Origin of the sequence: Klebsiella sp. 10-1 (assembly GCF_009758445.1) — a bacterium.
In the GTDB taxonomy this organism is placed as follows: Bacteria; Pseudomonadota; Gammaproteobacteria; order Enterobacterales; family Enterobacteriaceae; genus Klebsiella; species Klebsiella scottii.
On record NZ_WQRE01000008.1, the window covers coordinates 171,811 to 227,867 of the forward strand.

A 56,057-nucleotide genomic window follows, 5' to 3' on the forward strand; every position below is an offset into this window, starting at 1 on the left:
AAGGCTACGCCAGCTTTCGGCACAGGACTGGTGGGTTGCCTGCGGGCTGACCATGATGGGCAACCTGATCTATTACGTTTGCCTCGCCAGCGCCATCCAGCGTACCGGCGCCCCGGTCGCTACCATGATTATCGGCACCCTGCCGGTGGTGCTGCCGGTGTTTGCTAACCTGCTGTACAGCCAGCGCGACGGTAAGCTGCCGTGGCGGCGCTTATTCCCGGCGCTGGCGTGCATTGCGCTTGGCCTGGCGTGCGTCAATATCGCCGAGCTGCGCCAGGGCGCGGGGGCGTTTAGCTTCTGGCGCTACGCCTCCGGGATCGCGCTGGCGCTGATCTCCGTTGCCTGCTGGGCGTGGTACGCGCTGCGCAACGCCCGCTGGCTGCGCGAGAATCCGGATAAGCATCCGATGATGTGGGCAACGGCCCAGGCGCTGGTGACGCTGCCGCTTTCGCTGGCGGGCTACATCGCCGCCTGCTGGTGGCTACACGGCCAGCAGGTCAGCTTCCCCCTTCCCTTTGGTCCCCGTCCGCTGGTCTTCGTGACGCTGATGCTGGCCATCGCCGTGTTCTGCTCGTGGGTCGGAGCGTTATGCTGGAACATCGCCAGCCAGAAGCTGCCGACGGTGATCCTCGGGCCGCTTATCGTCTTCGAGACGCTTACGGGCCTGCTGTATACCTTCCTGCTGCGTCAAAGCATGCCGCCGTTGCTGACGCTCAGCGGTATTCTGCTGCTGGTATCAGGCGTTATCTACGCCGTGCGCGCCAGACCGGAAAAGCCGCGGCTGGTGGCGCAGGTCAGCGTGAACAAAAAATAGCCTGGTATCCGAAAGGGGTATTCCCTTGCCAATAAGATGCATTTAAAATACATCTTATATTCTTGATGACGAGGTAATTGCTATGGCTTTCCGTGACCAACCTTTAGGCGAGCTGGCGCTGACGATCCCACGCGCCTCCGCGCTGTTCCGTAAATACGACATGGACTACTGCTGCGGCGGGAAACAAACGCTGGATCGCGCGGCATCGCGCAAAGAGCTGGACGTCGCGGTCATCGAAGCGGAGCTGATGAAGCTTGCGGAAGAGCCGGCAGAGCGCGACTGGCGCGTAGTGCCCTACGCGGAGATCATCGACCATATTATCGTGCGCTATCATGACCGCCATCGCGAGCAGCTGCCGGAGCTTATTCTGCAGGCCACCAAAGTTGAGCGCGTGCATGCCGATAAGCCCAACGTGCCGAACGGGTTAACCAAATACCTGACGATGCTGCACCAGGAGCTCTCCAGCCACATGATGAAAGAGGAGCAGATCCTGTTCCCGATGATTAAGCAGGGCATGGGGACCCAGGCCGCTGGCCCCATCAGCGTGATGGAAAGCGAGCACGACGAAGCGGGTGAGCTGCTGGAAGTGATCAAGCACATCACCCATAACGTGACGCCGCCGCCGGAAGCCTGCACCACCTGGAAAGCGATGTACAACGGCATTAATGAACTGATCGACGATCTGATGGAACACATCAGCCTGGAAAATAATGTCCTGTTCCCGCGCGCTCTTGCCGGAAAATAAATAAAAAAAGGCGCCCGCGGGCGCCCTCGATACTGTCAGTCTTATTGGCCACTCCGGGTGGCCTTTTTTATGACGGGCGTCCTGCCCGTCCCCCCACGGGCCGTTGCAGGCAACGTTAAAAATCTCTCCCGAAGATTTTTTATTTCGCCAGACGCTTCTTACCGGCAAAGAACCAGCCGGCCGCCAGCAGAATAAACCACAGCGGCGTGACGATCAGCGCTTCGCGCGTATCGGTTTCAAGGGTCAGCAGCACCAGAACGAAGACGAAGAACGCCATACAAACCCAGCACATCAGCTTGCCCAGCGGCATCTTATATTTGGACTGCTCGTGCAGCTGCGGACGCTTTTTGCGATAGACCAGATACGAACACAGAATAATAGTCCAGACGAACATAAACAGAATGGCCGAAACCGTGGTGATCATGGTGAACGCGGAAATCACGCTCGGATTGACCATCAGCATCACCACCCCGCCCAGCAGGCACATGCAGGAGAAGGTCAGGCCCTTCGCCGGTACCGCGCGTTTCGACAGCCTGGCGAACATCGACGGCGCCTGGCCATCCTGCGCCAGACCAAACAGCATCCGGCTGGTTGAGAACACGCCGCTGTTCGCCGAGGAGGCCGCGGACGTCAGCACCACAAAGTTAATCAGGCTGGCGGCAGCCGGCAGGCCTACCAGCACAAAGAGTTCGACGAACGGGCTCTTTGTCGGTACCACTGAGCTCCACGGCGTCACCGACATAATCACGATCAGCGCGAAGACGTAGAACATAATAATACGCAGCGGGATCGAGTTAATCGCGCGCGGCAGGGATTTCTCCGGATCTTTGGTTTCCGCAGCGGTGGTACCCACCAGCTCAATCCCGACAAAGGCGAAGACCGCAATCTGGAAGCCGGCAAAGAATCCGCTGATGCCTTTCGGGAACCAGCCGCCGTCATTCCACAGATGAGCAAAAGAGGCTTCTACGCCGGTCGGTGATTTGAAGTGCATCATCACCATGACCAGGCCGACGACAATCAGCGCCACGATAGCGACGATCTTGATCATCGCAAACCAGAACTCCATTTCACCAAACATTTTCACGGTGGCAAGGTTCAGGCTCAGCAGCAGCAGGATAACCGCCAGCGAGGCAACCCAGTCGGAGAGGCCTGGGAACCAGAACTGGGCGTAGGCGGTAATCGCCACGACGTCCGCCATCCCGGTCACCACCCAGCAGAACCAGTAGGTCCAGCCGGTAAAGTATCCGGCCCACGGCCCCAGAAGATCGGCGGCGAAATCGCTGAACGATTTATATTCCAGATTCGACAGCAGCAGTTCGCCCATCGCACGCATGACGAAAAACAGCATGAAGCCAATGATCATATAAACAAAAATGATGGATGGCCCGGCGAGGCTAATTGTTTTACCGGACCCCATAAATAGCCCGGTACCGATAGCGCCGCCGATGGCAATAAGCTGAATATGCCGGTTTGTGAGATTTCGCCGCAGCGATTGTTCCGTCGGAGCCTGCTCTTCAGCAGCGACTTTAATCTGATCTACCATGTGATATTTTCCTGTTGTACCTGTCTGTGTTGTTCGAGCTCTACTGGCCCGTCATTGGTCATTACCCTTGGAAAAGGGCTTATCGATATTAGGTAAGAATCGGAAGGATGAATACTATGATTTAGATATAATGTTAATTTTATGTTTAAAGTGAGTGTTATATCACTCCGGTCACGCGAAACAGCTCACAAAGCTACGCCAAAAAATCATTTAAGCAACATTAAACTCTAACAAATTTCGAACTTAAGATTTTTACGCTATTTTTATTTGCTTCCCCACCCATTAAGGAGAGGAAGCAACTACTGCTTAGATAATATCCAGCAGCTCTACTTCAAAAATCAGGGTGCTGAACGGAGGAATCGATGCGCCCGCGCCGCGCTCGCCGTAGGCCAGGCTATGCGGAATGGTCAGCTCCCATTTTGAGCCAACCGGCATCAGGGTCAGCGCTTCGATCCAGCCGCCGATCACGCCGGTTACCGGGAATTCCGCCGGCTCGCCGCGCGCAACGGAGCTGTCAAAAACGGTACCGTCGATCAGTTTACCGGTGTAGTGCACGCGAACGTGGTCGGTACGCGCCGGGATAGCGCCTTCGCCCTGGGTCAGAACGCGGAACTGCAGACCGGATTCGGTGCTGTTCACGCCTTCGCGCTCGCGGTTTTCATCAAGGTATTTCTGACCATCTGCCGCCAGCTCCTGGAAACGTTCGCGACGTACCGCATCGGCACGTTCGTGAATTTCACGCAGCGCGCGGTGAACGGCTTCAACCGGCACCTGCGGCTGATTGCCTTCCAGCGCATCAGCAATACCGGCTACCAGCGCCTCAGGCAGCAGCCCCTGCAGGCCAGATTCGCTCAGCTGTTGTCCAACCTGCAAGCCGATACCGTAACTTGCCTGCGCTTCGATAGTGTCAAAAGTCGGGGTTGCCATCTTTGTTCCTTTTTTGGGGGGAAAATTCATACTATATAAACTTCGGCCTGCGGGAAGGCGGCTGGTTCCTGAACTCCGGCTCCAGCGGCATAAATAGCGCCATAGCGGAGTGACCGGCACTGCCAGCGCACCGACAACCCGAAAGACGACGAGTATAAAGTGGTGGGCAGCATATCAGCCACAGCACGATGGGTAAAACTTTGTCGCTGGATGATGACAAATCTGAGGGAAACAGAAACAATAGGCAATATCAGGCTAACCTCACGAAACATATCTTTGTCTCGTCCATCAGGAAGTTAGCCATCTATACTCTACGGAGCAGCATAAAAATATGCGGAGCAGGAGGAAAGCCATGCCCGGGCGCTTTGAAATGACACCTACCCTGGCGAAGATCTGGCACGCCCCGGATCACATTCGCATTATGGATCCGCTGCCGCCAATGCACCGTCGGGGCATTATCGCCGGAGCCCTGCTGGTGGTTATCGGCATACTGCTCCCCTCCGAGGACAGCAGCACGTCCGCCCAGGTCAGCCGCGACGCCAGCCTCGACATGCAATCGCAGTCCCAGCCGCAATCGTCGTCACAGCAGGCTATCCCGCTGCCGCCAATTACCTCAACGCCTACGGTGAACGATGCCGATCAGATGGCGCCGGTGGCTCCGGAGCCCGTTCAGGATGAGCAGCCGACCGAGCAGCAGAATCAGACCTACTCTCCGCCTCAGCAGCAACAGCAGCAATCTGCGCCGGGCATCGAGCAGCAGTGGCGCACCTATCGCATCGAGTCAGGGAAAACCCTGGCCCAGCTGTTCCGCGACCATAATCTGCCGCCAACCGACGTTTACGCGATGGCTCAGGTCGAAGGTTCGGGAAAACCGCTCAGCTCGCTGCAAACCGGGCAAACGGTACAGATTAGGCAGAATGCGAATGGGGTGGTAACCGGCCTGACTATCGATATCGGCGGTGGGCAGCAGGTGCTGTTTACCCGTCAGGCAAACGGCAGCTTTATTCGTGCGCGATAGTCTATCGCGAATAGATTAGCGTGGGGGAAGGCAGAAAAGCAAAACGCCGGCACAAGGCCGGCGTCTCGACGCGAGCAGAGTAAAAATTACTCAGCTACAACGTTAACAACCAGTTTAGCGAAGACTTCGCTATGAACCTGGAAGTCCACTTCGTGCTCACCGGTGGTGCGCAGAACGCCGTTCGGCAGACGAACCTCGCTCTTAGCGACGGCAACGCCAGCTGCAGTTACAGCGTCAGCGATGTCGCGGGTACCGATGGAACCGAACAGTTTACCTTCGTCGCCTGATTTAGACGCGATGGTAACGTTGCCCAGCGCATTGATTGCTTCAGCACGTGCGTTAGCAGCTGCCAGAACGTCAGCCAGTTTGGCTTCCAGTTCAGCGCGACGCGCTTCGAAGAATTCAACGTTTTTCTTGGTAGCTGGAACAGCTTTACCCTGTGGAACCAGGAAGTTACGAGCATAGCCCGCTTTAACATTAACCTGATCACCCAGGCTGCCCAGGTTTGCTACTTTATCAAGCAGAATAACTTGCATTACCTTATCCTCTTAAAGTCGTTAATAGACAGCGGCCGATTACTGATGACGATCGGTATATGGCAGCAGGGACAGGTAGCGAGCGCGCTTGATGCAGCGAGCCAGCTGACGCTGGTATTTTGCACGAGTACCGGTGATACGGCTCGGGACAATTTTACCGCTTTCGGTAATGTAGTTTTTCAGCGTAGCGATGTCTTTGTAATCAATCTCTACAACGCCTTCCGCGGTGAAACGGCAGAACTTGCGACGACGGAAATAACGTGCCATTTGGCTAGTCTCCAGAATCTATCAATTCAATCTGCTCGGCATGCAGAACCATTTTGCTCAGGCCGTTCTTTGCCTTGTGGCAAGAAATGAACCCCCGAACGATTACTGCACTACCGACCGTTATACTGTGAGTAATGGCCTGGTTTTGGTGTCCGCTAATAATAACGGGCATTTGGCACCATGCCTGCCGGTGAAAACCGGCTTCCTCCTGCACTGAACGATGCTCAAGCACGAACTGGCAGTGTGGAATTCCTGACGGGCTGACCTTACGAATTGGCGTCCTGCAGATAGTGCCGGACAGCTCCAGACGGTTGGTCATCAGGATTACTCTTCAGAATCCCCAGCTTCGGAATCATCGGTGGTTTCATTTGCGAAATCTTCGCGACGCTCACGGCGCTCGTCTTTCGCTTTAACCATCGGAGATGCTTCGGTAACAGCGTGCTTAGTACGCATTACCATGCTGCGGATAACGGCGTCGTTGAAGCGGAAGTTTGTTTCCAGCTCATCGATCGCTTCCTGCGGGGCTTCAACGTTCAGCAGAACGTAGTGAGCTTTGTGCAGTTTGTTGATCGGGTAAGCCAGCTGACGGCGGCCCCAGTCTTCCAGACGGTGGATCGTACCTTCTGCTGCAGTGATTGCACCAGTGTAACGTTCGATCATACCCGGAACCTGTTCGCTCTGGTCAGGATGGACCATAAAAACGATTTCGTAATGACGCATCGAATTGCTCCTTACGGATTATTCAGCCTCCTGTCTGGGTCAGCCGCGGCCCATGGAGGCAAGGAACGTGGTTAAAGGGCGGCTGAAAAACTGACGCGTCATTCTACGTTCGGAGCCCCAGGAAGACAAGCGAATTGCACAAATAATTCGCACTAACGGCAAAGCCGCGCTAAGTCAGTGATTTAAAATTAATCAACGGCGGCTGCGACACTTTTTTGAACAACTTCATCAGAAATGGTCGCGATGCACCCGGCAGGGAGTGATTACACTTATATCAAGAGTAATCCATAGCCCAAGGGAGTCCGGGTTAACGTCAGGACAGTTATAAGGAGCGTTGATTATGAAATACATCCTCATTGCCGTAATGGCTGCGCTTTTGTTGAGCGCCAACGCGCTGGCAGCCATCAAAATCGATGGACGCCAGGCGCGTAACATGGACGATGTACAGAGCCTGGGCGTTATCTATATCAACCACAATATGGCCACTGAGCAGGAGGCCGACAAGGCCCTTAACCAGCTGAGCGACGCGCAGGGAGCGAAATACTTCCAGCCGATCCTGATCCATGAGCCGGAAAGCAACGGCGCGATCCACGCCAGCGCCGCAATCTATCGCTAACCTCCGGTTTTTTTTACCCCTTCGCCTCCGCTACGGAGACGAAGGGTTCAGCCCGTCACCGCGCTTAAAGCGTACGCTTAAAGAACCCGACCGTTTCATCCAGCGCCTCTGGCGTAATGCGATGGCGAACGCCCTGCTGCCAGACGCAGGTCAGGTTGCCGGCCAGGCCGCTTTGCTGCAGGGCCTGCTGCAGACGGAAGGTTTCGCCCGGCGGCACCACGTCGTCCTCATCGCCGTGCCAAAGCAGCAGCGGCCTGCTGGCGAGCGTCGCCAGCTGATGGCTGACGTCCCACTCGCTCAGCCGCTCCGCGTCCAGGGAGGGTGAAGGGAATAAGCCTGGCGCCAGGCTGCTGAAATAGCCGGAGCCCATCAGACAGGCGACGCTTTTCAGCTCCGGATGATGGGTCATAATGCCCAGCGCCGTCATTCCGCCCATCGATGCGCCGGCGACCGCCAGCCTGTCGTCCGCAATCCATCCCTGCGCGGCGATCTCATCGCGCAGCGCGGCGAATTCGGCGAAGTTCTGCAGCAGAATGGGCCAGAAGCGCTGCATTCGCCCTTTTTCATCACCGCGGTAGCGCGCGCCATGCTCCGCAGCATCGGGCATAATGACCCGAAATCCCGCTTCCGCCAGCGCCACGGCAAAGTAGCTATAGACCAGCTTCGAAGAGGTAAACCCGTGATAAAAAACGATACACGGCAGAGGCCGGTCTGACGCATTCCGGGGACAGGCATGAAGCACCTCGCCGCCCGCGAAATTACGCACTTCCAGTACAATCATTTATCGTCTCCAGTCTCTAGAGTAGCGGTGTGCCTTGGGCTAACATATAGCCCAAGGCGTGGGTTCAGCCGCGATTTATAATGTTGAGAACTGGGTTACGCTTTCACAACATTTTCATTCGAAAATCGCGTCAGAGATAACAATTCGGGAACATTCCCCGGAAATGTCATTCAGGCTACCACTACACTGTGACTAACAGGAAACGAGATATGGTTATGCGTAGGTTAACACCGTGGTTACTGGCGATCGTTCTGAGCGGCTGTAGCGCCCTGCAGGGAACGCCAGAAGCCCCGCCACCTGCGACCAGTCATCCGCAAGAGATACACCGTAACCAGACCAGCGGGCTACAAAAAATGGCGACGGTGAGCGTGCTGATGTACGGTTCGCCGATGGATGTTGAAGCTGCGCTGAAGGTCAAAGCAGAAGCGGCTAAAGCGGATTACTACGTCATCATAATGATTGATGACACTCTGGTTCCCGGCCAGTGGTATTCGCAGGCAATTCTGTACCGTAAATAACGGTGCAACGTCTTTAACCCCGCTTTACATTGCTTTGCATCCATTCACGTTCTCCTGTGCATAATAACGTTCAGCCAGTCAACCTGGCAGGACGTTAGCAACGGACTGCCCTCGGGCCACGCAAAATGGAGCTGACGATGAAACGATCATTTACCCTACCCAGCCTGCTGTTTAACGCTACAACGGCGCATACTGCAGCACAGTCCGCAGAATTTGCCAGCGCGGACTGCGTCACTGGCCTGAATGAAATCGGCCTGATTTCCGTCAACAATATTGCCGGCAGCCAGCAGGACGTCGAGCATGCCATCGCCGTTAAGGCCGATGAGCAGGGCGCCTCCTGGTATCGCATCGTCCAGATGTACGAGGAACAGCAGCCGGATAGCTGGCGGGTACAGGCCATTCTCTACGCCTGAGGCGCCTGGCGCCCGCGTCCGGTGCCGCGCAGCAGCAGGTCATCCAGCGTTTGTGCGTCCAGCCGCATGCCGCCGCGCGGGTCGAGCATCATTCGACACCAGGCCTGAGCCAGCGGCGGCGAGGCGTAACGCAGCATTTGCGCTCCCGCGCCGAGCCGGTACACCAGTCGGGTTATCTCCCGGCCCTGCTCTTCCGCCGGCCGCCTCAGCAGCTGCTGCAGCTGACGCCATGCGCGATCGAAATGGCGATTCTGCCCTTTGACTTCCGCACACTCCGCCGCCAGCAGCTCAAGCGCCGCTGGCTGCTTGCTCAGCACCCGCATGACGTCGAGACACATAATATTCCCGGAGCCTTCCCAGATACTGTTCACCGGCATTTCCCGGTACAGGCGCGGCAGCTCGCTCTCCTCGCAGTAGCCGATACCGCCCAGCACCTCCATCGCTTCGGCAACAAACGAGATCCCGGATTTGCAGATAGCAAACTTCGCCGCCGGGGTAAACAGGCGGGCCCACAGCGCCTCCTGCCCATCGTCGCGCCTGTCCCACGCGCGCGCCAGGCGGAATAAAAAGGCGGTTTGCCCCTCAAGCAGCAGCGCCATCTGACCCAGCACCTGGCGCATCATCGGCTGCTCGACCAGGCTTTTTCCGAACGCCTGGCGCTGAAAGGCGTGATAGAAGGCGACCGACCAGGCGCGCCGCATTAGGGCATGGCTGCCCAGCGCGCAGTCGAAGCGGGTCAGGCCGCCCATTTTGAGAATTTGCCGTACGCCGTCCCCCTCTTCGCCCACCAGCCAGCCGCTGGCGTCATAGAACTCCACCTCGCTGCTGGCGTTAGAACGGTTACCGAGCTTATCCTTGAGCCTTTCGAGGTGCAGCGCATTACGCTGGCCGTCCGGCAGCAGGCGCGGCACAAAGAAACAGGAGAGCCCGCCGGGCGCCTGCGCCAGCACCAGGTGCGCATCGCTTTGCGGTACCGAGAAAAACCATTTGTGTCCCACCAGACGATAAAACCCGTCTGCGCTCTTCTCTGCGCGGGTGGTATTGCTCAGCACATCCGATCCCCCCTGCTTTTCCGTCATCCCCATGCCGATCAGCAGCCCGCGCTTCTGATTGCCCGGCGCCAGATGCGGATCGTAGCGATCGCTCAGCAGCGGCGACAGCCAGTCGCTAAAAGGAGCGGGGAGCGACTGCTGCAGCAGAGGCGTGGCGGCGAACGTCATGGTTATCGGGCATAGCGTCCCGGCCTCCACCTGCGCATGCAGCATAAAGCGGGCCGCCCGGGCCACAAAAGCGCCGGCGCGCGCGTCGTCCTGCCAGGCGAGATTATGCACCCGGTTAGCGCACAGCCCCTGCATCAGCAGATGCCAGGCGGGATGAAAGCGTACATCGTCAAGCCGCGTGCCGGTCGCGTCATAGCGCAGCAGCTCCGGCGGGTTAACGTTCGCCAGCCTCCCCAGCTCCAGCGACTCAGCCGTTCCCAGCTGCTGGCCGATACTGGCCAGCAGATCGCCGTCCCAGGCGGCGCCTTCGCGGGCCACGGCTTCGCGCAGTGCGGTATCGGACAAGAATAAGTTGCTGTTCAGCAGCGGCGTCGGCTGATTAAACACGGTATGAGTTGGCCAGTGCATAGTGCTTCCCTCCGTCAATGGCGTTGTACTCAGTATGGTCAGCCAGGGCCGGGAGCGCCCGCGAGCCGGGTCACAAAAAAACCATCCGCTCCTTCGTGAGGCGCATCACAGGCATAAGAATTTAAAATTTCACAAGGCTAAAGTTGTGGAATAATTTATTCACTTGCTGTTTTTTTGTTGAAATCAGGATGGCCTATGCAGACCGCGACACGCCCTACGGGCGCGCACAAGCGCGCGCTGATCGCCGGATCTATCGGCAACTTTATTGAATGGTATGAGTTTGCGGTCTATGGCTTTCTGGCGACGGTTATCGCCCGGAATTTCTTTCAGCTGGCCGGCGAAGCGCCGCTGACGGGCCTGATCCTGACCTACGCCTCCTTCGCCATCGCCTTTTTCTTCCGCCCGCTAGGCGCCATTATTTTTGGCCGTATCGGCGATCGAATCGGCCGCAAGCCGACGCTGATCGTCGTCCTGGTGATGATGACGCTCGCCACCACGGCAATTGGCCTGGTGCCGGCGTATGCCAGCATCGGGGTGGCGGCCCCTCTGATCTTGACCGGGCTGCGCATTCTGCAGGGGCTGTTTGCCGGCGGGGAGTATGGCGGCGCCGTCTCGCTGATGACCGAGTTTGCGCCCCGCGGCAGGCGCGGTCTGTATGGCGCATGGCAATCCTTCACCGTCGCCCTCGGCCTGCTGGCCGGGGCCGGGATCGTGGCCCTGATCTCCGCAGTGCTGAGCCCGGAAGAGCTCCATGCCTGGGGCTGGCGAATTCCATTCTTCCTCGCCATCCCGCTGGGGATCGTCGCGCTCTGGCTGCGGGTAAAAATGGAGGAGACGCCGGGCTTTCTCCGCCAGCAGCAGCAACCGCAGCATCCGCAGGCCAGCGCCGACCTGATCCATACCCTGAAAGCGATTGTCACCGGCATCGGTCGCCTGATGGTCTGGTCCGCCGCAGGCTATACCTACCTGGTGATTATGCCCGCCTACCTGCAGTCGTCGCTGCATACCGGCTTTAACCAGGCGCTGCTGATCGCGGTGATCTCCAATATTGGCTTTGCGCTCACCATTCTTCCTGCCGGGATACTCAGCGATAAGTGGGGTCGTCGCAACGTGATGGTGCTGGCCGCGGCGCTGCTGCTGATACTGGCGCTGCCGTTGCTGAAAATTCTCCAGGCAGAATCCAGCACTCTGCTGATAAAAGGCGCGGTGGTATTCATTGCCGGAGGTCTGGTGGGAGTACTGGCAGGGCCGGGACCGGCGATGCTGGCAGAAATGTTCCCGACAAGGGTGCGCTATACCGGCCTTGGTCTGGCCTATTCGCTCTCTAATGCGGTGTTTTCCGGCTGCGCCGGGCTGATTATTACCGGCCTGATTAAACAGACCGGTAATCTTGATATTCCGGCTTACTACGTCATGGCGACGGCGGTAGTCAGCATCGTTGCGCTAATGACCCTCAATAAGAACGATCACCTGCGCTCGCTGGACGAGTAGCCGCCGGGCAGCGTGCGCCCGGCGTTAATCAGCTGCGCTGGCGCACGGCCTCAAACAGGCAAATACCGGTCGCGACGGAGACGTTCAGCGAGGAGACGCTGCCGGCCATCGGAATGCTGATCAGCTCATCGCAGTGTTCGCGCGTCAGGCGACGCATCCCTTCACCTTCGGCACCCATCACCAGCGCCATCGGGCCGGTCATCTTGCTCTGGAAAAGAGTATGATCCGCTTCGCCGGCGGTGCCGACGATCCAGACGTTCTCTTCCTGCAGCAGACGCATGGTGCGCGCAAGGTTAGTCACGCGGATCAGCGGGACGTTTTCCGCCGCGCCGCAGGCCACTTTTTTCGCCGTCGCGTTCAGCTGCGCCGAACGGTCCCGCGGCACGATCACCGCATGCACGCCGGCGGCGTCAGCGCTGCGCAGACAGGCGCCAAGGTTATGCGGATCGGTGACGCCGTCGAGAATCAGCAGCAGCGGCTGATCGATAGAGGCGAGCAGTTCAGGCAGGTCGTTCTCCTGGTACTGACGCCCCGGCTTCACGCGGGCAATAATTCCCTGATGCACGGCGCCTTCGCTTTTCTCGTCGAGAAACTGGCGGTTAGCGACCTGAATCACCACGCCCTGAGCTTCCAGCGCATGGATCAGCGGCAGCAGGCGTTTATCCTCGCGGCCTTTCAGAATATAGACTTCCTGAAAACGCTCGGGAGCGCGCTCCAGCAGGGCCTGCACCGCGTGGATGCCGTAAATCATTTCACTCATTGATGTACTCGTTGCTTGTTAATATTGCCGTTTCGGCTTTACAGGCCGGATGTCCCGGCCTGTAAGATTGATGCCCGCTTACTCAGCGGTTTTCTTTTTCGCCGCGCGCTTCGCTTTGGTTGCGGCAGCTATTTTCTGCGTTTTAGCCGACGGCTTCTTCGCTTTTTTCTCGCCTTTAGGCTGAGCGGCGTTGGGCTGAGACTTGCCTTTTTCTTTACGGAAGGCGCTGTCCGGCTCGAAGTTTACCTGCTTCCCTGCCTGGCGACGGCGCCCGGAAGGCTTGCCGGCGTTCGACTTTTTCGCCCTCTCACGCTCGGTCTTGCCGACGTTGCGCGGGGCGCGTTCGCTGGAGATCAGCGAGAAGTCGATTTTGCGCTCGTCCATGTTGACCGCTTCCACGCGGACTTCCACGCGATCGCCCAGCCGGTAGGTCTGACCGCCGGATTCGCCGATCAGACGCTGCCCGACCTGGTCGAAGCGGTAGTAGTCGTTATCCAGCGATGAAACGTGCACCAGGCCGTCGATAAACAGCTCGTCCAGACGGACGAAGAAGCCAAAGCCGGTGACGCTGGCAATCACGCCCTTAAAGACGTTGCCCACCTGATCCAGCATAAAGTCACACTTCAGCCAGTCAGAGACTTCGCGGGTCGCTTCGTCGGCGCGACGTTCGGTCATCGAACAGTGCGCGCCCAGCTGCAGCATCTCTTCCATGCTGTAGTGCCAGCCGCCGGTTTCGGTGCTGTTGCCTTTGTGCCCCTGCTCTTTCGCCAGCAGATACTTAATGGCACGGTGCAGCGACAGGTCCGGGTAACGACGGATCGGCGAGGTGAAGTGCGCGTAGGACTGCAGCGCCAGGCCAAAGTGGCCGCGGTTTTCCGGATCGTAAACCGCCTGCTTCATCGAGCGCAGCAGCATGGTTTGCAGCATCTCATGGTCAGGACGATCGGCGATGGAGGTCAGCAGCTCGGCGTAGTCGCGCGGCTCCGGCTTGTTGCCGCCGGGCAGCTCCAGACCGAGCTCCGCCAGTACCGTGCGGAAAGCGGTGATGGCTTCAGTGGTCGGCTTATCGTGGATACGGAACAGGGCCGGCTCCAGCGCCTTCTCGACGAAGCGAGCGGCGGAGATATTCGCCAGAATCATGCACTCTTCGATCAGCTTATGCGCGTCGTTGCGCTGGGTCTGCTCAATGCGTTCGATGCGGCGTTCGGCGTTAAAGATGAACTTCGCTTCTTCACTTTCAAAGGAGATGCCGCCGCGCTCTTCACGAGCGCTATCCAGAACTTTGTACAGGGTGTGCAGCTCTTCGATATGCTTCACCAGCGGCGCGTACTGCTCACGCAGCTCGCTATCGCCCTGCAGCATATGCCATACCTTGGTATAGGTCAGGCGCGCGTGCGAGCTCATTACCGCTTCATAGAATTTGTAGCCGGTCAGGCGACCTTTTGACGAAATCGTCATTTCGCAAACCATGCACAGGCGATCGACCTGCGGGTTCAGCGAGCACAGGCCGTTAGAGAGCACTTCCGGCAGCATCGGCACCACCTGCGACGGGAAGTAGACCGAAGTACCGCGGCTGCGCGCTTCGCCGTCCAGCGGGGTACCGGGACGCACGTAGTAGCTTACGTCGGCAATGGCGACCCACAGGCGCCAGCCGCCGCCGCGTTTCTTCTCGCAGTAAACCGCATCGTCAAAGTCGCGGGCGTCCTCACCATCGATGGTGACCAGCGGCAGATCGCGCAAATCAACGCGGCCAACCTTGGCCTCTTCAGGCACCTGCTCTTTCAGCACGGAGACCTGTTTTTCCACCGCCGGTGGCCAGGTATAAGGGATTTCATGGGTGCGCAGCGCCATATCGACCGCCATGCTGGTGCCCATGTTATCGCCCAGCACTTCAACAATTTTGCCCACCGCTTTAGTACGACGGGTCGGGCGCTGGGTCAGTTCAACCACCACCACAAAGCCCATCCGCGCGCCCATGACTTCTTCCGGCGGGATCAGGATATCAAAGCTCAGACGGCTGTCGTCAGGCACCACGAAGCCCACGCCGGCGTCGGTGAAATAGCGGCCGACGATCTGGCTGGTTTTTGGCACCAGGACGCGCACGATACGCGCTTCGCGGCGGCCTTTACGGTCCGCGCCCAGCGGCTGCGCCAGCACCTGATCGCCATGAATACAGGTTTTCATCTGCTCAGACGACAGGTACAGGTCGTCTTTACGCCCCTCAACGCGCAGGAAGCCAAAGCCGTCGCGATGGCCGATAACCACGCCTTTGAGCAGGTCAAGACGCTCCGGCAGCGCGTAGCACTGACGGCGGGTAAACACCAACTGCCCGTCGCGCTCCATAGCACGCAGGCGGCGGCGTAGCCCTTCCAGCTGCTCTTCGCCTTCGATATTCAGTTCGATCGCCAGCTCGTCTCGGCTGGCCGGTTTTTCACGTTTTGCTAAATGATCGAGGATAAATTCCCGGCTAGGGATTGGATTCGCATACTTTTCTGCTTCGCGGTCCAGGAAAGGATCTTGTGACATGTCGGTTCCTCCGTTGTCATCTCTGATGAGAGTTTACGTCACTCCACCAGTAATAATTTATAAAGTGGTTGATTCTCTTCAACCAAATCAGCCAGCGTGTAGTTATCTAGTTCCTTAAGAAAACTTTGCGCCGCTTCTGCAAGCGCCTGCTTCAGGCGACAGGCGGGTGTAATGTGGCAGAATTCGCTGCTGCAATTGACCAACGATAGCGGCTCAAGATCGCGAACCACATCACCAACACGAATCGTTTTTGCCGGCTTACCGAGGCGAATCCCCCCGTTCTTTCCCCGCACCGCCATAACGTAACCAGAGCGACTCAGCTGATTGATTATTTTTACCATATGATTACGCGACACGCCGTAGACCTCCGTCACTTCGGAGATACTCGTCATTCGGCCATCCGGTAGCGACGCCATATAGATAAGCGCTCGTAATCCGTAATCAGTGAAACTCGTTAACTGCACAGCAACCTCAGGGTAAGGGGCAAGCGGTGAATCCGCAGGGTATGACTATATTGATGATAAACCAGCCGACGCTCAGGCCGTTAATTTATTTGAAATGGGGCGGGTGGACAGCAAAAACAAGGGGCGCCCAATCGGCGCCCCTGGAGATAATTATGCGTCGAACGGGTCGCGCAGAATCATCGTCTCGGTACGGTCAGGACCGGTAGAGATAATATCAACCGGTACGCCGGTCAGCTCTTCAATACGAGCGATGTAGTTCAGCGCCGCCTGCGGCAGGCCGCTACGCTCTTTCACACCGAAGGTGGTTTCGGACCAGCCCGGCATGACTTCATAAATCGGCTCAATGCCTTCCCAGTTGTCGGCTGCCAGCGGAGTGGTGGTCACTTCGCGGCCGTCCGGCAGACGGTAAGCTACGCAGAGTTTAACTTCTTTCAGGCCGTCCAGTACGTCCAGCTTGGTCAGGCAGAAGCCGGACAGGGAGTTGATCTGCACCGCGCGACGAATCGCAACGATATCCAGCCAGCCGGTACGACGGCGGCGGCCGGTAGTGGCGCCGAATTCGTTACCCTGCTTGCACAGGAACTCGCCGACGTCATCAAACAGCTCGGTCGGGAACGGACCTGCCCCTACGCGGGTAGAGTAAGCTTTGATGATACCCAGTACGTAATCCACATAACGCGGACCCAGGCCGGAGCCGGTTGCCACGCCACCAGCGGTGGTGTTGGAGGAGGTTACGTACGGATAGGTACCGTGGTCGATATCCAGCAGAGTGCCCTGCGCGCCTTCGAACATCACGAAGTCGCCGCGCTGACGCGCCTGATCCAGCAGATCGGAAACGTCTACAACCATCGCCGTCAGGATGTCGGCAATTGCCATAACGTCATCAAGGACTTTTTGATAATCAACCGCTTCCGCTTTGTAGAAGTTCACCAGCTGGAAGTTGTGATATTCCATCACTTCTTTCAGTTTGTCAGCGAAGGTGGCTTTATCAAACAGGTCACCAACGCGCAGACCGCGGCGAGCGACTTTATCTTCGTAAGCAGGACCGATGCCGCGACCGGTAGTACCGATAGCTTTCGCACCGCGCGCTTTTTCACGCGCAACGTCCAGCGCAACGTGATAATCAAGGATAAGCGGACAGGCTTCGGACAGCAGCAGACGCTCGCGGACAGGGATACCACGGTCTTCCAGTCCTTTCATTTCTTTCATCAGCGCAGCCGGAGACAGCACAACACCGTTACCGATGATGCTGGTGACATTTTCGCGGAGAATACCTGATGGAATAAGATGCAGGACGGTTTTTTCACCGTTGATTACGAGAGTATGGCCTGCGTTGTGACCACCCTGGTAGCGCACAACATATTTAGCCCGTTCAGTCAGGAGATCGACGATCTTCCCTTTACCTTCGTCACCCCATTGGGTGCCCAGTACGACGACGTTGTTGCCCATTTTTCAAAATCACCGTTTGCTTAAAAATGGATTCTACCATCGCTTTTTCAGAGTTACAGCACTTTTTGCACTCAATATCAGCCAGGTCTGGCCACTTTTTGATCAGCTCAGTGATTTCGTCAACATGTAGTAGATGACTATCCCGGCAACCACAAGACCGCCGCCAAAACGGCGTAATATATTATCCGGCAGCTGGCTCATTGTGGCGATCATCCGACGCCAGGCGCGCGGATAAAGCAACGGCCCCAGTCCTTCAAGTACTAAAACCAGCGCCAGTGCCAGCCAGATTGTTGAGTTCATGATTAACCCTTAGAGAGAAACGAAACCACCGCCGCCGCAGAGCGTCAGGGCTTGAGCCATGATGTTTTTTACCCGTGTCGCCTATTGTCCGGCATTTCGCGTTGATTATGCACTTTTTTTGCGAATAAAACGCATAACCCGTTGTGTTAAAAGTTATTTCCTGATTTAAAAATATAAAAAAGGCGCCTTTCTCAAGGCGCCCTTTGGCTGACTAAATCGCTTATTTGCGAGCGGAGTCAGGTGACTTCATGTAGCGGAAGAAATCGCTGTCAGGACTGAGAACCATCACATCCTGGTTACCCTGGAAGCTGTTCTCATAGGCGCGCAGGCTACGGATAAAGGCGTAGAAGCCCGGATCCTGGCTAAACGCATCGGCAAACAGCTTCGCCGACTCAGCGTCGCCTTCACCGCGCATGATGCGGCCCTGGCGCTCGGCTTCAGCCAGCGTCTTGGTCACTTCATAGTCCGCGGTAGCGCGCAGCTTCTCAGCCTCTTCCTGGCCCTGTGAACGGTGGCGACGGGCAACCGCTTCACGCTCGGCGCGCATACGGTTATAAATCGCTTCAGACACTTCGGCCGGCAGGTTGATCTGCTTGATGCGTACGTCGACGACTTCAATACCCAGCGCCGCCATACTGTTCGGGTTAACGACCGGAACCTTGCCGTTAGTTTCTGCCGATACGCGCTCCGCCGCTTTGGCGATAGCATCGTCAGCGGCCGGCGTACTGACTTCATCTTCGGTACCTGCAGAGCCGGAGTTCAGCGCATCGCGCACTTCCAGAGTCAGGCGACCGCGGGAATCGGTCACGATATCCTTCACGTCCAGACGACCAATCTCAGAACGCAGACGGTCAGAGAATTTACGCTTCAGCAGCACCTCGGCCTGGGAGACGTCGCCGCCGCCGGTTGCCAGATAGTAACGGCTGAAGTCGCTGATACGCCACTTGATGTATGAGTCGACGATCAGGTCTTTCTTCTCTTTGGTAACAAAGCGATCGGCCTGGTTATCCATAGTCTGAATACGCGCATCGAGCGTTTTCACTGATTCAATGAACGGGATCTTGAAGTGCAGACCCGGCGAATACACCAGCGGTTTATTTTCGCTATCGCGCAGTACCTTACCAAAACGCAGCGTAATACCGCGCTCGCCCTCTTTAACCACAAAGATAGACATGTAAAGCACTACCAGCACGATGGCAATAATCGCAATTACAGGTTTACGCATCGTTATTCCCCCTGACGCTGGTAGTCGTTACGCTGCGCGTTGGCGCGACGTTGGTCCATAATGTTGCCATCCGTAGTGGTCGACGTGGTGCTGGCGCTGCTTGAGCTGGAAGCAGGCGGCAGGCGCAGCAGATCGTTCGCACCGCTGCTATTGCCCTTTGCTGCCGGCGTACCGGCGCCTTTCAGCATCTGGTCCAGAGGCAGAACCATCAGATTACCGCCCTTATCGTTAACCAGCACTTTGCGGGTGTGGCTCAGCACTTTTTCCATGCTTTCGATATACAGACGCTCACGGGTAATCTCCGGCGCGGCCTTGTACTCAGGCAGGATCTTCGCAAAGCGCGCGACTTCACCCTGAGCTTCAAGAACGGTCTGAGTCTTGTACGCACGCGCCTCTTCGAGGATACGCTGCGCTGCACCGTTAGCTCGCGGCTGAACTTCGTTGGTGTAAGCTTCAGCTTCGCGGATGTACTGCTGCTCGTTCTCACGCGCGGCAATCGCATCGTCAAACGCGGCCTTCACCTCTTCCGGCGGACGCGCCGTCTGGAAGTTGACGTCCAGCAGGGTAATACCCATATCGTACGGACGAATCGTCTCTTCCAGCTCGCGCTGGGTATCGCTACGAATAACGGTACGCCCTTCGGTCAGGATACGGTCCATGGTGTACTTGCCGATAACGCCACGCAGGGCGCTGTCGGTTGCCTGACGCAGGCTATCGTCGGCGCTGGCAACGCTAAACAGGTAGCGTTCTGGATCGGTCACCCGATACTGCACGTTCATCTCAACGCGCACGACGTTTTCGTCAGACGTCAGCATGACGCCAGAAGCCGCCAGTTCACGTACCGATTCAACGTTGACGGCCTGGACGTTATCGATAAAGGTTGGCTTCCAGTTAAGACCCGGCTCAACCAGATGGCTGAATTTACCAAAGCGAGTCACCACACCACGTTCCGCTTCCTTGATGGTATAGAAACCGCTGGCTGCCCAGATAATAACTGCGGCAGCGGCAACGATGCCGACAATACGTCCGCCCATCGGGCCACGAGATCCCTGAGAGCCGCTAGCGCCTCCCTGTCCCCCTTTGCCGCCACCGAGACCGCCAAGTTTTTTACTTAACTTGCGGAAGATATCATCCAGATCGGGCGGCCCCTGCTCGCGACCACCTTTATTGCCATTTCCCCCGGAGTTGCCGCCTTGGTTATTGCTGCTCCCCCACGGGTCGCGGTCCTGTCCGTTATTACCGGGCTGATTCCACGCCATGTATATGCTCCATATTTGTTTTTGATATCCCCACAGGGGTTAATATCTTCAGGCAAGCTGCAAGGTCAAATCACGTAATCAACCAGCGCTGGCTCTTGTTTACAGAGGCGACGCCAGTCAACGATCGGCATGCGCACCTGCAGACTCACGCTGCCGTCATCCTCCAGCCACTCTTTTTCTATCGACTGAAGCTGATAGAACCGACTTCTCAGCCGCCCTTCCTGCGGCGGTAAGCGCAGCGTGTGCTGGGCCACTTCACCGGAAAGTCGTTCCGTCAAAGCCTCAAAAAGCAGCGGTACCCCAATTCCGGTCTGCGCAGAGAGCCAGACCCGAATCGGTTTATTCTCTTCATCCCGGTCGATACGTGGTTCAAAATCGTCAAGCATGTCGATTTTGTTCATCACCAGCAGTACCGGGATCTCATCGGCCTCGATTTCGGCGAGAACCGTATTTACGGCATCAATATTTTCCTGCAGACGGACATCGGCTGCGTCAATCACGTGCAGCAGCAGCGTCGCCTGACGCGTCTCCTGCAGCGTGGCTTTAAACGCGGCGACCAAATCGTGCGGCAGGTGGCGAATAAAGCCCACGGTGTCCGCCAGCACGGTTTCACCAACGTCCGTGACGTCGATGCGGCGTAGCGTCGGGTCCAGAGTCGCGAACAGCTGGTCCGCCGCGTACACCTCAGCTTCGGTTATCTGGTTAAACAGCGTTGATTTCCCGGCGTTGGTGTACCCCACCAGCGACACGGTTGGGATATCGGCTTTGGCTCGTGACCGCCGTCCCTGTTCACGCTGCTTCGATACTTTTTCCAGCCGCCCGAGAATCTGCATAATGCGGTTACGCAGCAATCGACGGTCAGTCTCGAGCTGGGTTTCACCCGGGCCACGCAAACCAATCCCGCCCTTTTGCCTTTCAAGGTGGGTCCAGCCGCGTACCAGGCGCGTCGCCATATGACGCAGCTGCGCCAGCTCAACCTGCAGTTTCCCTTCGTGGGTGCGCGCTCGCTGGGCGAAAATATCTAAAATAAGTCCTGTGCGATCGATAACCCGGCATTCACACAGGCGCTCCAGGTTACGTTCCTGGGCTGGACTCAGGGCATGATCGAACAGCACGACCGACGCGCCGGTCGCTTTTACGGCTTCCGCAATTTCGACAGCCTTACCTTCACCAACAAAATATTTTGGGTGCGGTGCTTTACGGCTACCGGTAATCACCTGCATTGCTTCGACACCGGCAGAGGAGACCAGGGATTCAAACTCCTGAAGGTCTTCCATATCTTTGTCTTGCGAAAAATAGATGTGTACCAGCACCGCCTGCTCACCGGCATCATAACGGTCAAACAAGCGTAAACCCCTTCTAAAATACCAGCGGGGAACAGGGTCACTCGTGGTCTTTCTGGTTGCGTGAGTATTGGCTTTACTCGTTTACCCCAGCCATTTACTGCTGTAAACGCCTGGGGATTCACTACATGCCGACTTCCTGCAACCAAAAACTCATAGAGTAAAACCAGGCTCCCCGGCTTGGAAAAACAGCATTAACCTTATTCGGCGTCTTCGCTGTCTTGCTGCGGCGCAGAAGAACCCTGCGCGCTACCACCGTGGTGATAGTTGCTTGTACCGCCGCCAGCATTATTGCTGTGATGAGACACCGGGCGAGACGGAACAACGGTGGAAATTGCGTGCTTGTAGACCATCTGGCTGACCGTGTTCTTCAACAGGATCACGAACTGATCGAAAGACTCAATTTGCCCTTGCAGCTTAATACCATTCACCAAATAAATAGAAACCGGAACGCGTTCCCGACGCAAAGCGTTCAGGAACGGATCTTGTAAAGATTGCCCCTTAGCCATTCTCTCTTTTCCTTATATGTATGCTTGTTTTGTACTCAGAACCTTACGATTCTTAAAAAAAATTACGCACGATACCGTTTAATTGTACACGTTCAGTCCTGGCTCGCACCAACTACCTGTAATACTTTGTTGAGCGCCTGTTCAGGTTGTTCACTGTCTAACCAGTGAATATCTTCCCAGCCGCGCAACCAGGTTATCTGACGCTTGGCTAACTGTCTCGTGGCGCAAACACCTCGATAAACCATTTCATCATACGGGATCTCGCCATCAAGGTATGACCACATCTGGCGATATCCTACACAACGAATGGAAGGCATATCCGTATGCAAATCTCCGCGGGCAAATAGCGCCCGTACTTCTGCTTCAAAACCTGAAGCCAACATCTGATGAAAACGCTGTTCTATGCGTTGATGGAGCAGTTCACGGCTCGCCGGGGCGATGGCGAACTGATGCACCTTGTACGGCAGAGCGTCTCCCGACGTTTGCGTCAGTTCCGTTAAAGTTTTACCCGAAATGAAAAAAACTTCCAGTGCTCGGGAAAGTCTTTGCGGATCATTTGGATGAATACGCGCGGCGGCAACGGGATCGATCTCCTGTAGCTGCCGGTGCAGTGCGTGCCACCCCTGCTCTGCTGCCTGTTGCTCAATTTTTGCCCTGACCTGCGGATCTGCCGACGGTAACGGCGACAGCCCTTCCAGCAACGCTTTGAAATACAACATTGTTCCGCCAACCAGCAGCGGAATGCGCCCGGCAGCGACGATATCCGCCATTTCTGCCAACGCATCGCGACGAAAGTCCGCCGCGGAGTAAGCCTCTGCCGGGTCGAGAATATCCAGCAGTCGATGCGGCGCTGCGCTCAGCTCTGCCGCATCCGGCTTGGCCGTACCAATGTCCATTCCTCGATAGATAAGGGCGGAATCGACACTAATCAACTCTACCGGTAAAATTTTACGCAATGCAATGGCCAGCGCCGTTTTACCAGAGGCCGTTGGGCCCATTAAAAATATTGCCTTAGGCAGGCTCGCCTCAGTTACATCACTCATCTTTCAGGGCATTCATCGCCGAATCCAGGTCAACGGGTTGTAACAGACCACCCGGCGGAGCTTTTACCAGCTGCGGACATAAACGCTCTACGTCCGCCAGCACGCTAATCGCCTGCGCCATATTCCACTGCGCGTGTTCGCTCGCCAGGTTGCGCGCGATCCACTGCGCGATGTCACCGACGTCAAATGCCTTTCGCTGCGCCAGGTAGCCTATCAGTTCAGGAATCAAGATTTGTAAATTTTGTTGTCTTAAGGGTAAAGGCACCGCGCGAACCGTCAAATGATGCGCATCGGACTGCAGATCGATCCCCAAATTCACCAGCGCCGCCTGCGCTTTCGCCAGCGCGTCCTTTTCCGCGCCCGATACTTTTAGCCGCAGCGGGATCAGCAGCGGCTGCCCGCAAACCGGCTCCCCGGCGGGCGTCAGCTGCGCCTGACGCAGCCAGCGTTCGGCCACCGGCAGCGCCAGAAGCGCCAGCCTGCCGTCACGTTCCAGCAGCGCGCAATCGCCATCAACGATGGTCAGCACGCGGCCAAAGCTTTGGCTGTGGCCGGATAAACCCTCCGCAGCAGGCGCCGGGGCGCTGCTTTTACGCTCGACAGCCGGCGTCTCCAGCAGCTGACGATACAGCGCCCCCTGCTGCTTTTGGTATCCCGGCTGCGCATGCGGCCAGCCGCCGCCTCCAGCCGGACTGGAAGGCTCGCGCGGCGTTTCGCGGCCGTAGCGCGCTGCGGCCGGCTCACGCGCAGGGACGGGCTGAGCAAAATGGTTAGCCCCCGCCGCGACCCGGTTCTCCGGTACCTGAAGGCGCGCCGGCTGCCCCGCATCCTCTTCCGCCAGCGGCGCGCTGAGCTGCTGCTGGAGGACGCTAAGCACCCCTTGATAGATAAAATCATGGACCAGCCGAGACTGGTGAAAACGCACCTCGTGCTTAGCCGGATGGACATTCACATCTACCTGGTGCGGGTCAATCTCAAGGTACAGGACAAAAGCGGGCTGCTGGTCGGCCCCGAGCTTATCTTCACAGGCCTGGCGAATGGCGTGGTTGATCAGCCGGTCGCGCATCATACGGCCGTTGACGTAGCAGTACTGAATCTCCGCCAGCGCCGGATTGGTATGCAGAGGATCGGCCACCCAGCCGCTGAGGGTCAGATCGCCGTGCTGCCATTCAATCGCCAGCGCCTGCTCGAGGAACGGCGTGCCGCAGATAGCGCCCAGCCGCCGCTCGCGCTGTCCGCCCGCGGGTACGGCGCGATACTGGCGCATCGCCTTGCCGTTATGGCTGAGATTAATCGTGACGTCAAAACGCGCCAGCGCGATGCGGCGGACGATTTCATCGATATGGTTAAATTCCGTCTTTTCGGTACGCATAAATTTGCGGCGGGCCGGGGTGTTATAGAACAGATCCAGCACTTCCAGCGTGGTGCCGACCGGATGCGCCGCCGGCTTGACGGTCACGTCCTGATCGCGCCCTTCGGCGTAGGCCTGCCAGGCCTCCTGCTGCTCCGCCGTGCGCGAGGTCAGGGTCAGCCGCGCCACCGAGCTGATACTGGCCAGCGCTTCCCCGCGAAAGCCGAGGCTGATGATAGCTTCCAGATCGTCAAGGGAGGCGATTTTACTGGTGGCGTGGCGAGCCAGCGCCAGCGCCAGCTCGTCCTTTTTGATGCCGCAGCCGTTGTCACGAATGCGGATAAGCTTCGCGCCGCCGCGTTCGATATCAATATCAATTCGGGTCGCGCCGGCATCAAGGCTGTTTTCTACCAGCTCCTTAACCACCGACGCCGGACGTTCCACCACCTCACCTGCGGCAATCTGGTTGGCGAGCTGCGGCGGTAGAACCTGAATCGGCATGACTGACTCCTTAATTTATCAACGTCCTGCCAGGCGACGCGGCGCTGGCCGTTTGTGCGGGCTCGCCGCGCGGGGCTGATTGCAGCGGGTGCTGCATAAAGTAATTACGCAGACCGTTATAAATCGCTTCGGCAAGCTGCTGCTGATAATTGTCGCTGGCCAACAGCCGCTCTTCGCCGGTATTGCTGATAAAACCGGTTTCGACGAGGATCGACGGAATATCCGGTGAACGCAGCACGCCGAGGCTGGCGTGTTCCGGGCGGCGCTTGTGGAGATCGCCGACCCGCTGCAGCTGGCTCAATACGTTAGTCGCCACATCATACCCGACGCGCTGGGAATGGCCGAACTGTAAATCCAGCACCGCCTGGCTGAGGTAGGGATCGGACTGGTTGTTCGCCAGCACATCGCCCGCCCCGCCGAGCAGCTCGGACTGCTTCTCATGCTGCTCGAGCCAGCCGGCCATCTCGCTGTTCGCGCGACGGTTGGATAGCACCCATACCGACGCGCCGGTAGCGTCACGATTCGGCGCCGCATCGGCGTGAATCGACACCAGGAAGTTGGCATTTTGCTTACGGGCGACGTCCGAACGGCCCATCACCGAAATAAAGTAGTCGCCGTCGCGGGTCAGCACCGGCTTGAACAGCGGATCGGCGTTCAGCAACGCACGCAGCTTGCGGGCAATGGCGATCGTCACGTTCTTCTCTTTGGTGCCGTCCGGGCCGATCGCGCCCGGGTCCTGGCCGCCGTGGCCGGCATCGATCGCAATAATCACCTTATCGTCCGTCGCCACGGCGCGAGCGGCCGGACGCGTCACGGCGTGGCTCTCGGTCATGGCCGTTTGCCGTTCATTACCGGATGACTTAAACGGGTTGCGCGCGGGCTCAACCGGAACCGGACGCGGGGCAATCGCCGGCCTTTCCACTCGCTTCACGATCGCCGGAGGCGGCGGAGGTGGAGGCGGGACGTCGGCGTTAATAGTGAACACAACGGTATAATTAGAGCCGTTTTGCTGCTTCACCGCGCGGGTTTTGCCGTCTTCAGTCAGGTCCACCAGCAGGCGCAGAGACTGCGTATCCGGCGCCGTGCCCGAGCGAATGCTTTTCACCAGGTTGCTGCCGCTAAACAGCAGCGGTAATCCCTGCAGGGTGCCGGTCTGCTTTATATCCAGCGCCACGGTGCGTTTGCCCTGAGGGCTGAAGGAGTATTCGGGATCGCCAATAAAGCTTATGGTAATACGGGCCTGCCGATCTCCGTTAGAGACCTGGATATCGGATAAACTTGCCGCAAAGGTCTGCATGCTAAACAGCATCAGCGCAGCGGCCAGCCAAGAGGTTATGCGATATTTCATCCCGCGATCCTTCAGGCTAAACGCGCCAGTAAAGACTCACCCAATGAGGAGACTGCCGTTACGCGCGCCTCACGCCCTTGTGCCTGATACTCAAGATGAATTTCAACATCAGGCTCGGGCAGCACGCCCGCGCCCTGCTGCGGCCATTCAACCAGGCAGATAGCATCGTCAGTAAAATAGTCACGGATCCCCATAAACTCGAGCTCTTCGGGGTCCGCCAGGCGGTAAAGATCGAAGTGATACACCGTCAAATTTTCGAGGGTGTACGGCTCCACCAGCGTGTAGGTAGGGCTTTTGACATTCCCGCGGTGGCCGAGTGCGTGTAAAAAGCCGCGGCTGAAGGTAGTTTTACCCGCGCCTAAATCGCCATACAGATAGATGACCGTGGCCCCCGTACAGAGCTGCGCAATGCGGTTGCCAAGGTCCAGGGTTGCCTGCTCGTCGGGTAAAGGAATCACTCGGTTAATCATGGTCTACGTCAATCACATCCGGGTTAACAACACGCCTGAGCGTGGAAAAGAGATCGGTCGCCAGCATCCCACGGACGCCATCTCTGGCAGCCAGTCGGTCTGCGGCTTCGCCATGCGCCACGCAACCGGCGCAGGCAGCATCATACGGCGTTAGCTTTTGCCCTAACAGAGCGGCAATAATACCGGTGAGCACATCGCCCATTCCGCCGCTGGCCATACCGGCATTGCCGGCATCGATAATACCCATCTCACCTGCTTCACTGGCCACCACCGTCCCCGCGCCTTTCAGCACGACCACGCCACCATAACGTTTTACCAGACGTTGAGCAGAATGTAAGCGATCGCTTTCAATTTCTGCCACGCTGCAGTTAAGCAAACGGGCGGCTTCGCCGGGGTGTGGCGTCAGCACGCGATTGTGACGTTTATCGGCATTGATTGCCAGCAGGTTCAACGCATCCGCATCCCACACCATCGGTTTAGCAAAGCTCTCCACCTGGCGTATCGCCCGCGTCGCCCATTCGCTTTGGCCGAGTCCCGGACCGATCGCCACCACATCAGCCCACTGCAGGCTTTCATCGAGGCTCTGCGCCGTAAGCTCATGCACCATCAGCTCCGGCCTGGCGGTAATAATCGGGGCAATATTTTCCAGATGGGTCAACACCCGGACTAAACCGGCTCCCGCCCGCAGTGCCGCTTCTCCGGTCATCCTGATGGCGCCCGCGGTGCCGCGATCGCCGCCAACGATCGCCAGCCTGCCGTGATCGCCTTTATGGGAGGTTGCGCGGCGCGGCGGCAGCCAGCCCGCCAGCTGCGAGGCATCAAAGCGCGCCAGCGGGAACCTTTGTCCGGCAAGCCAGCTATCGAGGCCCAGAGAGTGATAGTGCAGCCGGCCAACCACGTCGCGGGCTTTACCGGTCAGCAGCCCCGGCTTGGGGGCGATAAACGTTATCGTGTGGGCCGCATGGATGACCGCCCCCGGCGTGGTTCCGGTCTGCGCATTGAGCCCGGAGGGGATATCCAACGCCACTATCGGCGCCGGATGCGCATTCGCGCGCGCGATCAGCGTCGCGACAGGCTTGCGCGGAGCGCTGCACAGGCCGGTGCCCAGCAGTCCGTCAATAATCAGCGAGATCTCTTCCGGCCAGGCAATATCCGCCGCGTGGATCGTTCCGCCAGCGTTGAGCCACTCTTCGCGTGCGGCGTGCGCTTCCTCCGGCAGCGGCTTCTCGCTCTCCAGCGCCAGCAGCGTTACCTCAATCCCTTCAGCCTGCGCCAGGCGCGCAACGACGTAGCCGTCGCCGCCGTTGTTGCCGTGGCCGCAAAGAATCAGCCAGCGCTGGCCGGCAGGATACTGGCTTCGCGCCAGCTGGAAAGCCGCTTCTCCCGCCCGGCGCATCAGCTCAAACAGGGTCAGCCCGAGGCTGTCCGCAGCCTCTTTTTCCGCGCGTCGTAGCGCCTCTGCAGGCCAGATGAAGTGTGGTATACTGACGGAGTATTTCGTCATTGTATGGTCCATCATGTTACAGCCCCTCGATCTCAATAAGTTAGCGCAGCAAATCAAGCAATGGGGCACTGAATTAGGGTTCCAGCAGGTGGGTATCACCGATACCGATCTCAGCGTCAACGAACCCAAACTGCAGGCATGGCTGGACAAACAATACCACGGAGAGATGGAATGGATGGCGCGCCACGGCATGATGCGCGCGCGCCCTCATGAGCTTCTTCCCGGTACGTTACGCGTCATCAGCGTACGGATGAACTACCTGCCAGCGAATGCCGCTTTTGCCCGCACCCTGAAAGATCCCGCGCTGGGTTACGTCAGCCGTTATGCCCTTGGGCGTGATTATCATAAGCTGCTACGTAACCGCCTGAAAAAACTTGGTGAGATGATTCAGGAACACTGTGCTTCGCTCAATTTTAGACCGTTTGTCGATTCCGCGCCTGTTCTGGAGCGTCCTTTGGCGGAAAAAGCGGGTCTTGGCTGGACGGGCAAGCACTCGCTTATTATTAACCGCGATGCCGGCTCGTTCTTTTTCCTCGGCGAGCTGCTGGTTGATATCCCCCTGCCCGTCGATCGGCCGGTCGCCGAAGAGTGCGGGCGCTGCGTGGCCTGTATGACGATCTGTCCGACCGGCGCGATCGTCGAGCCCTATACCGTCGACGCCCGCCGCTGCATCTCCTATTTGACCATTGAGCTGGAAGGCGCGATACCCGCCGAGTTCCGTCCGCTGATCGGCAACCGCATTTACGGCTGCGACGACTGCCAGCTGATTTGCCCGTGGAACCGCTTTTCCCAGCTCACGGATGAAGAGGATTTCAGCCCGCGAAAAGCGCTGCACGCGCCGCCGCTGGTAGAGCTGTTTGCCTGGAGTGAGGGTCATTTTCTGAAGGTGACCGAAGGATCGGCAATTCGCCGTATTGGCCATCTGCGCTGGTTACGCAACATTGCCGTTGCGCTGGGAAATGCTCCGTGGGATGAAGCGAATCTCAAGGCGCTTGAGAGCCGTCGGGGCGAGCATCCGCTTCTCGATGAGCATATCGAGTGGGCGATAGAGCAGCAAATTGCCAGGCGCAATGCCGGCGCGGTTGAGGTGCAGCTGCCGAAGAAACAGCGTCTGGTCAGGGTGATTGAAAAAGGGCTGCCGAGAGACGCCTGATTCATTCACAGGCTGTGAATAAAAACAAAAACACATTGCGTTTCAACATGCAGACGAACGTCAAGTGATCGTATTAACACTTTGAAATGAAATTTTATTGTTAAATTTCAATGAGATGAATTGATATTATTCAAAAGTCGAAGTTTTTCAGCAACGCGTCGTTTGCATTTAACCTGTGGATAACTCTGTTTACAGTATTTTCCCGTATTCAACGGAAGGCATCCCCGGCGCGATTTGCACTGTGGATAAATTGAGTATGAGGAAGAAATTTTGGAGCGGGAAACGAGACTCGAACTCGCGACCCCGACCTTGGCAAGGTCGTGCTCTACCAACTGAGCTATTCCCGCTTGGGTGTGGTAACTATCAAATTTGGAGCGGGAAACGAGACTCGAACTCGCGACCCCGACCTTGGCAAGGTCGTGCTCTACCAACTGAGCTATTCCCGCTTAATCTTCGTCTTTCAACCTGCCGCTACCTGAGTAGCTTTACCGCAAGCCGAAATCCTGTGATTAGGATAGTGCCTTTCAAATTTTGGAGCGGGAAACGAGACTCGAACTCGCGACCCCGACCTTGGCAAGGTCGTGCTCTACCAACTGAGCTATTCCCGCGTACTTCTTGCCATATTTCTATGGCGTCGTGATTTGCATTTCTGCTTCGTCACGGGAGGCGCATTATACGAGAATTCGATTTAGCTGCAACCCCCCAGCGAGCACTTTTTTTCTATTTTTATCTGAATGGACATTTTATCGCCAGATAGCGTCCTGAATTGTATAAATAAGCAGCGCGTAAGGCAAAATAACTTTTTCACACCTTGTTAAAGGCGCAAAATCGCCCCGGTCTGCGGGTACGATCTCCCCATAGACGGTCAACAACAATGACAAACAGGGAAATTAAGATGAAAAATACGCTCTCCTTCCTGCTGCTGATCGCGCTAGCTATGGGAACGGCATCGGCAACGACGCTGCATTTTGGTACCACGACGGCCAATCCGCCCTTCGAAACCGTCAACGCCAAAAACCAGCCTGCCGGTTTTGATATCGATCTCGCCAGGGCGCTCTGTAAACAGATGCAGGCTGAGTGCACATTTACGCCCCAGAGCTTCGATACCCTGATCCCGGCGCTGCGCTTTAAGAAATTCGACGCCATCATCGCCGGGATCGAGATCGTCCCGATGCGCGAAAGGCGGGTAGCCTTCACTCAGCCCTATCGTCAGCAGCTGTCCGGCGTGGTTGTCACCGCGAAGAATAGCGCCCACGGTTTTGCTGACCTGAAAGGCCAAAAACTCGGCGTCGCGAAAGGCAGCATTCACCAGCGCTATCTGCACGATAAGCAAAAAGAGGTAAACGTCGTCTCTTACGATAGCAACGACGCCGCGTTCAGCGCGCTGAAAGAGGGGAGCGTTATCGGGGTGATGAGCGATCGCGCCAGCGCCGAGACATGGCTGCAGGACAATCCGGATTACGCCATCATCGACGAGCAGGCAACCGATGCCAAATATTATGGCAAGCAGTTGGCGATCGCGGTGCGTCAGGATGACCCTGAACTGCTCAATGCGCTAAATGCCGCGCTGGAGGTCGTCAAGGCCTCCCCTGAATTCGGGCAAATGGAGCAAAAGTGGTTTAAATAGTTCTGGCCTGTCGCCGGGGCGTCCGACCCCGGCAGCACGATTACAGCTTGATAAAGTGCTCGCGGTAGTAGGCCAGCTCCGCCACCGATTCGCGAATATCGTCCATCGCCTGATGGGTGCCCTGCTTTTTAAAGCCATCGAGGATTTCCGGCTTCCAGCGGCGCGCCAGCTCTTTCAGGGTGCTGACGTCAAGGTAGCGATAGTGAAAGTACTCTTCCAGCTCGGGCATATATTTAAAGAGAAAGCGGCGGTCCTGGCCAATGCTGTTGCCGCAAATCGGCGATTTACCCGCAGGCACCCACTGCTTGAGGAATTCGATAGTCGCCAGCTCCGCTTCGCGATCGCCCACGGTGCTGGCCTTGACGCGATCCACCAGCCCGCTGCCGGTATGCGTGCGCACGTTCCACTCGTCCATCAGCGCCAGCTGCGCATCAGACTGGTGTACCGCAATCGTCGGCCCTTCCGCCAGAATGTTGAGGTTTGCATCGGTCACCAGGGTGGCGATTTCGATAATGCGATCGCGCTCCGGATCCAGCCCCGTCATTTCAAGATCGATCCAAATCAGGTTGTTTTCATCTGCACTCATGCTATTTTCCACCCTTCTTGCGTGACTATATTCATCTAAAATAGCGTGTATCATAGAGGTTTTGCCCCTACAGGGCGACCAGGAGCCAGTTCGATTGAGTAAAAATAAACTCTCCAAAGGCCAACAGCGCCGCGTCAAGGCCAACCACCAGCGCCGCCTGAAAACGACTTCGGAGAAGGCCGACTACGATGACAATCTGTTTGGCGAGACCTCCGAAGGCATCGTCATCAGCCGCTTCGGCATGCATGCCGATGTCGAATCCGTTGACGGTGGCGTCCACCGCTGCAACATTCGCCGGACGATCCGTTCGCTGGTAACCGGCGATCGCGTAGTCTGGCGCCCAGGCAAAGACGCCGCTGACGGCGTTAGAGTAAAAGGTATCGTTGAGGCCGTGCACGAGCGGACCTCGGTCCTGACGCGTCCGGATTTCTATGATGGCGTTAAGCCCATCGCCGCCAACATCGATCAGATCGTCATCGTTTCCGCGATTTTACCCGAACTGTCGTTAAACATTATTGACCGCTATCTGGTGGCGAGCGAAGCCCTGGACGTCGAGCCGCTGATTGTGCTCAACAAGATCGACCTGCTGGACGAGGACGCCTTAGCGTTCGTCAATGAGCAGATGGATATCTACCGCAAAATTGGCTATCCCGTGCTGATGGTATCAAGCCGGACCCAGGACGGTCTGAAGCCGCTTGAAGAGGCCCTCACCGGCCGCATCAGCATCTTTGCCGGGCAGTCCGGGGTGGGTAAATCCAGCCTGCTGAACGCGCTGCTGGGCCTGAACGACGATCGGATCCTGACCAACGACGTCTCTGACAACTCGGGCCTTGGCCAGCACACCACCACCGCCGCGCGCCTCTATCACTTCCCGCAGGGCGGCGACGTGATTGACTCCCCTGGCGTGCGCGAATTTGGCCTCTGGCATCTTGATGCGGAACAAATCACCAACGGTTTTGTCGAATTTCACGATTATTTAGGCCGTTGCAAATATCGCGACTGCAAGCATGATACCGATCCGGGCTGCGCGATTCGCGAAGCGGTTGAAAATGGCAGCATCAATGAGCGCCGTTTTGAAAACTACCACCGCATTCTGGAAAGCATGAACGAAGTGCAGGTAAAAACGCGTAAAAGCTTTTCATCATCCGATGACTGACATTTAAGCTGAGCGTCGCTATACGTTTCATCCTTCAGGCTGCTCTGCGTTGGCTGCGCGTATTCCCCCCGCCCACATAGCTCTCTATGCTGCCGGGGATTCGCAGACCTGCAGCCTTGATGCAACCCGGATGCGTTTACGTATAGAATCGACCCCTTTTTCAGGTCCCCGACGCTTTGCGGGGTCAGGAACGACAAATAATGGCCTGGAGGCTACCTTGTTAAACGATCTTAAACTTTCGCTGCAATACATTCTGCCTAAACTGTGGCTTACCCGCCTCGCAGGCTGGGGTGCGAGCAAACGAGCGGGCTGGCTGACGAAACTGGTCATCGACCTGTTCGTGAAGTGCTACAAGGTCGATATGAAAGAGGCGCAGAAGCCCGATACCGCCAGCTACCGCACCTTTAACGATTTCTTTGTTCGACCGCTGCGTGATGAAGCACGTCCGCTGAACACCGATCCGAACGTGCTGGTCATGCCTGCCGATGGCGCAATTAGCCAGCTGGGAGCTATCGAAGACGATAAAATCCTGCAGGCCAAAGGCCACAACTACACGCTGGAAGCGCTGCTGGCCGGTAATTACCAGATGGCCGAGCTGTTCCGCAACGGTAACTTCGCAACCACCTATCTGTCGCCGCGTGACTACCACCGCGTCCACATGCCGTGTAACGGTATTCTGCGCGAAATGATCTACGTCCCGGGCGATCTGTTCTCCGTTAACCACCTGACCGCGCAGAACGTACCGAATCTGTTCGCCCGCAACGAGCGCGTCATCTGCCTGTTCGATACTGAATTTGGTCCGATGGCGCAAATTCTGGTCGGTGCGACCATCGTTGGCAGCATTGAAACCGTGTGGTCCGGTACCGTTACCCCGCCGCGTGAAGGCGTCATTAAGCGCTGGACCTGGCCTGCGGGCGACAGCGAAGGTTCCATTGCCCTGCTGAAAGGCCAGGAGATGGGTCGCTTCAAACTCGGTTCGACGGTGATCAACCTGTTTGCCCCGGGCAAGGTAAAACTGCTCGAACAGCTGCAGAACCTCTCGGTCACTAAGCTTGGTCAACCGCTGGCAACCGCCGTTGAGACCATGTCCACGACCGAAGGCGACGCCAGCATTCTGAGCGACGATACGCAAGACGAAGGTTAATAGCTGACAAAAAGGGTTATGCCGTGCGCCTGATATATATTTTCCTGCTGGCCTGGAGCCTCAGTCTGGGGGCGTACGCAGCGACAGCCCCGGACGCGAAACAGATAGCTCAGGAACTGGAACAGGCGAAGGCGGCAAAACCCGCCCAGCCTGGTACCGTAGAAGCGCTACAGTCCGCTCTGAACGCGCTGGAGGAGCGTAGCGCTTCCCTCGAGCGTACGCGTCAGTATCAGCAGGTTATCGATAACTTCCCCAAGCTGTTCCAGACCCTGCGTTCGCAGATCAACAACCTGGCCGATGAACCGCGCCAGGTATCAACGACGCTCTCCACCGATGCCCTGAATCAGGAAATCCTGCAGGTCAGCAGCCAGCTGCTCGAAGCCAGCCGTCAGGCCCAGCAGGAGCAGGAGCGCGCCCGCGATATCGCCGATTCGCTCAACCAGCTTCCGCAGCAGCAAACCGACGCCCGCCGTCAGCTGAACGACGTTGAGCGCCGCGTCGGCGCGCAGACCAGCAATACGCCGCTGGCACAGGCACAAAATCTGAGCCTGCAGGCGGAATCCGCGCGCCTGAAAGCGCTGGTCAACGAGCTGGACCTGGCGCAGCTCTCCGCCAACAATCGCCAGGAGCTGTCGCGCATGCGCGCCGATCTGGCGCAAAAGCAAAGCAAGCTGCTCGACGGCTACCTGCAGGGCTTGCGTAATCAGCTCAACAGCCAGCGCCAGCGCGAAGCCGAAAAGGCGCTGGAAAGCACCGAGCTGCTGGCGGAGAACAGTGAAAACCTGCCGCCGGAGCTGGTGGCCCAGTTTAAAGTTAACCGCGAGCTGTCGCAGGCGTTAAACCAGCAGGCTCAGCGCATGGACCTGGTTGCTTCACAGCAGCGTCAGGCCTCCAGCCAGACGCTCCAGGTTCGCCAGGCGCTCAATACGCTGCGCGAGCAGTCGCAGTGGCTGGGCGCCTCCAGCCTGCTGGGCGAAGCGCTACGCGCCCAGGTCGCCCGTCTGCCGGAGACGCCAAAACCCCAGCAGTTGGATACCGAAATGGCCCAGCTGCGGGTGCAGCGGCTGCGCTTTGAGGACCTCCTCGGCAGCCAGACGCAGCTCCGTCAGCTGCGCCAGGCCGACGGTCAGGCGCTGACCAGCGAGCAGAATCGTATTCTTGAAGCGCAGCTGCGCACGCAAAGCGAGCTGCTCAACTCGCTGCTGCAGGGCGGCGATACGCTGATTCTGGAGCTGACCAAGCTCAAAGTGGCTAACGGCCAGCTTGAAGACGCCCTGAAAGAGATGAACGAAGCGACCCACCGCTATCTGTTCTGGACCTCGGACGTCAGCCCAATCGGTTTTTCATGGCCGCTGGAAATTGCTCACGATCTGCGTCGCCTGGTCTCTCTCGATACCGTCAGCCAGCTAGGCAAAGCCAGCGCGATGATGTTAACCAGCAAGGAGACGCTGCTGCCGCTGTTTGGCGCGCTGATTCTGGTTGGTTTCAGCATCAGCTCGCGTCGCCACTTCACCCGCTTCCTTGAGCGTTCCAGCGCCCGCGTTGGCAAAGTGACCCAGGACCATTTCTGGCTCACCCTGCGCACCGTGTTCTGGTCGATTCTGGTAGCCTCGCCGCTCCCGGTGCTGTGGATGACCCTGGGCTATGGTCTGCAATCCGCCTGGCCCTTCCCGCTGGCGGTGGCCATCGGCGAAAGCGTCACCGCCACGGTACCGCTGCTGTGGGTAGTGATGATTTGCGCCACCTTTGCGCGTCCGAACGGCCTGTTTATCGCCCACTTCGGCTGGCCGCGTAGCCGGGTCACCAAGGCCATGCGCTACTACCTGATGAGCATCGGGCTGATCGTCCCGCTGATCATTGCGCTGATTATGTTCGATAACCTCAACGACCGTGAGTTCTCGGCCTCCCTCGGCCGCCTGTGCTTCCTGTTGATTTGCGGGGCGCTGGCGCTGGTCACGCTGAGCCTCAAGCATGCCGGTATTCCGCTGTATCTCGATAAATCAGGGAGCGGCGATAATATGGTTAACCGCATGCTATGGAACCTGCTGCTGGGCGCGCCGCTCATTGCCATGCTGGCGGCGGCCATCGGCTACCTGGCGACCGCCCAGGCGCTGCTGGCCAGGCTGGAAACGTCGGTGGCGATCTGGTTCTTACTGCTCGTGGTCTATCACATCATCCGCCGCTGGATGCTGATTCAGCGCCGCCGGCTGGCCTTCGATCGCGCCAAGCATCGGCGGGCGGAAATTCTTGCCCAACGCGCGCGGGGCGAAGATGAGATCGCGCACTCCAGCAGCCCTGAAGGGTCCGCGGAGATCGACGTCAGTGAAATCGATCTCGATGCGATCAGTACCCGGTCGCTGCGGCTGGTGCGCTCGCTGCTGATGCTGGTAGCCCTGGTCTCGGTGATCGTGCTGTGGTCAGAAATCCATTCAGCGTTTGGCTTCCTCGAGAATATCTCGCTGTGGGATGCGACCTCTACGGTGCAGGGCGTTGAAAGCCTCGAGCCGATTACGCTTGGGGCGGTGCTGATCGCGATTCTGGTGCTGATTATCACCACCCAGCTGGTACGCAACCTCCCTGCGCTGCTGGAGCTGGCGATTCTGCAGCACCTGGACCTCACGCCGGGCACCGGCTACGCGATCACCACCATTACCAAATACCTGCTGATGCTGATTGGCGGCCTGATGGGCTTCTCGATGATCGGTATTGAGTGGGCGAAGCTGCAGTGGCTGGTAGCGGCGCTCGGCGTCGGCCTCGGTTTTGGCTTACAGGAGATCTTCGCCAACTTTATCTCAGGTCTGATTATTCTGTTTGAAAAGCCGATACGTATTGGCGATACGGTGACCATCCGCGATCTGACCGGCAGCATCACCCGCATCAATACCCGCGCCACCACCATCAGCGACTGGGACCGGAAAGAGATTATCGTGCCGAATAAGGCGTTCATCACCGAGCAGTTTATCAACTGGTCGCTGTCTGACTCCGTCACCCGCGTGGTGCTGACGGTGCCGGCCCCGGCGGATGCGAATACCGAAGAGGTCACGCAGATTCTGATTAACGCCGCCCACCGCTGCTCGCTGGTTATCGATACGCCGGCGCCCGAGGCCTTCCTCGTCGATCTGCAGCAGGGGATTCAGATTTTCGAGCTGCGTATCTACGCCGCCGAGATGGGCCACCGTATGCCGCTGCGCCACGAGATCCATAAGCTGATTCTGGCAGGCTATCGCGAGCACGGTATCGACATGCCGTTCCCGCCGTTCCAGATGCGTCTGGAAAGCATTGACGGCAGGAAGAGCAGCAGAGCCATGACCTCAGCGGGGAAATCCAGCCGCACGGCGGGCAGCCTGTAAGTTAGCCCCTACCCGGCGGCTCGTGCGCCGGGTAGGGGCTGCCCCCTGGCCTTGCGCGGCCAGAGAGAGATATTCGGCCAGGTCAGGCGCGATCGACGGTAAAGGCGATCACTTCGCCGATGCTTTCAGCCCCCAGCGCCAGCATCACCACGCGATCGACCCCCAGCGCCACGCCGGAGCAGTCCGGGAGGCCCGCCTTCAGGGCTTCCAGCAGATTGCCGTCAATCGGCTGCTGCGGCAGGCCGCGGGCCGCACGCTTGCGGTTATCCTGCTCGAAACGCTGCTGCTGTTCGCGGGCGTCGGTCAGCTCGTGGAAGCCGTTCGCCAGCTCAATTCCCTTGTAATAGACCTCAAAGCGCTCCGCAACGCGGTGATCTTCGGTGCTGATCTGCGCCAGCGACGCCTGGCTTGCCGGGAAGTGATAGATAAAGGTCGGACGGTCCTTGCCGATATGCGGCTCGACGCCCATGGTAAACAGCAGCTGCAGCAGCGTATCCCTATCTTCTTCCGTATCGGCGATATTGCTCAGATCGAGCTTCGCTGCCGCTTCGCGCAGCTGGGTCTTGTCGGCTGATAGCGGGTCGAGCTCGAGGTGGCGCAGAAACGCCTGCTGATAGGAGAGGCTTTCCGCCGGCTGACACTCCAGCACCTGCTGCAGTAAATCATCGACCTCGTTAATCAGACGATACATGTCATAGCACGGACGATACCACTCCAGCATGGTGAATTCCGGGTTGTGGTGACGCCCCATCTCTTCATTGCGGAAGCTGCGGCACAGCTGGAAGACCGGACCGCAGCCCGCTGCCAGCAGGCGCTTCATATGGTATTCCGGGCTGGTCATCAGATACAGATCCATCCCCTGCGAATAGCCGGGGCCAACGAAACGGGTCTGGAACGGAAACAGGTGAATATCCGTTACCGTTGCCTGACTCATGCAGGGCGTCTCCACCTCCAGCACGCCGCGGTCGGTAAAGAAACGACGAATTTCCGCCATCACAGCCGCGCGTTTTAACAGGTTTGGGATAGACGCGCTCGGCTGCCAGGTTGCCGTCTCGCTCATGGTACTTTCTCCGATTTCAGACAAGGGCACGAAGTCTACTCGTAACCGGCGGGTGAGACAAATTTTGTGCCGACGGCGCCTTAAAGAATTCAGAAAATTTATAAATCACCAGGAAGCATCAATCGCGCTGATAAATCACCGCACATATCGATAAAAAAATCGAACACGTCAATTTTCCCTACCGACCCTAAGGCTATACTTCTTTACCTATAAAGGAGCAGTGACACATTTTCGCCAGCCCGGCGGCGAAATAAACAAAAACTGGAGGAATGTCGTGCAAACTTTTCAAGCCGATCTTGCCGTAATTGGCGCTGGCGGAGCAGGTCTTCGCGCTGCAATCGCCGCAGCGCAGGCTAATCCAAATGCCAAAATCGCACTGATTTCAAAAGTCTACCCCATGCGCAGCCACACCGTTGCGGCTGAAGGCGGCTCCGCCGCCGTGACCCAGGATCATGACAGCTTTGAGTACCATTTTCACGACACCGTAGCCGGCGGCGACTGGCTTTGTGAGCAGGATGTCGTCGACTACTTCGTCCATCATTGCCCGACGGAAATGACCCAGCTCGAACAGTGGGGATGCCCGTGGAGCCGCCGTCCTGACGGTAGCGTCAACGTCCGCCGCTTCGGCGGGATGAAAATCGAACGCACGTGGTTCGCCGCCGATAAAACCGGCTTCCATATGCTGCATACCCTGTTCCAGACCTCCCTTCAGTTCCCGCAGATCCAGCGTTTCGACGAGCATTTCGTCCTCGATATTCTGGTCGACGATGGCCAGGCCCGTGGCCTGGTGGCGATGAATATGATGGAAGGCTCGCTGGTGCAAATCCGCGCTAACGCGGTGGTGATGGCCACCGGCGGCGCAGGACGCGTCTATCGCTACAACACCAACGGCGGCATCGTCACCGGCGACGGGATGGGCATCGCGCTTAGCCACGGCGTTCCTCTGCGCGATATGGAGTTCGTGCAGTATCACCCGACCGGCCTTCCTGGCTCCGGTATTCTGATGACGGAAGGCTGCCGCGGCGAAGGCGGCATTCTGGTCAACAAGGACGGCTATCGCTACCTGCAGGATTACGGCATGGGTCCGGAAACGCCGCTCGGCGAGCCGAAAAACAAATATATGGAGCTCGGCCCGCGCGACAAGGTCTCCCAGGCCTTCTGGCACGAATGGCGTAAAGGCAACACCATTCCAACGCCGCGCGGCGACGTGGTTTATCTCGACCTGCGCCATTTAGGTGAGAAAAAGCTGCTGGAGCGCCTGCCCTTTATCTGCGAACTGGCGAAGGCCTACGTCGGCGTCGACCCGGTTAAAGAGCCGATTCCTGTACGCCCAACCGCGCACTACACCATGGGCGGTATCGAAACCGACCAGAACTGTGAAAGCCGCATCAAGGGGCTGTTCGCCGTGGGCGAATGCTCGTCGGTCGGCCTTCACGGCGCCAACCGCCTTGGCTCCAACTCGCTGGCAGAGCTGGTGGTCTTTGGCCGCCTCGCCGGCGAGCAGGCCATCAGGCGAGCGGCTGAGGCCAAAGAAGCCAACGTGAGCGCGCTGGATGCGCAGACCGCCGACGTAGAAAAACGGCTGAAAGATCTTATCAATCAGGAAGGCGACGAGAACTGGGCGAAGATTCGCGACGAGATGGGCCTGTCAATGGAAGAAGGCTGCGGGATCTACCGTACGCCGGAGCTGATGCAGAAAACCGTCGATAAGCTGGCGGAGCTGCAGGAGCGCTTCAGGCGCGTACGCATTACCGACAGCTCCAGCGTGTTCAATACCGACCTGCTGTATACCATCGAGCTGGGTCACGGGCTGAACGTGGCGGAATGTATGGCCCACTCTGCCCTTGCGCGTAAAGAGTCCCGCGGCGCGCATCAGCGTCTGGATGAAGGCTGCACCGAGCGCGACGACGTCAATTTCCTCAAGCATACGCTCGCATTCCGCGATGCCGATGGCACCACGCGCCTCGAGTATGGCGATGTGAAGATCACCACTCTGCCGCCGGCAAAACGCGTATATGGCGCAGAAGCGGAAGCAGCCGAGAAGAAGGAGACGAGCAATGGCTGAGATGAAGAACCTGAAAATCGAGGTGGTGCGCTACAACCCGGAAGTGGACACCGCGCCGCACAGCGCGTTCTATGAGGTTCCTTATGACGAGCAAACCTCACTGCTCGACGCGCTAGGCTATATCAAAGACAACCTCGCGGCGGATCTCAGCTACCGCTGGTCCTGCCGGATGGCGATTTGCGGCTCCTGCGGGATGATGGTCAACAAGGTGCCGAAGCTGGCATGTAAAACCTTCCTGCGTGAATACACCAAGGGCATTAAGGTCGAAGCGCTGGCTAACTTCCCGATCGAGCGCGATCTGGTGGTCGATATGACCCACTTTATCGAGAGCCTGGAGGCGATTAAGCCCTATATTATCGGCAACCCGCGTACCCCGGATCAGGGGCCAAACAAACAGACTCCGGCGCAGATGGCGAAGTACCATCAGTTCTCCGGCTGCATCAACTGCGGCCTGTGCTACGCCGCCTGCCCACAGTTTGGCCTTAACCCGGAGTTTATCGGCCCGGCGGCCATCACCCTCGCCCATCGTTACAACGAGGACAGCCGCGACCACGGGAAAAAGGAACGTATGGCGCAGCTTAACGGTCAGAACGGCGTCTGGACCTGTACCTTCGTGGGCTACTGCTCGGAAGTCTGCCCGAAGCACGTCGACCCGGCGGCCGCCATTCAGCAGGGCAAGGTAGAAAGCTCGAAAGACTTTCTTATCGCCACCCTGAAACCACGCTAAGGAGTGCATTATGACGACTAAACGCAAGCCCTACGTGCGGCCGATGACGTCCACCTGGTGGAAAAAGCTGCCGTTTTATCGCTTCTACATGCTGCGTGAAGGAACGGCGGTACCGGCCGTCTGGTTCAGCATCATCCTGATTTACGGACTGTTTTCCCTGAAGCACGGGGCGGAAAGCTGGGCGGGATACGTTGGCTTCCTGCAAAATCCGCTGGTGGTGATCCTCAACCTGATCGCCCTGGGCGCAGCGCTGCTGCATAGCAAAACCTGGTTCGAACTGGCGCCGAAAGCCGCCAATATCATTGTCAAAGGCGAGAAAATGGGGCCAGAGCCGGTTATTAAAGGGCTTTGGGTGGTGACTGCGGTAGCAACAGCGGCGATCCTGCTTATCGCCCTGTTCTGGTAAGGAGGCTGGAATGATCAATCCCAACCCAAAACGTTCCGATGAACCGGTATTCTGGGGGCTGTTTGGCGCCGGCGGCATGTGGAGCGCCATTATTACTCCGGTGATGATACTGCTGGTCGGTATTCTGCTGCCGCTAGGCCTGGCGCCCGCTGACGCCTTCAGCTACGAACGCGTGCTTGGCTTTGCCCAGAGCTTTATTGGCCGGGCATTTATCTTCCTGATGATCGTCCTGCCGCTGTGGTGCGGGCTCCACCGCATTCATCACGCCATGCATGACCTGAAAATTCACGTCCCTAACGGGAAGTGGGTGTTCTACGGACTGGCCGCCATTCTGAGCGTGGTAACGCTGGTCGGAGTATTGTTTATCTAAACGTCCTGATGCCCGGTGGCGTAATGTTACCGGGCTCTCTTTTGCTGAATATTTTCCCGTCTTTCCCTCGCCAGAATCTACACTTAGCTAAAAACCAGCAAGGAAAATAGTATGCGTCTGCTGCCAATGATTGCCGCTGTTGCCGCCTCGTTTCTGGTTGTTGCCTGTAGCACCCCGACGCCTCCGCAGGGCGTGACGGTGGCCAGCCCGTTTGATACCCAGCGCTATCTCGGCACCTGGTATGAAATCGCCCGCTTCGACCATAGCTTTGAGCGCGGCCTGGAGAAGGTCACAGCAACCTACAGCCTGCGCGACGACGGCGGGCTGAACGTCGTCAATAAAGGCTATAACCCCGATCGCGGCGTATGGCAAAAAACGGATGGCGTGGCCTACTTCACCGGCGAGACCAATCGGGCGGCGCTAAAAGTCTCCTTTTTTGGCCCCTTCTACGGCGGCTACAACGTCATTGCGCTCGACAAAGATTATCGCTACGCGCTGGTGTGCGGACCGGATCGGGATTATCTCTGGCTGCTGGCGCGCACGCCGAAAATCGAGCCGGAGGTGAAACAGCAGATGCTGGATATCGCCTCCCGGCAGGGCTTCGACGTGAGCAAGCTGATCTGGGTAAACCAGCGCTATTAATGGGCGCTGAGCTTGAGGCCGATAATACCGATGACGATGCACGCCAGGCTGGCAATACGCATCGGGCTGGCGGACTCGCCCAGTAACACGATACCGGCAATCGCCGCGCCGACGGCGCCAATGCCCGTCCACACCGCGTAAGCGGTGCCTACCGGCAGCGTTTTCATCGCCCATGACAGCAGCGCCATGCTGACCACCATTGCCACTATGGTGATGGCGCTGGGTATCAGGCGGCTAAAACCGTGGGTGTACTTCAGACCAACCGCCCAGACCACTTCCAGCAGGCCGGCGATAAACAAAATTAACCAGGACATAAGGCTCCCTAGATGGGGCCGTCCCCGGATGCGGTACGCTTACGGGTCGTCCCGCAAGGTGAGTGAAAAAGCGCGGATATTATAAACAACGGCGCAGGAGATGAAAAGAACGGTACGGCCGGCGACCGTACCGTCAGGTCTATTGCTGGGCTTTCGTCGCCGCGCCGGAAATGGCGCTGCCGCCTTCTGAAATATCCTGACCGACACCACGCGTTGTATTACATGCGGTCAGCACAGAGGAGAGCGCCAAAACCGTAAAGAACGCTGCAATCGCTTTTTTCACCATAATGTCATCCTTATTTACCAGTTTTAGTTATCGTGCCCTATAAGCATAGACAAACTGACCCGGGATGAAGGGATCTCAGCGTTTTTTAAGACAAAAAGCGATGCGGTACGCCGGGAGGCGCGAATTCAGAAGAAGAGGAGAGAAAATCGGTGTTTAGCTGGCGGCGTGAGAGATGGCGTGCCCCAGGCTGCGGATATCTTCGCCAACGCCGTGGACCGTATGACAGCCGGCCAGCAGAGCGCCGCTGAGAAGCAGCAATGCCATAAGCTTTAAGGTGTTGTTCATCGTCCTTGCCTGCTATCGATAGCTTGCGCGCCATAGAGGGCGCAGCGTCGCGCTGCGCCAACCACCTGAGACGTGAATTACTTCACGCGGGATACGTATTCGCCAGAGCGGGTATCCACTTTAATCACTTCGCCAATCTGCACAAACAGCGGAACTTTAACCACTGCTCCAGTGGTCAGGGTAGCCGGTTTACCGCCGGTACCTGCGGTATCGCCTTTCAGACCCGGATCGGTTTCAACGATTTCCAGCTCAACGAAGTTCGGCGGGGTCACGGAGATAGGCTGACCGTTCCACAGGGTCACGATGCACTCAGCCTGATCCAGCAGCCATTTAGCGCTTTCACCAACGGCTTTCGCATCGGCAGCCAGCTGCTCGAAAGTGGAGTTGTTCATGAAGTGATAGAACTCACCGTCGTTGTACAGGTAAGTCAGGTTCATATCCACAACGTCTGCGCCTTCAGCGGAGTCGGTAGACTTGAAGGTTTTTTCTACGCGGGTGCCGGTCAGCAGGCGACGCAGCTTAACGCGGGCGAAAGCCTGGCCTTTTCCCGGTTTTACGAATTCACTCGCTTCAACGGCATAAGGTTCGCCGTCCATCATGATTTTAAGACCGGCACGAAAATCGTTGCTATAGTAAGTCGCCATAAGGCCCTCTGAAATTGTTAATTGGTAGCTAAGCCACAAAATGGCGCATATTGTAACCCTAAATACCCCATCCAGAGAAGATTGGTTAACGCAACTTGCCGATGTTGTGACCAGTCCTGATGAACTGCTGCATCTTTTAAATGTAGACGCTGATGCAAACTTATTGGCAGGGCGCGATGCGAAGCGCCTCTTTGCGCTGCGAGTTCCCCGGGCTTTCATCGCCCGTATGGAGCGAGGAAACCCCAACGATCCTCTTTTACGTCAAGTACTTACTTCGCAGGAAGAGTTCATCGCCTCCCCCGGTTTCTCCACCGATCCGCTGGAGGAGCAGCACAGCGTCGTGCCCGGCCTGCTGCACAAATACGCCAACCGCGCGCTGCTGCTGGTTAAAGGCGGCTGTGCGGTAAATTGTCGTTATTGTTTCCGCAGACACTTCCCGTATGCCGATAACCAGGGCAATAAGCGCAACTGGCAGGCCGCGATGGACTATATTTCGGCCCATCCGCAGCTCGATGAGATTATTTTTTCCGGCGGCGACCCGCTGATGGCGAAAGATCATGAGCTCGACTGGCTGCTCACCCAGCTGGAGGCGATCCCGCACGTTAAACGTCTGCGCATTCACAGCCGGCTGCCCATCGTGATCCCGGCGCGCATCACCGGGACGCTGGCCGCGCGTTTCGCCCGCTCTTCGCTGCAGATACTGCTGGTGAACCATATCAACCACGCCAATGAAATCGACGCTGAGTTTCGCGCGGCGATGGCGCGTTTACGCCAGGCTGGCGTTACGCTGCTCAATCAAAGCGTACTGCTGCGGGGAGTCAACGATAGCGCGCAGACGCTGGCTAACCTGAGCAATGCGCTATTTGATGCGGGGGTGATGCCGTATTACCTGCACGTGCTGGATAAGGTCCAGGGCGCGGCCCACTTTATGGTCGAAGATGAAGAAGCCCGGGCCATCATGCGCGAGCTGCTGACGCTGGTATCCGGTTATATGGTACCGAAGCTGGCACGAGAAATCGGCGGAGAGCCGAGCAAGACGCCGCTGGATTTGCAGCTACGACAGAGCTAGCGTTCTTTCCCCTCTCCCCAATGGAGAGAGGGGAAAGCGATCAGTTCGGGCACTTATAGACCTGACCGTTCATTTCGCTATCGGTCGGCACAAAGCTCGACAGCAGATTCTGCGTCGGGCTGCTGACGCCGTAAATCACGTTGCCGCCCATTGCCGCGGCCTGGTTACGCAGCGCATTAGCCGCGCCGCGCATGGAGCCACCCTCGCCGCCGTTCTGCCCGGAGAGCCAGTTGCTCTGCTTCCCGCTCGCGGTCCCCAACAGCTGGCAATCCGCCCCCGGCTTATCTTCAACAAAGCGTACGCTCTGCCCGCCTGAGCTCAGTTCGTTGCTGGAACTGCAACCCGCTAACAGTAACGCTGCGCCGACAATCCCTGCTAAATATCTTACCTGCATGTTATTCCCCATGATCAATGAGCTGGACGCGCTGGCCCGGATGTACACCTTATACTAAAAAGACGGAAAAAAGAAAAACCCCCGAGCATTTCTGCCCGGGGGTTTCTTTGTTTCTAAGGGGTAGAGCACATGATTACATCATGCCGCCCATACCACCCATACCGCCCATGCCGCCAGCAGCGCCTAAATCAGCCGCATCGCTTTTCGGCAGATCGGTAACCATGCACTCGGTAGTGATCATCAGACCAGCAACGGAGGCCGCGTACTGCAGAGCAGAACGGGTCACTTTAGTTGGGTCGAGGATACCGAAGTCGATCATGTTGCCGTATTCTTCAGTCGCAGCGTTGTAACCGTAGTTACCTTCGCCCGCTTTCACGTTGTTAGTGACCACAGACGGCTCTTCACCGGCGTTGGACACGATCTGACGCAGCGGAGCTTCCATTGCGCGCAGCGCAACTTTGATACCGACGTTCTGATCTTCGTTCTGAGCAGTCAGGCCAGCCAGTTTAGCCGCAACGCGCACCAGCGCGACGCCACCACCGGCAACCACGCCTTCTTCTACCGCAGCACGGGTCGCGTGCAGGGCATCGTCAACGCGCGCTTTCTTCTCTTTCATTTCAACTTCGGTAGCTGCACCGACTTTGATAACCGCAACGCCGCCTGCCAGTTTAGCAACGCGTTCCTGCAGTTTTTCACGGTCATAATCAGAAGTGGCTTCTTCGATCTGCTTACGGATCTGAGTCACGCGGCCCTGGATAGCGCCTTCTTCACCCACGCCATCGATGATGGTGGTGGTGTCTTTGTTGATCACAACGCGTTTTGCCTGACCCAGGTCTTCCAGAGTCGCTTTTTCCAGCTCCATACCGATCTCTTCAGAGATAACGGTACCGCCGGTCAGAGTCGCGATGTCCTGCAGCATAGCTTTACGACGGTCGCCGAAGCCAGGTGCTTTAACCGCAGCCACTTTAACGATGCCGCGCATGGTGTTAACCACCAGCGTAGCCAGGGCTTCGCCTTCAACGTCTTCAGCGATGATAACCAGCGGTTTGCCGGCTTTCGCTACGGCTTCCAGAACCGGCAGCATTTCGCGGATATTGGAAACTTTTTTGTCAGCCAGCAGGATGAACGGGCTTTCCAGCTCAACGGCACCGGTTTCCGGCTTGTTGATGAAGTACGGGGACAGGTAGCCGCGGTCGAACTGCATACCTTCAACCACGTCCAGTTCGTCTTCCAGACCGGTACCGTCTTCAACGGTGATAACGCCTTCTTTACCGACTTTATCCATCGCTTCAGCGATCAGTTTACCTACGGTTTCGTCGGAGTTAGCGGAGATGGTACCAACCTGAGCAATAGCTTTAGAGTCGGAGCACGGTACGGACAGCGCTTTCAGTTCTTCAACAGCGGCAACGACGGCTTTGTCGATACCACGTTTCAGATCCATCGGGTTCATGCCCGCAGCAACGGCTTTCAGGCCTTCAGCGATGATCGCCTGAGCCAGTACGGTTGCGGTGGTGGTACCGTCGCCTGCAGCGTCGTTCGCTTTAGAGGCAACTTCTTTCACCATCTGTGCGCCCATGTTCTCGAACTTGTCTTCCAGCTCGATTTCACGCGCTACGGAAACGCCGTCTTTAGTGATGGTCGGCGCACCGAAGGATTTGTCCAGGACAACGTTACGGCCTTTCGGGCCCAGTGTCACTTTAACTGCATCTGCCAGTACGTTTACGCCGCGCAGCATTTTCACACGAGCGTCGTTACCGAATTTTACGTCTTTAGCTGCCATTTTAATCTTTCCCTTAAATTCGTATGTTCAGTGTCGTTCGCAGATTAGGCTTCAACAATTGCCAGGATGTCGCTTTCGGACATGATCAACACTTCTTCATTGTCGATCTTTTCAGATTTCACGCCGTAGCCGTCGTTGAAAATGACGATATCGCCAACTTTCACGTCCAGCGGCTGCACGGTTCCGTTTTCCAGGATGCGGCCCTTACCGACAGCGATGATTTCGCCACGAGTTGATTTGGCTGCCGCAGAACCGGTCAGAACGATGCCGCCAGCAGATTTGGTTTCAACTTCTTTACGTTTGACGATCACACGATCATGTAACGGACGAATACTCATTGATAGCTCTCCTTTGAGAAAGTCATTATCAGTTATGGATGACACCGGCCCGTATACGGTTTTCCGGCTAGTGACCTGAGAGATGGGGATGGAGTTTTACCGCTTCAAGGGGCGAGTCAAAAAAAAGTTTTTTCGCGTGCCCGGGCGCACACTAACAACGCGTCGCTCAGGCATCATAAGCAAAAACGATTGTGATACCATTCGGGTTTTGCCGGGGACAGGGTTGAATCATGAGTGGTTTGAAACAGGAGTTAGGGCTGGCTCAGCGTGTGGGCCTACTCTCCACATCATTACTGGGCACCGGCGTCTTCGCCGTTCCCGCTCTGGCCGCGCTGGTTGCGGGTGATAACAGCCTGTGGGCGTGGCCGGCGCTGATTTTACTGGTCTTCCCGATAGCCATCGTCTTTGCCGTACTCGGCCGTCACTATCCCAGCGCCGGCGGCGTGGCGCATTTCGTCAATATGGCGTTCGGTCCCCGCATGGAGCGCGTCACCGGCTGGCTATTTTTGTCGGTCATCCCGGTGGGATTACCCGCCGCGTTGCATATCGCCACCGGCTTCAGCCAGGCCCTGTTTGGCTGGCACGACGGCCAGCTGCTGTTCGCGGAACTGGGGACGCTGGCCATCATCTGGTGGGTGGGTTCGCGCGGAGCCAGCTCCAGCGCCAACCTGCAAACGCTGGTGGCGATACTGATTGTTGCCCTGATTGTCGCGATCTGGTGGCGCGGCGGTATCCATCCGGCGCAAATCCCCTTCCCGGCGCCGCAAGATATCGACCAGCCGCAGCTTTTTGCCGCGCTGTCGGTCATGTTCTGGTGCTTTGTCGGCCTGGAAGCCTTTGCCCACCTGGCTTCCGAATTTAAATCCCCGGAGCGCGATTTTCCGCGGGCGCTGATGATTGGCCTGCTGCTGGCCGGTACGGTCTACTGGGCCTGTACCGTGCTGGTGCTTCATTTTCACGCCTTCGGCGAGGGAATGGCCGCCGCCGCGTCGTTGCCGGATATCGTGGTGCGCCTGTTCGGCGTCCAGGCGCTGTGGGTCGCCTGCGTTATTGGCTACCTCGCCTGCTTCGCCAGCCTCAATATCTATATCCAGAGCTTCGCCCGCCTGGTCTGGTCGCAGGCGCAGTACAAGCCGGAGAGCCGACTCGCCCGCCTGTCGGCCCGGCAAATCCCGCGCAATGCGCTCAATGCGGTGCTGGCCTGCTGCGTTATCAGCACGCTGTGCATTTACTGGCTCGATATCAATCTCGACGCGCTGATCGTCTACGCCAACGGCATTTTTATTATGATCTATCTGCTGTGTATGCTGGCGGGCTGCCGGCTGCTGCGGGGGCGCTATCGGGTGCTGGCGGCGATCGGTAGCGTTCTGTGCCTGCTGCTGCTGGCGATGGTCGGCTGGAAAAGCCTGTACGCGCTGATTGTGCTGGTGGCGCTGTGGCTGCTTTTACCCCGGCGCCGTCGGTGAGCGAAACCCCAGGCGTTCGCCAATAAAAAAGCCGGATCGCGCTGCGCGTATCCGGCTTGTCACTCCACGCGCCCGGCGGCTGCCGGGTTTGCTGGATTAGCGGTCGTCTTTGTGGTCCAGACGGTCGCGCTCATCATCTTTACGCTGATATTCCCCGTCAAAGGTCTCACCGCCTCCGGTTCCGGCGCTAAATCCGCCGCCCGGCATCCGGCTAAAGCGCAGATGCGGCATCAGCTTCAGGGTCAGGTGTTTTTGCACCGGCGGCAGCAGGAGCAGCAGGCCGAGGAAATCGGTAAAGAAACCCGGCAGCAGCAGCAGCAGACCGGCAATAATCAGCGACACGCTTTTGATCATTTCCGCCGCCGGGCTTTCGCCGACAGCCATTTTTTGCTGCATCAGCATAAAGTTTTTGAAGCCCTGGTTCCGCACCAGCGACATCCCGACCACCGAACTAAAGATCACCAGAATCAGCGTCAGCAGCACGCCCAGGACATGGGAAACCTGGATAAAGATCGAGATTTCAATATAAACGTATAAAAAAAAGGCAAAAAACGGAATCCAACGCACCGGCGTCTCCTTCATTAGCGTGCGCCGCTCTCGGCACCCGCAGTTATAGATGTGCTATTCGCATCCCATCAATATTGGGCTAACGCGGCACATTTCAATCAGCAGAAACGCTTATTTTTTTCAAGAACTGCAAAGCGGTGACTCATTTCACAGATTAATAATTCTTATAGCCCCCGCTACATAATAAGTGATCAAGATTACTGATATTCGCTATCATCAGCATATGATCGTGGGCACCAGGCCGATTAAGGAAATAATCTTCGGCGAGAAAATGCGCTAAACCCTATAAATTCTGCGTATTTGGTGAATTCATTGGCAGCTTGAAAAAGAAGGTTCACATGTTAAACAACATTCGTATCGAAGAAGATCTGTTGGGTACCAGGGAAGTTCCAGCTGACGCCTACTACGGCGTTCATACTCTGAGAGCGATTGAAAACTTCTACATTAGCAATAGCAAAATCAGCGATATTCCCGAGTTTGTACGCGGTATGGTGATGGTGAAAAAGGCCGCTGCCATGGCCAACAAAGAGCTGCAAACCATTCCTAAAGGCGTCGCGAATACCATTATTGCCGCATGTGATGAAGTGCTGAATAACGGCAAGTGCATGGATCAGTTCCCGGTTGATGTGTTCCAGGGCGGCGCGGGTACATCCGTCAACATGAACACCAACGAAGTGCTGGCGAATATCGGCCTTGAGCTGATGGGCCACCAGAAAGGCGAATACCAGTACCTGAACCCGAACGACCACGTTAACAAATGCCAGTCCACTAACGATGCCTACCCGACCGGTTTCCGCATCGCGGTTTATGCCTCCCTGCTGAAATTAACCGATGCCATTCACCAGCTGGGCGAGGGCTTCCAGAGTAAAGCCGTTGAGTTCCAGGACGTTATGAAAATGGGTCGTACCCAGCTGCAGGATGCGGTACCGATGACCCTCGGTCAGGAATTCCACGCCTTCAACGTGCTGCTGAACGAAGAAACAAAATGCATTCTGCGTACCGCGGAGCTGCTGCTGGAAGTGAACCTCGGCGCCACCGCCATCGGTACGCGCCTGAATACCCCGGACGGCTATCAGCAGCTGGCGGTACAAAAACTTGCGGAAGTCAGCAACCTGCCGGTTATTCCGGCGGAAGACCTGATTGAAGCCACCTCCGACTGCGGTGCCTACGTTATGGTGCATAGCTCGCTGAAGCGCCTGGCGGTGAAGCTGTCTAAAATCTGTAACGACCTGCGCCTGCTCTCTTCCGGCCCGCGCGCTGGCCTGAACGAAATCAACCTGCCGGAGCTGCAGGCGGGTTCGTCCATCATGCCGGCCAAGGTTAACCCGGTGGTGCCGGAAGTCGTCAACCAGGTGTGCTTCAAGGTGATCGGCAACGACACCACGGTCACGATGGCCTCCGAAGCCGGCCAGCTGCAGCTGAACGTGATGGAACCGGTGATCGGCCAGGCAATGTTCGAGTCCATTCATATCCTGACCAACGCCTGCTATAACCTGCTGGAAAAATGCGTAAACGGCATTACCGCCAACAAAGCGGTGTGCGAAAGCTATGTTTACAACTCCATCGGCATCGTCACCTACCTCAACCCGTTTATCGGCCACCACAATGGCGATATCGTCGGCAAGATTTGCGCCGAAACCGGTAAGAGCGTGCGGGAAGTCGTGCTGGAACGAGGCTTGCTCACCGAAACGGAGCTGGACGATATTTTCTCTCCGCAAAACCTGATGCACCCGGCCTATAAAGCAAAGCGTTTTACCGATGAAAGCGAACAGTAAGCTTTCAGGTTAAACTCAACGAAGGCATGTCAGTAATGACATGCCTTTTTGCTTTTCTGGGTTTACGAAATCACAACAATTCAATATCAACTTGTTAAAAAACAAGGAAGGAACATATGTTTGGTGCAGAGCTCGTCATTGTCCTGCTGGCTATCTACCTGGGAGCCAGGCTGGGTGGCATCGGTATCGGATTTGCCGGTGGTTTGGGCGTCCTCGTCCTGACCTTAATATTTCAAATTAAACCCGGCGCGATCCCCTTCGACGTCATTGAGATCATCATGGCGGTCATCGCCGCGATTGCCGCCATGCAGGTTGCCGGCGGCATGGACTACCTGGTTAGCCTTGCAGAGCGCCTGCTGCGCCGTCATCCGAAGTACATCACCTTTCTCGCCCCGCTGGTCACCTGGTTTATGACGGTCCTCGCGGGAACCGGTCATACCGCCTTCTCAACCCTGCCGGTGATTACCGAAGTCGCGAAAGAACAGGGCATTCGCCCCTCCCGCCCGCTGTCGATTGCCGTAGTGGCCTCGCAGATTGCGATTACCGCCTCGCCAATTTCCGCCGCGGTGGTGTTTTTCGCCGGCATTCTGGAGCCGCTGGGCGTCAGCTACCTGACGCTGCTGGCGATCTGTATTCCGGTGACGCTGATTGCCGTAATGATCACCGCCGTGGTGTGTAACTTCCTCGGCTGCGAGCTGAAAGATGACCCGGTTTACCAGGAGCGCCTGGCAAAAGGGGAAGTCAAACTGCGCGGAAGCCAGGTGTTCCAGCTGAAGCCGCACGCCAAACGTTCGGTGCTGCTGTTCCTGATCGGTATCGTCGCGGTCATGTTCTACGCCACCGCCATCAGCGATACCGTCGGGCTGATTCAGAACCCGGTGCTGCCGCGCAACGAAGCGATCGTGGTCTTCATGCTGACCATTGCCACGCTGATTAGCATCACCTGTAAGATTGATACCAGCGAAGTGCTGAACGCCAGCACCTTTAAATCCGGGATGAGCGCCTGCGTCTGCGTGCTGGGCGTCGCCTGGCTGGGCGATACCTTCGTGAAGGCGCATATCTCTGATATCCAGGCCGTGGCGGGCGATCTGCTGAACAACTACCCGTGGCTGCTGGCGGTGGTGCTGTTCTTCGCCGCAACCCTGCTCTACTCCCAGGCCGCCACCACCAAAGCTCTGATGCCTGCGGCGCTGCTGCTTGGCGTGAGCCCGCTGACCGCTATTGCCTCTTTTGCCGCGGTCTCCGCGCTGTTCGTCCTGCCGACCTACCCGACGCTGCTGGCGGCGGTCGAAATGGATGACACCGGATCTACCCGCATCGGCAAGTACGTCTTCAACCACGCCTTCCTGATCCCCGGGGTGATCGCCATTACCCTGTGCGTTATTTTGGGGTTCATCATCGGCGGCATCGTGCTGTAAATCTGCTTAAATTCGGGCCACATCGTGGCCCGTTTCATTAATCCCCCCGCATCTTGCGTGCTATAGTGCCTCTTTTCGCTGATACGAGGTTCACGATGACTACGCCTGATGCCGTTGTTGTACTCTGTACCGCGCCGGATGAAGCGACCGCCCAGGATTTAGCGGCCAAAGTGCTGGCAGAAAAACTGGCCGCCTGCGCCACTCTCCTGCCGGGCGCGACCTCCCTCTACTACTGGGAAGGCAAGCTGGAGCAGGAGTATGAAGTGCAGATGCTGCTCAAAACCGACCGCGCCCATCAGCAGGCGCTGCTGGAGTGCCTGAAGTCCCATCACCCGTATCAAACCCCCGAATTACTGGTTTTGCCCGTCACTCACGGAGACACTGATTACCTCTCATGGCTCAACGCATCATTACGCTGATTCTGCTGCTATGCAGTACATCGGCATTCGCCGGGCTCTTTGATACTCCCGGCCGCTCAAATTTTGTGCCTGCTGACCAGGCTTTTGCCTTTGATTTTCAGCAGAGCCAGCACGAGATAAACCTGACCTGGCAAATCAAGGAGGGTTACTATCTCTACCGCAAACAGATCAAGCTCAGCGCCGCTGACGCCGCTTTCCTTGAGCCATCGCTGCCGTCCGGCGAATGGCACGACGATGAGTTTTACGGCAAAAGTGAGATTTATCGCCAGCGGCTAACCGTGCCGGTTACGCTCACCCAGGCCGCCAAAGGGGCCACGCTGACCGTGACCTGGCAGGGCTGCGCCGACGCCGGTTTTTGCTATCCGCCGGAAAGCAAAGTGGTGCCGCTCAGCGCGGCGCTGGCGCTCACGGAGCCGCCGTCGGTTGAAACGGCCGAGCCTTCTGCGCCAGGACAGTCCGTCGCCAGGAGCGATAGCGGCCAGCTTCCGTTTTCCGCCCTCTGGGCGCTATTGATTGGTATCGGTATCGCGTTTACACCCTGCGTCCTGCCGATGTATCCGCTGATCTCTGGTATTGTGCTGGGTGGTGAACGCCGGCTTTCCACCGCCCGCGCGCTGCTGCTGGCGTTTATCTATGTCCAGGGGATGGCGCTAACCTATACCGCACTGGGTATGGTGGTTGCCGCAGCGGGCCTGCAGTTCCAGGCGGCGCTGCAGCATCCGTACGTACTGATCGGCCTGTCGGCGGTCTTTATTCTGCTGGCGCTGTCGATGTTTGGCCTGTTTACCCTGCAGCTGCCGTCATCGTTGCAGACGCGTCTGACGCTGATGAGCAACGCCCGACGGGGCGGTTCAGCCGGCGGCGTGTTTGCCATGGGCGCCATCGCCGGGCTTATCTGCTCGCCCTGTACGACGGCGCCGCTGAGCGCGATTCTGCTGTACATCGCGCAAAGCGGTAACCTGTGGCTGGGCGGCGGCACGCTATATCTCTACGCGCTCGGCATGGGGCTGCCGCTGATTCTGGTCACCGTGTTTGGCAACCGTCTGCTGCCGAAGAGCGGCCCGTGGATGGCCCATGTGAAGACCGCGTTCGGTTTTGTCATCCTGGCGCTGCCGGTCTTTTTACTGGAGCGTATTGTGGGTGAGCTATGGGGGCTGCGCCTGTGGTCGCTGCTGGCGGTGGCCTTCTTTAGCTGGGCATTTATCACCTCCCTCGGCGCCACGCGTCCGTGGCAGCGCATCATGCAGATCGTGTTGCTGGCTGCCGCGCTGGTGAGCGTTCGCCCGCTGCAGGACTGGGCGTTCGGCGCGCCGGCGGCGGCGCAGCAGCAGGCGCACCTCGCGTTTACCCGCGTCAGCACCGTCGATGAGCTCGACCGGGCGCTGGCGCAGGCTAAAGGCCGGCCGGTCATGCTCGATTTGTACGCTGACTGGTGCGTTGCCTGCAAAGAGTTCGAAAAATACACCTTTAGCACACCGGAAGTGCAACAGGCCCTGAAAGATACCGTTCTGTTGCAGGTAGATGTGACGAAGAACAGCGCGCAGGACGTAGCCCTGCTGAAGCATCTGCGGGTGCTCGGCCTACCGACGATCCTGTTCTTTAATGCGCAGGGAGAGGAACGGCCCGCGCAGCGCGTAACCGGATTTATGGATGCCGCGGCATTCAGCGCCCATTTGCGCGATCGGCAACCGTGAACGACACTTTAGGAGGTAAAATGGAGGAGAAAATCGTGCAACGTGAAGATGTTCTGGGTGAGGCCATACAAATTCTTGAAATCGAAGGTATTGCTAACACCACGCTGGAGATGGTCGCCGAGCGCGTTGCTTATCCGATCGATGACCTCAAGCGTTTCTGGCCAGACCGCGAAGCGCTCCTGTATGACGCCCTCCGCTATCTCAGCCATCAGGTTGATGCATGGCGTCGCCAGCTGCTGCTGGACGAGACGCTAACGGCGGAGCAGAAGCTGCTGGCGCGCTATGCGGCGCTGACCCGCTGCGTGAGCAATCACCGCTATCCCGGCTGTCTGTTTATTGCTGCCTGCACCTTTTATCCGGATGCCCAGCATCCGATTCATCAGCTGGCTGAACAGCAGAAGCAGGCTTCGCTCGCCTATACGCACGAGCTGCTGACCCAGTTGGAAGTGGACGATCCGGCGATGGTCGCCAAACAGATGGAGCTTATCATCGAAGGCTGTCTGAGCCGCCTGCTGGTGAAGCGCAGCCAGGCCGACGTCGACACCGCCCAGCGCCTGGCGGAAGACATCCTGCGCTTTGCCCAATGTCGAATGGGCGGCGCGCTAACCTGATTCCGATATCTTAACCCATCCTTCGCGCATATAATTTCCCTCTCACCGATATGTTGACAGGGTTTTATATGCGTTCTCTCCTTTGGGTTGCCATCATCGGGCTATGTCCGATATCGCTGCTGGCGGCTCCCGTACAGGGTTTTTCTTTCGCATATAAAGACTGGGAAGTGGCCTGTGATAATACCGGCACCTGCCGGGCCGCGGGTTACGGCATCAACGTCGGTGAGGTCAGCGTCCTGCTGACCCGCGGCGCAGGCCCGGATCAGCGCGTAACCGGCCAGGTGACTTTTGCCCAGACCGATCGTGACATCCCCCCTGACGCCACCGTTCGCCTGCTGATCGACAATCAGGATCGCGGTACGCTGGATGCCAAAGACGACAGCCATTTCCGTTTCGACAGCACGCAAACGGCCGCGCTGATTCAGGCCCTGGAACACGACGGTCACATCGAGATTTCGCTCAACGGAGAGCGCAAATCGCTCTCGAGCGCGGGCAGCAGCGCGGTGTTTCTCAAGATCGACGAATTTCAGCAGCGCCAGGGTACTGCGGATGCGCTGCTGCGCAAAGGGGATGCCGACGATAGCAATACGTTGAACGCGCTGCCCGCCCCGGAGATTATCGCCGCCCCCACGCTCGCCAACG

At 57.6% G+C, this 56,057-nt stretch carries 57 protein-coding genes and 3 tRNA genes (2 of these 60 only partly in view); 25 read left to right on the forward strand and 35 right to left on the reverse strand.

Annotated features, from left to right (window positions below):
- Both GO007_RS24095 and ytfE read left to right on the forward strand, forming a co-directional pair.
- Positions 1-814, forward strand: partial view of a DMT family transporter gene (locus tag GO007_RS24095; RefSeq protein WP_095104370.1) — the 3' portion only. 161 nt of this gene lie to the left of the window's left edge; only the last 814 of its 975 coding nucleotides appear in the window; the start codon falls outside the window, past its left edge; it ends in the stop codon at positions 812-814.
- 82 nt (positions 815-896) lie between these two features.
- Positions 897-1,559, forward strand: coding sequence for an iron-sulfur cluster repair protein YtfE (ytfE, locus tag GO007_RS24100; RefSeq protein ID WP_095104372.1), 663 nt, complete (start codon positions 897-899; stop codon positions 1,557-1,559).
- A gap of 139 nt (positions 1,560-1,698) precedes the next feature.
- Here the strand turns inward: ytfE and cycA are convergent, their stop codons facing one another.
- Together cycA and fklB are read right to left on the reverse strand one after the other, a co-directional pair.
- On the reverse strand, positions 1,699-3,102 hold the full coding sequence (gene cycA, locus GO007_RS24105) for a D-serine/D-alanine/glycine transporter (RefSeq protein WP_095104374.1): 1,404 nt from the start codon (positions 3,100-3,102) through the stop codon (positions 1,699-1,701).
- Positions 3,103-3,408: 306 nt separating this feature from the next.
- Positions 3,409-4,029, reverse strand: coding sequence for an FKBP-type peptidyl-prolyl cis-trans isomerase (gene fklB, locus GO007_RS24110; RefSeq protein ID WP_095104376.1), 621 nt, complete (start codon positions 4,027-4,029; stop codon positions 3,409-3,411).
- 352 nt (positions 4,030-4,381) lie between these two features.
- On the opposite strand from fklB, the gene GO007_RS24115 reads away from it, so the two are divergent.
- Complete coding sequence (locus tag GO007_RS24115) at positions 4,382-5,047, forward strand: LysM-like peptidoglycan-binding domain-containing protein (protein WP_095104378.1); 666 nt, start codon at positions 4,382-4,384, stop codon at positions 5,045-5,047.
- An 86-nt stretch (positions 5,048-5,133) separates the two neighbouring features.
- Here the strand turns inward: GO007_RS24115 and rplI are convergent, their stop codons facing one another.
- The 4 genes from rplI to rpsF are packed head-to-tail and all read right to left on the reverse strand — an operon-like array spanning position 5,134 to position 6,570.
- Positions 5,134-5,583 carry a 50S ribosomal protein L9 gene (gene rplI / locus GO007_RS24120; protein WP_041143727.1) on the reverse strand — a complete coding sequence of 150 codons (450 nt, stop codon included), beginning with the start codon at positions 5,581-5,583 and terminating at the stop codon, positions 5,134-5,136.
- A 39-nt stretch (positions 5,584-5,622) separates the two neighbouring features.
- The gene (rpsR, locus tag GO007_RS24125) at positions 5,623-5,850 is read right to left on the reverse strand and encodes a 30S ribosomal protein S18 (protein ID WP_002210155.1); all 228 of its coding nucleotides are present in this window, start codon (positions 5,848-5,850) and stop codon (positions 5,623-5,625) included.
- Positions 5,851-5,854: 4 nt separating this feature from the next.
- Positions 5,855-6,169, reverse strand: coding sequence for a primosomal replication protein N (gene priB / locus GO007_RS24130; RefSeq protein ID WP_095104380.1), 315 nt, complete (start codon positions 6,167-6,169; stop codon positions 5,855-5,857).
- Between the two features lie 5 nt (positions 6,170-6,174).
- A complete protein-coding gene (gene rpsF, locus GO007_RS24135; RefSeq protein ID WP_095104382.1) occupies positions 6,175-6,570 on the reverse strand; it encodes a 30S ribosomal protein S6 in 396 nt (131 codons plus the stop codon).
- A 340-nt stretch (positions 6,571-6,910) separates the two neighbouring features.
- Between rpsF and GO007_RS24140 the strand changes: the two genes are divergently transcribed.
- The gene (locus tag GO007_RS24140) at positions 6,911-7,186 is read left to right on the forward strand and encodes a YdgH/BhsA/McbA family protein (protein WP_095104384.1); all 276 of its coding nucleotides are present in this window, start codon (positions 6,911-6,913) and stop codon (positions 7,184-7,186) included.
- A 64-nt stretch (positions 7,187-7,250) separates the two neighbouring features.
- Here the strand turns inward: GO007_RS24140 and yjfP are convergent, their stop codons facing one another.
- Entirely contained in the window at positions 7,251-7,967 is a 717-nt protein-coding gene (gene yjfP / locus GO007_RS24145; protein WP_095104386.1) for an esterase, read from the reverse strand.
- Between the two features lie 209 nt (positions 7,968-8,176).
- On the opposite strand from yjfP, the gene bsmA reads away from it, so the two are divergent.
- Positions 8,177-8,485 carry a biofilm peroxide resistance protein BsmA gene (gene bsmA, locus GO007_RS24150; RefSeq protein ID WP_095104388.1) on the forward strand — a complete coding sequence of 103 codons (309 nt, stop codon included), beginning with the start codon at positions 8,177-8,179 and terminating at the stop codon, positions 8,483-8,485.
- A gap of 137 nt (positions 8,486-8,622) precedes the next feature.
- On the forward strand, positions 8,623-8,898 hold the full coding sequence (gene yjfN / locus GO007_RS24155) for a DUF1471 family protease activator YjfN (RefSeq protein ID WP_041147507.1): 276 nt from the start codon (positions 8,623-8,625) through the stop codon (positions 8,896-8,898).
- Here yjfN and GO007_RS24160 read toward each other — a convergent pair.
- On the reverse strand, positions 8,889-10,526 hold the full coding sequence (locus tag GO007_RS24160; RefSeq protein ID WP_095104392.1) for an isovaleryl-CoA dehydrogenase: 1,638 nt from the start codon (positions 10,524-10,526) through the stop codon (positions 8,889-8,891). The genes yjfN and GO007_RS24160 overlap by 10 nt on opposite strands.
- Before the next feature lie 195 nt (positions 10,527-10,721).
- Between GO007_RS24160 and GO007_RS24165 the strand changes: the two genes are divergently transcribed.
- The gene (locus GO007_RS24165) at positions 10,722-12,017 is read left to right on the forward strand and encodes an MFS transporter (RefSeq protein ID WP_095104394.1); all 1,296 of its coding nucleotides are present in this window, start codon (positions 10,722-10,724) and stop codon (positions 12,015-12,017) included.
- 28 nt (positions 12,018-12,045) lie between these two features.
- Here the strand turns inward: GO007_RS24165 and rlmB are convergent, their stop codons facing one another.
- The 14 genes from rlmB to nnr form a co-directional block, all read right to left on the reverse strand.
- Complete coding sequence (gene rlmB / locus GO007_RS24170; protein WP_095104396.1) at positions 12,046-12,777, reverse strand: 23S rRNA (guanosine(2251)-2'-O)-methyltransferase RlmB; 732 nt, start codon at positions 12,775-12,777, stop codon at positions 12,046-12,048.
- Between the two features lie 78 nt (positions 12,778-12,855).
- Positions 12,856-15,303: a ribonuclease R gene (gene rnr, locus GO007_RS24175; protein WP_095104398.1), complete on the reverse strand. Its 2,448-nt coding sequence runs from the start codon at positions 15,301-15,303 to the stop codon at positions 12,856-12,858.
- A 38-nt stretch (positions 15,304-15,341) separates the two neighbouring features.
- Positions 15,342-15,767: a nitric oxide-sensing transcriptional repressor NsrR gene (nsrR, locus tag GO007_RS24180; protein ID WP_041143718.1), complete on the reverse strand. Its 426-nt coding sequence runs from the start codon at positions 15,765-15,767 to the stop codon at positions 15,342-15,344.
- Positions 15,768-15,917: 150 nt separating this feature from the next.
- Complete coding sequence (gene purA, locus GO007_RS24185; RefSeq protein WP_095104400.1) at positions 15,918-17,216, reverse strand: adenylosuccinate synthase; 1,299 nt, start codon at positions 17,214-17,216, stop codon at positions 15,918-15,920.
- A 102-nt stretch (positions 17,217-17,318) separates the two neighbouring features.
- Entirely contained in the window at positions 17,319-17,516 is a 198-nt protein-coding gene (locus GO007_RS24190; RefSeq protein ID WP_095104402.1) for a DUF2065 domain-containing protein, read from the reverse strand.
- A 220-nt stretch (positions 17,517-17,736) separates the two neighbouring features.
- Entirely contained in the window at positions 17,737-18,741 is a 1,005-nt protein-coding gene (gene hflC / locus GO007_RS24195) for a protease modulator HflC (RefSeq protein WP_041143715.1), read from the reverse strand.
- A 2-nt stretch (positions 18,742-18,743) separates the two neighbouring features.
- Positions 18,744-20,000: an FtsH protease activity modulator HflK gene (gene hflK / locus GO007_RS24200; RefSeq protein ID WP_095104404.1), complete on the reverse strand. Its 1,257-nt coding sequence runs from the start codon at positions 19,998-20,000 to the stop codon at positions 18,744-18,746.
- A gap of 65 nt (positions 20,001-20,065) precedes the next feature.
- Positions 20,066-21,346, reverse strand: a complete 1,281-nt coding sequence (gene hflX, locus GO007_RS24205; protein WP_095104406.1) for a ribosome rescue GTPase HflX — start codon at positions 21,344-21,346, stop codon at positions 20,066-20,068.
- 197 nt (positions 21,347-21,543) lie between these two features.
- Positions 21,544-21,852, reverse strand: a complete 309-nt coding sequence (hfq, locus tag GO007_RS24210) for an RNA chaperone Hfq (protein WP_041143712.1) — start codon at positions 21,850-21,852, stop codon at positions 21,544-21,546.
- Between the two features lie 92 nt (positions 21,853-21,944).
- Entirely contained in the window at positions 21,945-22,895 is a 951-nt protein-coding gene (gene miaA / locus GO007_RS24215; RefSeq protein ID WP_095104408.1) for a tRNA (adenosine(37)-N6)-dimethylallyltransferase MiaA, read from the reverse strand.
- A complete protein-coding gene (gene mutL / locus GO007_RS24220) occupies positions 22,888-24,747 on the reverse strand; it encodes a DNA mismatch repair endonuclease MutL (RefSeq protein ID WP_095104410.1) in 1,860 nt (619 codons plus the stop codon). Before mutL ends, miaA begins: the two co-directional genes overlap by 8 nt.
- Positions 24,748-24,757: 10 nt before the next feature.
- A complete protein-coding gene (gene amiB / locus GO007_RS24225) occupies positions 24,758-26,095 on the reverse strand; it encodes an N-acetylmuramoyl-L-alanine amidase AmiB (protein WP_095104412.1) in 1,338 nt (445 codons plus the stop codon).
- Positions 26,096-26,106: 11 nt separating this feature from the next.
- A complete protein-coding gene (gene tsaE, locus GO007_RS24230; protein WP_095104414.1) occupies positions 26,107-26,565 on the reverse strand; it encodes a tRNA (adenosine(37)-N6)-threonylcarbamoyltransferase complex ATPase subunit type 1 TsaE in 459 nt (152 codons plus the stop codon).
- Entirely contained in the window at positions 26,558-28,069 is a 1,512-nt protein-coding gene (nnr, locus tag GO007_RS24235) for a bifunctional ADP-dependent NAD(P)H-hydrate dehydratase/NAD(P)H-hydrate epimerase (RefSeq protein ID WP_189339916.1), read from the reverse strand. The genes tsaE and nnr overlap by 8 nt, the downstream gene beginning before the upstream one ends.
- Positions 28,070-28,082: 13 nt before the next feature.
- Between nnr and queG the strand changes: the two genes are divergently transcribed.
- Positions 28,083-29,222, forward strand: coding sequence for a tRNA epoxyqueuosine(34) reductase QueG (gene queG / locus GO007_RS24240; RefSeq protein WP_095104418.1), 1,140 nt, complete (start codon positions 28,083-28,085; stop codon positions 29,220-29,222).
- A 271-nt stretch (positions 29,223-29,493) separates the two neighbouring features.
- Here the strand turns inward: queG and GO007_RS24245 are convergent.
- From GO007_RS24245 to GO007_RS24255, 3 genes are all read right to left on the reverse strand, one after another.
- Positions 29,494-29,569: transfer RNA gene (locus GO007_RS24245), tRNA-Gly, on the reverse strand.
- 23 nt (positions 29,570-29,592) lie between these two features.
- Positions 29,593-29,668, reverse strand: a tRNA-Gly gene (locus tag GO007_RS24250).
- A gap of 86 nt (positions 29,669-29,754) precedes the next feature.
- Positions 29,755-29,830: transfer RNA gene (locus GO007_RS24255), tRNA-Gly, on the reverse strand.
- 287 nt (positions 29,831-30,117) lie between these two features.
- Between GO007_RS24255 and GO007_RS24260 the strand changes: the two genes are divergently transcribed.
- Complete coding sequence (locus GO007_RS24260; protein WP_095104420.1) at positions 30,118-30,849, forward strand: transporter substrate-binding domain-containing protein; 732 nt, start codon at positions 30,118-30,120, stop codon at positions 30,847-30,849.
- A 40-nt stretch (positions 30,850-30,889) separates the two neighbouring features.
- Here GO007_RS24260 and orn read toward each other — a convergent pair whose 3' ends face one another.
- Complete coding sequence (orn, locus tag GO007_RS24265) at positions 30,890-31,435, reverse strand: oligoribonuclease (RefSeq protein ID WP_095104422.1); 546 nt, start codon at positions 31,433-31,435, stop codon at positions 30,890-30,892.
- Positions 31,436-31,529: 94 nt separating this feature from the next.
- Between orn and rsgA the strand changes: the two genes are divergently transcribed.
- The 3 genes from rsgA to mscM all read left to right on the forward strand — a co-directional run bounded on the left by rsgA (position 31,530) and on the right by mscM (position 37,085).
- Positions 31,530-32,591: a small ribosomal subunit biogenesis GTPase RsgA gene (gene rsgA, locus GO007_RS24270; RefSeq protein ID WP_095104424.1), complete on the forward strand. Its 1,062-nt coding sequence runs from the start codon at positions 31,530-31,532 to the stop codon at positions 32,589-32,591.
- Positions 32,592-32,808: 217 nt separating this feature from the next.
- Positions 32,809-33,735, forward strand: coding sequence for an archaetidylserine decarboxylase (gene asd / locus GO007_RS24275; protein ID WP_095104426.1), 927 nt, complete (start codon positions 32,809-32,811; stop codon positions 33,733-33,735).
- 23 nt (positions 33,736-33,758) lie between these two features.
- Positions 33,759-37,085 (forward strand): miniconductance mechanosensitive channel MscM, encoded by a 3,327-nt coding sequence (gene mscM / locus GO007_RS24280; RefSeq protein ID WP_095104428.1) that lies wholly within the window; start codon positions 33,759-33,761, stop codon positions 37,083-37,085.
- A gap of 82 nt (positions 37,086-37,167) precedes the next feature.
- Here the strand turns inward: mscM and epmA are convergent, their stop codons facing one another.
- Entirely contained in the window at positions 37,168-38,145 is a 978-nt protein-coding gene (gene epmA / locus GO007_RS24285) for an elongation factor P--(R)-beta-lysine ligase (RefSeq protein WP_095104430.1), read from the reverse strand.
- 274 nt (positions 38,146-38,419) lie between these two features.
- Between epmA and frdA the strand changes: the two genes are divergently transcribed.
- From frdA to GO007_RS24310, 5 genes are all read left to right on the forward strand, one after another.
- Positions 38,420-40,210, forward strand: a complete 1,791-nt coding sequence (gene frdA / locus GO007_RS24290) for a fumarate reductase (quinol) flavoprotein subunit (protein ID WP_095104432.1) — start codon at positions 38,420-38,422, stop codon at positions 40,208-40,210.
- The gene (frdB, locus tag GO007_RS24295; protein ID WP_095104434.1) at positions 40,203-40,937 is read left to right on the forward strand and encodes a fumarate reductase iron-sulfur protein; all 735 of its coding nucleotides are present in this window, start codon (positions 40,203-40,205) and stop codon (positions 40,935-40,937) included. Before frdA ends, frdB begins: the two co-directional genes overlap by 8 nt.
- Before the next feature lie 10 nt (positions 40,938-40,947).
- Positions 40,948-41,343, forward strand: a complete 396-nt coding sequence (frdC, locus tag GO007_RS24300) for a fumarate reductase subunit FrdC (protein ID WP_095104436.1) — start codon at positions 40,948-40,950, stop codon at positions 41,341-41,343.
- A 10-nt stretch (positions 41,344-41,353) separates the two neighbouring features.
- Positions 41,354-41,713 carry a fumarate reductase subunit FrdD gene (gene frdD, locus GO007_RS24305; RefSeq protein ID WP_095104438.1) on the forward strand — a complete coding sequence of 120 codons (360 nt, stop codon included), beginning with the start codon at positions 41,354-41,356 and terminating at the stop codon, positions 41,711-41,713.
- A gap of 111 nt (positions 41,714-41,824) precedes the next feature.
- Entirely contained in the window at positions 41,825-42,355 is a 531-nt protein-coding gene (locus GO007_RS24310; protein ID WP_095104440.1) for a lipocalin family protein, read from the forward strand.
- Here GO007_RS24310 and sugE read toward each other — a convergent pair.
- The 4 genes from sugE to efp all read right to left on the reverse strand — a co-directional run bounded on the left by sugE (position 42,352) and on the right by efp (position 43,884).
- Positions 42,352-42,669, reverse strand: a complete 318-nt coding sequence (sugE, locus tag GO007_RS24315; protein ID WP_095104442.1) for a quaternary ammonium compound efflux SMR transporter SugE — start codon at positions 42,667-42,669, stop codon at positions 42,352-42,354. The genes GO007_RS24310 and sugE overlap by 4 nt on opposite strands.
- A 139-nt stretch (positions 42,670-42,808) precedes the next feature.
- Positions 42,809-42,955 (reverse strand): lipoprotein toxin entericidin B, encoded by a 147-nt coding sequence (gene ecnB / locus GO007_RS24320; protein WP_004097935.1) that lies wholly within the window; start codon positions 42,953-42,955, stop codon positions 42,809-42,811.
- A 153-nt stretch (positions 42,956-43,108) separates the two neighbouring features.
- The gene (locus GO007_RS24325; RefSeq protein WP_095104444.1) at positions 43,109-43,240 is read right to left on the reverse strand and encodes an entericidin A/B family lipoprotein; all 132 of its coding nucleotides are present in this window, start codon (positions 43,238-43,240) and stop codon (positions 43,109-43,111) included.
- A gap of 77 nt (positions 43,241-43,317) precedes the next feature.
- Complete coding sequence (efp, locus tag GO007_RS24330; RefSeq protein ID WP_095104446.1) at positions 43,318-43,884, reverse strand: elongation factor P; 567 nt, start codon at positions 43,882-43,884, stop codon at positions 43,318-43,320.
- 40 nt (positions 43,885-43,924) lie between these two features.
- On the opposite strand from efp, the gene epmB reads away from it, so the two are divergent.
- Positions 43,925-44,953 carry an EF-P beta-lysylation protein EpmB gene (gene epmB / locus GO007_RS24335; RefSeq protein WP_095104448.1) on the forward strand — a complete coding sequence of 343 codons (1,029 nt, stop codon included), beginning with the start codon at positions 43,925-43,927 and terminating at the stop codon, positions 44,951-44,953.
- Positions 44,954-44,993: 40 nt separating this feature from the next.
- On the opposite strand, the gene GO007_RS24340 is transcribed toward epmB, so the two are convergent.
- The 3 genes from GO007_RS24340 to GO007_RS24350 form a co-directional block, all read right to left on the reverse strand.
- Positions 44,994-45,347 carry a DUF4156 domain-containing protein gene (locus GO007_RS24340; protein WP_041143690.1) on the reverse strand — a complete coding sequence of 118 codons (354 nt, stop codon included), beginning with the start codon at positions 45,345-45,347 and terminating at the stop codon, positions 44,994-44,996.
- 133 nt (positions 45,348-45,480) lie between these two features.
- Positions 45,481-47,127: a chaperonin GroEL gene (gene groL / locus GO007_RS24345; RefSeq protein WP_095104450.1), complete on the reverse strand. Its 1,647-nt coding sequence runs from the start codon at positions 47,125-47,127 to the stop codon at positions 45,481-45,483.
- 44 nt (positions 47,128-47,171) lie between these two features.
- A complete protein-coding gene (locus GO007_RS24350) occupies positions 47,172-47,465 on the reverse strand; it encodes a co-chaperone GroES (protein ID WP_003855929.1) in 294 nt (97 codons plus the stop codon).
- 230 nt (positions 47,466-47,695) lie between these two features.
- On the opposite strand from GO007_RS24350, the gene yjeH reads away from it, so the two are divergent.
- The gene (gene yjeH / locus GO007_RS24355; RefSeq protein WP_095104452.1) at positions 47,696-48,931 is read left to right on the forward strand and encodes an L-methionine/branched-chain amino acid transporter; all 1,236 of its coding nucleotides are present in this window, start codon (positions 47,696-47,698) and stop codon (positions 48,929-48,931) included.
- A 96-nt stretch (positions 48,932-49,027) separates the two neighbouring features.
- On the opposite strand, the gene GO007_RS24360 is transcribed toward yjeH, so the two are convergent.
- Positions 49,028-49,498, reverse strand: a complete 471-nt coding sequence (locus GO007_RS24360; protein WP_095104554.1) for an FxsA family protein — start codon at positions 49,496-49,498, stop codon at positions 49,028-49,030.
- Positions 49,499-49,836: 338 nt separating this feature from the next.
- Here GO007_RS24360 and aspA point away from each other — a divergent pair, with 338 nt between their 5' ends.
- The 6 genes from aspA to GO007_RS24390 all read left to right on the forward strand — a co-directional run.
- Entirely contained in the window at positions 49,837-51,273 is a 1,437-nt protein-coding gene (gene aspA, locus GO007_RS24365) for an aspartate ammonia-lyase (protein WP_095104453.1), read from the forward strand.
- Between the two features lie 116 nt (positions 51,274-51,389).
- Positions 51,390-52,691 carry an anaerobic C4-dicarboxylate transporter gene (locus tag GO007_RS24370; RefSeq protein ID WP_095104455.1) on the forward strand — a complete coding sequence of 434 codons (1,302 nt, stop codon included), beginning with the start codon at positions 51,390-51,392 and terminating at the stop codon, positions 52,689-52,691.
- A 95-nt stretch (positions 52,692-52,786) separates the two neighbouring features.
- A complete protein-coding gene (gene cutA / locus GO007_RS24375) occupies positions 52,787-53,110 on the forward strand; it encodes a divalent cation tolerance protein CutA (RefSeq protein ID WP_041143683.1) in 324 nt (107 codons plus the stop codon).
- On the forward strand, positions 53,086-54,804 hold the full coding sequence (locus GO007_RS24380; protein ID WP_095104456.1) for a protein-disulfide reductase DsbD: 1,719 nt from the start codon (positions 53,086-53,088) through the stop codon (positions 54,802-54,804). The genes cutA and GO007_RS24380 overlap by 25 nt, the downstream gene beginning before the upstream one ends.
- A 35-nt stretch (positions 54,805-54,839) precedes the next feature.
- A complete protein-coding gene (locus tag GO007_RS24385) occupies positions 54,840-55,415 on the forward strand; it encodes a transcriptional regulator (RefSeq protein ID WP_095104556.1) in 576 nt (191 codons plus the stop codon).
- A 68-nt stretch (positions 55,416-55,483) separates the two neighbouring features.
- Positions 55,484-56,057, forward strand: partial view of a DUF1176 domain-containing protein gene (locus GO007_RS24390; protein ID WP_095104457.1) — the start only. 1,514 nt of this gene lie beyond the right edge of the window; 574 of the gene's 2,088 nt are visible here — the first part of the coding sequence; it begins with the start codon at positions 55,484-55,486; the stop codon falls past the right edge of the window.

What these genes read in the sequence shown, in the direction of transcription:
- ytfE (WP_095104372.1), top strand. Translation starts at nt 897, where the DNA reads ATGGCTTTCCGTGACCAACCTTTAGGCGAGCTGGCGCTGACGATCCCA.
- cycA (WP_095104374.1), bottom strand. Translation starts at nt 3,102, where the DNA reads ATGGTAGATCAGATTAAAGTCGCTGCTGAAGAGCAGGCTCCGACGGAA.
- fklB (WP_095104376.1), bottom strand. Translation starts at nt 4,029, where the DNA reads ATGGCAACCCCGACTTTTGACACTATCGAAGCGCAGGCAAGTTACGGT.
- GO007_RS24115 (WP_095104378.1), top strand. Translation starts at nt 4,382, where the DNA reads ATGCCCGGGCGCTTTGAAATGACACCTACCCTGGCGAAGATCTGGCAC.
- rplI (WP_041143727.1), bottom strand. Translation starts at nt 5,583, where the DNA reads ATGCAAGTTATTCTGCTTGATAAAGTAGCAAACCTGGGCAGCCTGGGT.
- rpsR (WP_002210155.1), bottom strand. Translation starts at nt 5,850, where the DNA reads ATGGCACGTTATTTCCGTCGTCGCAAGTTCTGCCGTTTCACCGCGGAA.
- priB (WP_095104380.1), bottom strand. Translation starts at nt 6,169, where the DNA reads ATGACCAACCGTCTGGAGCTGTCCGGCACTATCTGCAGGACGCCAATT.
- rpsF (WP_095104382.1), bottom strand. Translation starts at nt 6,570, where the DNA reads ATGCGTCATTACGAAATCGTTTTTATGGTCCATCCTGACCAGAGCGAA.
- GO007_RS24140 (WP_095104384.1), top strand. Translation starts at nt 6,911, where the DNA reads ATGAAATACATCCTCATTGCCGTAATGGCTGCGCTTTTGTTGAGCGCC.
- yjfP (WP_095104386.1), bottom strand. Translation starts at nt 7,967, where the DNA reads ATGATTGTACTGGAAGTGCGTAATTTCGCGGGCGGCGAGGTGCTTCAT.
- bsmA (WP_095104388.1), top strand. Translation starts at nt 8,177, where the DNA reads ATGGTTATGCGTAGGTTAACACCGTGGTTACTGGCGATCGTTCTGAGC.
- yjfN (WP_041147507.1), top strand. Translation starts at nt 8,623, where the DNA reads ATGAAACGATCATTTACCCTACCCAGCCTGCTGTTTAACGCTACAACG.
- GO007_RS24160 (WP_095104392.1), bottom strand. Translation starts at nt 10,526, where the DNA reads ATGCACTGGCCAACTCATACCGTGTTTAATCAGCCGACGCCGCTGCTG.
- GO007_RS24165 (WP_095104394.1), top strand. Translation starts at nt 10,722, where the DNA reads ATGCAGACCGCGACACGCCCTACGGGCGCGCACAAGCGCGCGCTGATC.
- rlmB (WP_095104396.1), bottom strand. Translation starts at nt 12,777, where the DNA reads ATGAGTGAAATGATTTACGGCATCCACGCGGTGCAGGCCCTGCTGGAG.
- rnr (WP_095104398.1), bottom strand. Translation starts at nt 15,303, where the DNA reads ATGTCACAAGATCCTTTCCTGGACCGCGAAGCAGAAAAGTATGCGAAT.
- purA (WP_095104400.1), bottom strand. Translation starts at nt 17,216, where the DNA reads ATGGGCAACAACGTCGTCGTACTGGGCACCCAATGGGGTGACGAAGGT.
- GO007_RS24190 (WP_095104402.1), bottom strand. Translation starts at nt 17,516, where the DNA reads ATGAACTCAACAATCTGGCTGGCACTGGCGCTGGTTTTAGTACTTGAA.
- hflC (WP_041143715.1), bottom strand. Translation starts at nt 18,741, where the DNA reads ATGCGTAAACCTGTAATTGCGATTATTGCCATCGTGCTGGTAGTGCTT.
- hflK (WP_095104404.1), bottom strand. Translation starts at nt 20,000, where the DNA reads ATGGCGTGGAATCAGCCCGGTAATAACGGACAGGACCGCGACCCGTGG.
- hfq (WP_041143712.1), bottom strand. Translation starts at nt 21,852, where the DNA reads ATGGCTAAGGGGCAATCTTTACAAGATCCGTTCCTGAACGCTTTGCGT.
- miaA (WP_095104408.1), bottom strand. Translation starts at nt 22,895, where the DNA reads ATGAGTGATGTAACTGAGGCGAGCCTGCCTAAGGCAATATTTTTAATG.
- mutL (WP_095104410.1), bottom strand. Translation starts at nt 24,747, where the DNA reads ATGCCGATTCAGGTTCTACCGCCGCAGCTCGCCAACCAGATTGCCGCA.
- amiB (WP_095104412.1), bottom strand. Translation starts at nt 26,095, where the DNA reads ATGAAATATCGCATAACCTCTTGGCTGGCCGCTGCGCTGATGCTGTTT.
- tsaE (WP_095104414.1), bottom strand. Translation starts at nt 26,565, where the DNA reads ATGATTAACCGAGTGATTCCTTTACCCGACGAGCAGGCAACCCTGGAC.
- nnr (WP_189339916.1), bottom strand. Translation starts at nt 28,069, where the DNA reads ATGACGAAATACTCCGTCAGTATACCACACTTCATCTGGCCTGCAGAG.
- queG (WP_095104418.1), top strand. Translation starts at nt 28,083, where the DNA reads ATGTTACAGCCCCTCGATCTCAATAAGTTAGCGCAGCAAATCAAGCAA.
- GO007_RS24260 (WP_095104420.1), top strand. Translation starts at nt 30,118, where the DNA reads ATGAAAAATACGCTCTCCTTCCTGCTGCTGATCGCGCTAGCTATGGGA.
- orn (WP_095104422.1), bottom strand. Translation starts at nt 31,435, where the DNA reads ATGAGTGCAGATGAAAACAACCTGATTTGGATCGATCTTGAAATGACG.
- epmA (WP_095104430.1), bottom strand. Translation starts at nt 38,145, where the DNA reads ATGAGCGAGACGGCAACCTGGCAGCCGAGCGCGTCTATCCCAAACCTG.
- frdB (WP_095104434.1), top strand. Translation starts at nt 40,203, where the DNA reads ATGGCTGAGATGAAGAACCTGAAAATCGAGGTGGTGCGCTACAACCCG.
- frdC (WP_095104436.1), top strand. Translation starts at nt 40,948, where the DNA reads ATGACGACTAAACGCAAGCCCTACGTGCGGCCGATGACGTCCACCTGG.
- frdD (WP_095104438.1), top strand. Translation starts at nt 41,354, where the DNA reads ATGATCAATCCCAACCCAAAACGTTCCGATGAACCGGTATTCTGGGGG.
- GO007_RS24310 (WP_095104440.1), top strand. Translation starts at nt 41,825, where the DNA reads ATGCGTCTGCTGCCAATGATTGCCGCTGTTGCCGCCTCGTTTCTGGTT.
- sugE (WP_095104442.1), bottom strand. Translation starts at nt 42,669, where the DNA reads ATGTCCTGGTTAATTTTGTTTATCGCCGGCCTGCTGGAAGTGGTCTGG.
- ecnB (WP_004097935.1), bottom strand. Translation starts at nt 42,955, where the DNA reads ATGGTGAAAAAAGCGATTGCAGCGTTCTTTACGGTTTTGGCGCTCTCC.
- GO007_RS24325 (WP_095104444.1), bottom strand. Translation starts at nt 43,240, where the DNA reads ATGAACAACACCTTAAAGCTTATGGCATTGCTGCTTCTCAGCGGCGCT.
- efp (WP_095104446.1), bottom strand. Translation starts at nt 43,884, where the DNA reads ATGGCGACTTACTATAGCAACGATTTTCGTGCCGGTCTTAAAATCATG.
- epmB (WP_095104448.1), top strand. Translation starts at nt 43,925, where the DNA reads ATGGCGCATATTGTAACCCTAAATACCCCATCCAGAGAAGATTGGTTA.
- GO007_RS24340 (WP_041143690.1), bottom strand. Translation starts at nt 45,347, where the DNA reads ATGCAGGTAAGATATTTAGCAGGGATTGTCGGCGCAGCGTTACTGTTA.
- groL (WP_095104450.1), bottom strand. Translation starts at nt 47,127, where the DNA reads ATGGCAGCTAAAGACGTAAAATTCGGTAACGACGCTCGTGTGAAAATG.
- GO007_RS24350 (WP_003855929.1), bottom strand. Translation starts at nt 47,465, where the DNA reads ATGAGTATTCGTCCGTTACATGATCGTGTGATCGTCAAACGTAAAGAA.
- yjeH (WP_095104452.1), top strand. Translation starts at nt 47,696, where the DNA reads ATGAGTGGTTTGAAACAGGAGTTAGGGCTGGCTCAGCGTGTGGGCCTA.
- aspA (WP_095104453.1), top strand. Translation starts at nt 49,837, where the DNA reads ATGTTAAACAACATTCGTATCGAAGAAGATCTGTTGGGTACCAGGGAA.
- GO007_RS24370 (WP_095104455.1), top strand. Translation starts at nt 51,390, where the DNA reads ATGTTTGGTGCAGAGCTCGTCATTGTCCTGCTGGCTATCTACCTGGGA.
- cutA (WP_041143683.1), top strand. Translation starts at nt 52,787, where the DNA reads ATGACTACGCCTGATGCCGTTGTTGTACTCTGTACCGCGCCGGATGAA.
- GO007_RS24380 (WP_095104456.1), top strand. Translation starts at nt 53,086, where the DNA reads ATGGCTCAACGCATCATTACGCTGATTCTGCTGCTATGCAGTACATCG.